Source organism: Nioella ostreopsis (assembly GCF_004000255.1).
Lineage (GTDB): Bacteria > Pseudomonadota > Alphaproteobacteria > Rhodobacterales > Rhodobacteraceae > Nioella > Nioella ostreopsis.
Genome location: NZ_RCIQ01000005.1, coordinates 110,686 through 167,144, shown reverse-complemented (window position 1 = coordinate 167,144; position 56,459 = coordinate 110,686). Strand labels below are relative to the sequence as shown.

Annotated in this window: 53 protein-coding genes (1 of these 53 running past the window's edge); 32 read left to right on the top strand and 21 right to left on the bottom strand. The window is 63.9% G+C overall.

What is annotated here, in order from left to right:
- The first annotated feature begins 54 nt into the window (after positions 1-54).
- Positions 55-843, top strand: a complete 789-nt coding sequence (locus EP237_RS07575; RefSeq protein WP_127559739.1) for an exodeoxyribonuclease III — start codon at positions 55-57, stop codon at positions 841-843.
- Positions 844-982: 139 nt separating this feature from the next.
- On the opposite strand, the gene EP237_RS07570 is transcribed toward EP237_RS07575, so the two are convergent.
- Positions 983-1,681 carry a hypothetical protein gene (locus tag EP237_RS07570; RefSeq protein WP_127559736.1) on the bottom strand — a complete coding sequence of 233 codons (699 nt, stop codon included), beginning with the start codon at positions 1,679-1,681 and terminating at the stop codon, positions 983-985.
- A gap of 85 nt (positions 1,682-1,766) precedes the next feature.
- The gene (locus EP237_RS07565) at positions 1,767-2,405 is read right to left on the bottom strand and encodes an SGNH/GDSL hydrolase family protein (protein ID WP_127559734.1); all 639 of its coding nucleotides are present in this window, start codon (positions 2,403-2,405) and stop codon (positions 1,767-1,769) included.
- A gap of 128 nt (positions 2,406-2,533) precedes the next feature.
- Here EP237_RS07565 and EP237_RS07560 point away from each other — a divergent pair, with 128 nt between their 5' ends.
- Genes EP237_RS07560 through EP237_RS07545 form a run of 4 tightly spaced genes read left to right on the top strand, consistent with a single transcriptional unit; the run spans position 2,534 to position 4,775 of the window.
- Complete coding sequence (locus EP237_RS07560; RefSeq protein ID WP_127559732.1) at positions 2,534-3,457, top strand: tetratricopeptide repeat protein; 924 nt, start codon at positions 2,534-2,536, stop codon at positions 3,455-3,457.
- 27 nt (positions 3,458-3,484) lie between these two features.
- Positions 3,485-4,129: an LON peptidase substrate-binding domain-containing protein gene (locus tag EP237_RS07555; RefSeq protein WP_127559730.1), complete on the top strand. Its 645-nt coding sequence runs from the start codon at positions 3,485-3,487 to the stop codon at positions 4,127-4,129.
- Positions 4,126-4,308, top strand: coding sequence for a Trm112 family protein (locus tag EP237_RS07550; RefSeq protein ID WP_127559728.1), 183 nt, complete (start codon positions 4,126-4,128; stop codon positions 4,306-4,308). Before EP237_RS07555 ends, EP237_RS07550 begins: the two co-directional genes overlap by 4 nt.
- Before the next feature lie 32 nt (positions 4,309-4,340).
- Entirely contained in the window at positions 4,341-4,775 is a 435-nt protein-coding gene (locus EP237_RS07545; RefSeq protein ID WP_240661567.1) for a hypothetical protein, read from the top strand.
- A 184-nt stretch (positions 4,776-4,959) separates the two neighbouring features.
- On the opposite strand, the gene EP237_RS07540 is transcribed toward EP237_RS07545, so the two are convergent.
- Complete coding sequence (locus tag EP237_RS07540; protein WP_240661566.1) at positions 4,960-6,219, bottom strand: UbiH/UbiF/VisC/COQ6 family ubiquinone biosynthesis hydroxylase; 1,260 nt, start codon at positions 6,217-6,219, stop codon at positions 4,960-4,962.
- A 51-nt stretch (positions 6,220-6,270) separates the two neighbouring features.
- Here EP237_RS07540 and EP237_RS07535 point away from each other — a divergent pair, with 51 nt between their 5' ends.
- From EP237_RS07535 to EP237_RS07520, 4 genes are all read left to right on the top strand, one after another.
- A complete protein-coding gene (locus EP237_RS07535) occupies positions 6,271-7,599 on the top strand; it encodes an amidase (protein ID WP_127559724.1) in 1,329 nt (442 codons plus the stop codon).
- Between the two features lie 118 nt (positions 7,600-7,717).
- A complete protein-coding gene (locus EP237_RS07530) occupies positions 7,718-8,902 on the top strand; it encodes an aminotransferase class I/II-fold pyridoxal phosphate-dependent enzyme (RefSeq protein ID WP_127559722.1) in 1,185 nt (394 codons plus the stop codon).
- Between the two features lie 11 nt (positions 8,903-8,913).
- Positions 8,914-11,787, top strand: coding sequence for a DNA translocase FtsK (locus tag EP237_RS07525; RefSeq protein ID WP_127559720.1), 2,874 nt, complete (start codon positions 8,914-8,916; stop codon positions 11,785-11,787).
- A gap of 50 nt (positions 11,788-11,837) precedes the next feature.
- Positions 11,838-12,446 (top strand): LolA family protein, encoded by a 609-nt coding sequence (locus tag EP237_RS07520; protein WP_420812510.1) that lies wholly within the window; start codon positions 11,838-11,840, stop codon positions 12,444-12,446.
- Positions 12,447-12,455: 9 nt separating this feature from the next.
- Here EP237_RS07520 and EP237_RS07515 read toward each other — a convergent pair whose 3' ends face one another.
- Together EP237_RS07515 and EP237_RS07510 are read right to left on the bottom strand one after the other, a co-directional pair.
- Positions 12,456-13,031, bottom strand: coding sequence for a transglycosylase SLT domain-containing protein (locus tag EP237_RS07515; RefSeq protein ID WP_127559716.1), 576 nt, complete (start codon positions 13,029-13,031; stop codon positions 12,456-12,458).
- A gap of 69 nt (positions 13,032-13,100) precedes the next feature.
- Positions 13,101-13,982: an AEC family transporter gene (locus tag EP237_RS07510; RefSeq protein ID WP_127559714.1), complete on the bottom strand. Its 882-nt coding sequence runs from the start codon at positions 13,980-13,982 to the stop codon at positions 13,101-13,103.
- A gap of 85 nt (positions 13,983-14,067) precedes the next feature.
- Here EP237_RS07510 and hspQ point away from each other — a divergent pair, with 85 nt between their 5' ends.
- The gene (gene hspQ, locus EP237_RS07505; RefSeq protein WP_127559712.1) at positions 14,068-14,394 is read left to right on the top strand and encodes a heat shock protein HspQ; all 327 of its coding nucleotides are present in this window, start codon (positions 14,068-14,070) and stop codon (positions 14,392-14,394) included.
- Between the two features lie 3 nt (positions 14,395-14,397).
- Here the strand turns inward: hspQ and EP237_RS07500 are convergent, their stop codons facing one another.
- The 4 genes from EP237_RS07500 to EP237_RS07485 form a co-directional block, all read right to left on the bottom strand.
- Positions 14,398-14,778 carry a rhodanese-like domain-containing protein gene (locus tag EP237_RS07500; RefSeq protein WP_127559710.1) on the bottom strand — a complete coding sequence of 127 codons (381 nt, stop codon included), beginning with the start codon at positions 14,776-14,778 and terminating at the stop codon, positions 14,398-14,400.
- A gap of 10 nt (positions 14,779-14,788) precedes the next feature.
- Entirely contained in the window at positions 14,789-16,369 is a 1,581-nt protein-coding gene (locus tag EP237_RS07495) for a gamma-glutamyltransferase family protein (RefSeq protein WP_127559708.1), read from the bottom strand.
- Between the two features lie 245 nt (positions 16,370-16,614).
- Positions 16,615-17,103, bottom strand: coding sequence for an ATP-binding protein (locus EP237_RS07490; RefSeq protein WP_127559706.1), 489 nt, complete (start codon positions 17,101-17,103; stop codon positions 16,615-16,617).
- Positions 17,100-17,450, bottom strand: coding sequence for an STAS domain-containing protein (locus EP237_RS07485; protein WP_127559704.1), 351 nt, complete (start codon positions 17,448-17,450; stop codon positions 17,100-17,102). Before EP237_RS07485 ends, EP237_RS07490 begins: the two co-directional genes overlap by 4 nt.
- 90 nt (positions 17,451-17,540) lie before the next feature.
- Here EP237_RS07485 and EP237_RS07480 point away from each other — a divergent pair, with 90 nt between their 5' ends.
- Positions 17,541-18,752, top strand: coding sequence for an acetyl-CoA C-acyltransferase (locus tag EP237_RS07480; RefSeq protein ID WP_127559702.1), 1,212 nt, complete (start codon positions 17,541-17,543; stop codon positions 18,750-18,752).
- A gap of 105 nt (positions 18,753-18,857) precedes the next feature.
- Positions 18,858-19,310 carry a GAF domain-containing protein gene (locus EP237_RS07475; protein WP_127559700.1) on the top strand — a complete coding sequence of 151 codons (453 nt, stop codon included), beginning with the start codon at positions 18,858-18,860 and terminating at the stop codon, positions 19,308-19,310.
- A gap of 71 nt (positions 19,311-19,381) precedes the next feature.
- Here EP237_RS07475 and EP237_RS07470 read toward each other — a convergent pair whose 3' ends face one another.
- On the bottom strand, positions 19,382-20,548 hold the full coding sequence (locus tag EP237_RS07470; protein ID WP_127559698.1) for a DNA recombination protein RmuC: 1,167 nt from the start codon (positions 20,546-20,548) through the stop codon (positions 19,382-19,384).
- A complete protein-coding gene (mutL, locus tag EP237_RS07465; RefSeq protein WP_127559696.1) occupies positions 20,545-22,392 on the bottom strand; it encodes a DNA mismatch repair endonuclease MutL in 1,848 nt (615 codons plus the stop codon). The genes EP237_RS07470 and mutL overlap by 4 nt, the downstream gene beginning before the upstream one ends.
- 189 nt (positions 22,393-22,581) lie before the next feature.
- Between mutL and EP237_RS07460 the strand changes: the two genes are divergently transcribed.
- The 4 genes from EP237_RS07460 to EP237_RS23475 all read left to right on the top strand — a co-directional run bounded on the left by EP237_RS07460 (position 22,582) and on the right by EP237_RS23475 (position 26,915).
- Positions 22,582-23,007, top strand: a complete 426-nt coding sequence (locus EP237_RS07460; RefSeq protein ID WP_127559694.1) for a BrnA antitoxin family protein — start codon at positions 22,582-22,584, stop codon at positions 23,005-23,007.
- 161 nt (positions 23,008-23,168) lie between these two features.
- Positions 23,169-24,416, top strand: coding sequence for a hypothetical protein (locus tag EP237_RS07455; RefSeq protein WP_127559692.1), 1,248 nt, complete (start codon positions 23,169-23,171; stop codon positions 24,414-24,416).
- A gap of 458 nt (positions 24,417-24,874) precedes the next feature.
- Complete coding sequence (locus EP237_RS07450; protein ID WP_164744651.1) at positions 24,875-25,669, top strand: class I SAM-dependent methyltransferase; 795 nt, start codon at positions 24,875-24,877, stop codon at positions 25,667-25,669.
- A 355-nt stretch (positions 25,670-26,024) separates the two neighbouring features.
- A complete protein-coding gene (locus tag EP237_RS23475; protein WP_127559688.1) occupies positions 26,025-26,915 on the top strand; it encodes a Hint domain-containing protein in 891 nt (296 codons plus the stop codon).
- A gap of 104 nt (positions 26,916-27,019) precedes the next feature.
- On the opposite strand, the gene ahcY is transcribed toward EP237_RS23475, so the two are convergent.
- A complete protein-coding gene (gene ahcY / locus EP237_RS07440) occupies positions 27,020-28,411 on the bottom strand; it encodes an adenosylhomocysteinase (protein ID WP_127559686.1) in 1,392 nt (463 codons plus the stop codon).
- Between the two features lie 147 nt (positions 28,412-28,558).
- The gene (locus EP237_RS23080) at positions 28,559-28,711 is read right to left on the bottom strand and encodes a hypothetical protein (protein ID WP_164744649.1); all 153 of its coding nucleotides are present in this window, start codon (positions 28,709-28,711) and stop codon (positions 28,559-28,561) included.
- 189 nt (positions 28,712-28,900) lie between these two features.
- On the opposite strand from EP237_RS23080, the gene EP237_RS07435 reads away from it, so the two are divergent.
- From EP237_RS07435 to EP237_RS07425, 3 genes are all read left to right on the top strand, one after another.
- Positions 28,901-29,497, top strand: a complete 597-nt coding sequence (locus EP237_RS07435; RefSeq protein WP_127559684.1) for an HD domain-containing protein — start codon at positions 28,901-28,903, stop codon at positions 29,495-29,497.
- A complete protein-coding gene (locus EP237_RS07430; RefSeq protein ID WP_127559682.1) occupies positions 29,494-29,985 on the top strand; it encodes a GNAT family N-acetyltransferase in 492 nt (163 codons plus the stop codon). The genes EP237_RS07435 and EP237_RS07430 overlap by 4 nt, the downstream gene beginning before the upstream one ends.
- Before the next feature lie 305 nt (positions 29,986-30,290).
- Entirely contained in the window at positions 30,291-31,196 is a 906-nt protein-coding gene (locus EP237_RS07425) for a LysR family transcriptional regulator (protein WP_127559680.1), read from the top strand.
- Here the strand turns inward: EP237_RS07425 and EP237_RS07420 are convergent.
- The 3 genes from EP237_RS07420 to EP237_RS07410 form a co-directional block, all read right to left on the bottom strand.
- Positions 31,193-31,681, bottom strand: coding sequence for a hypothetical protein (locus tag EP237_RS07420; RefSeq protein WP_127559678.1), 489 nt, complete (start codon positions 31,679-31,681; stop codon positions 31,193-31,195). The two genes, EP237_RS07425 and EP237_RS07420, sit on opposite strands and share 4 nt — an antisense overlap.
- 4 nt (positions 31,682-31,685) lie before the next feature.
- Complete coding sequence (locus EP237_RS07415; RefSeq protein WP_071689451.1) at positions 31,686-32,243, bottom strand: ActR/PrrA/RegA family redox response regulator transcription factor; 558 nt, start codon at positions 32,241-32,243, stop codon at positions 31,686-31,688.
- Positions 32,244-32,312: 69 nt separating this feature from the next.
- Positions 32,313-32,948 (bottom strand): SCO family protein, encoded by a 636-nt coding sequence (locus EP237_RS07410; protein WP_127559676.1) that lies wholly within the window; start codon positions 32,946-32,948, stop codon positions 32,313-32,315.
- Positions 32,949-33,057: 109 nt separating this feature from the next.
- Between EP237_RS07410 and regB the strand changes: the two genes are divergently transcribed.
- From regB to trxA, 8 genes are all read left to right on the top strand, one after another.
- Positions 33,058-34,464 carry a sensor histidine kinase RegB gene (regB, locus tag EP237_RS07405; RefSeq protein WP_127559674.1) on the top strand — a complete coding sequence of 469 codons (1,407 nt, stop codon included), beginning with the start codon at positions 33,058-33,060 and terminating at the stop codon, positions 34,462-34,464.
- 57 nt (positions 34,465-34,521) lie between these two features.
- A complete protein-coding gene (locus tag EP237_RS07400; RefSeq protein WP_127559672.1) occupies positions 34,522-36,093 on the top strand; it encodes a PAS-domain containing protein in 1,572 nt (523 codons plus the stop codon).
- Positions 36,094-36,142: 49 nt separating this feature from the next.
- Positions 36,143-36,646, top strand: coding sequence for a tRNA (adenosine(37)-N6)-threonylcarbamoyltransferase complex ATPase subunit type 1 TsaE (gene tsaE / locus EP237_RS07395; protein ID WP_127559670.1), 504 nt, complete (start codon positions 36,143-36,145; stop codon positions 36,644-36,646).
- Positions 36,643-37,563 (top strand): aminoglycoside phosphotransferase family protein, encoded by a 921-nt coding sequence (locus tag EP237_RS07390; RefSeq protein WP_127559668.1) that lies wholly within the window; start codon positions 36,643-36,645, stop codon positions 37,561-37,563. The genes tsaE and EP237_RS07390 overlap by 4 nt, the downstream gene beginning before the upstream one ends.
- Positions 37,560-38,246 (top strand): nucleotidyltransferase family protein, encoded by a 687-nt coding sequence (locus EP237_RS07385; protein WP_240661565.1) that lies wholly within the window; start codon positions 37,560-37,562, stop codon positions 38,244-38,246. Before EP237_RS07390 ends, EP237_RS07385 begins: the two co-directional genes overlap by 4 nt.
- Complete coding sequence (addB, locus tag EP237_RS07380; RefSeq protein ID WP_127559666.1) at positions 38,239-41,193, top strand: double-strand break repair protein AddB; 2,955 nt, start codon at positions 38,239-38,241, stop codon at positions 41,191-41,193. Before EP237_RS07385 ends, addB begins: the two co-directional genes overlap by 8 nt.
- On the top strand, positions 41,190-44,573 hold the full coding sequence (gene addA / locus EP237_RS07375; RefSeq protein ID WP_127559664.1) for a double-strand break repair helicase AddA: 3,384 nt from the start codon (positions 41,190-41,192) through the stop codon (positions 44,571-44,573). The genes addB and addA overlap by 4 nt, the downstream gene beginning before the upstream one ends.
- Before the next feature lie 414 nt (positions 44,574-44,987).
- Positions 44,988-45,308 (top strand): thioredoxin, encoded by a 321-nt coding sequence (gene trxA, locus EP237_RS07370; RefSeq protein ID WP_071689443.1) that lies wholly within the window; start codon positions 44,988-44,990, stop codon positions 45,306-45,308.
- A gap of 69 nt (positions 45,309-45,377) precedes the next feature.
- Here the strand turns inward: trxA and EP237_RS07365 are convergent, their stop codons facing one another.
- The 3 genes from EP237_RS07365 to EP237_RS07355 all read right to left on the bottom strand — a co-directional run bounded on the left by EP237_RS07365 (position 45,378) and on the right by EP237_RS07355 (position 48,168).
- The gene (locus EP237_RS07365; RefSeq protein WP_164744648.1) at positions 45,378-46,259 is read right to left on the bottom strand and encodes an MBL fold metallo-hydrolase; all 882 of its coding nucleotides are present in this window, start codon (positions 46,257-46,259) and stop codon (positions 45,378-45,380) included.
- Positions 46,260-46,469: 210 nt separating this feature from the next.
- Positions 46,470-47,801, bottom strand: coding sequence for an ammonium transporter (locus tag EP237_RS07360; protein ID WP_127559657.1), 1,332 nt, complete (start codon positions 47,799-47,801; stop codon positions 46,470-46,472).
- A gap of 28 nt (positions 47,802-47,829) precedes the next feature.
- Positions 47,830-48,168 (bottom strand): P-II family nitrogen regulator, encoded by a 339-nt coding sequence (locus EP237_RS07355; protein WP_071689442.1) that lies wholly within the window; start codon positions 48,166-48,168, stop codon positions 47,830-47,832.
- A 244-nt stretch (positions 48,169-48,412) separates the two neighbouring features.
- Here EP237_RS07355 and EP237_RS07350 point away from each other — a divergent pair, with 244 nt between their 5' ends.
- Positions 48,413-50,593, top strand: a complete 2,181-nt coding sequence (locus EP237_RS07350; RefSeq protein ID WP_127559655.1) for a transglycosylase domain-containing protein — start codon at positions 48,413-48,415, stop codon at positions 50,591-50,593.
- Between the two features lie 46 nt (positions 50,594-50,639).
- On the opposite strand, the gene EP237_RS07345 is transcribed toward EP237_RS07350, so the two are convergent.
- A complete protein-coding gene (locus EP237_RS07345; RefSeq protein ID WP_127559653.1) occupies positions 50,640-51,251 on the bottom strand; it encodes an MlaC/ttg2D family ABC transporter substrate-binding protein in 612 nt (203 codons plus the stop codon).
- Positions 51,241-51,951: an MlaA family lipoprotein gene (locus tag EP237_RS07340; RefSeq protein ID WP_240661564.1), complete on the bottom strand. Its 711-nt coding sequence runs from the start codon at positions 51,949-51,951 to the stop codon at positions 51,241-51,243. The genes EP237_RS07345 and EP237_RS07340 overlap by 11 nt, the downstream gene beginning before the upstream one ends.
- Before the next feature lie 261 nt (positions 51,952-52,212).
- On the opposite strand from EP237_RS07340, the gene EP237_RS07335 reads away from it, so the two are divergent.
- The 4 genes from EP237_RS07335 to EP237_RS07320 all read left to right on the top strand — a co-directional run.
- Positions 52,213-53,961, top strand: a complete 1,749-nt coding sequence (locus tag EP237_RS07335; protein WP_127559649.1) for a type I secretion system permease/ATPase — start codon at positions 52,213-52,215, stop codon at positions 53,959-53,961.
- Entirely contained in the window at positions 53,961-55,271 is a 1,311-nt protein-coding gene (locus EP237_RS07330; protein ID WP_127559647.1) for an HlyD family type I secretion periplasmic adaptor subunit, read from the top strand. Before EP237_RS07335 ends, EP237_RS07330 begins: the two co-directional genes overlap by 1 nt.
- A gap of 287 nt (positions 55,272-55,558) precedes the next feature.
- On the top strand, positions 55,559-56,020 hold the full coding sequence (locus EP237_RS07325) for a RidA family protein (protein ID WP_127559645.1): 462 nt from the start codon (positions 55,559-55,561) through the stop codon (positions 56,018-56,020).
- A protein-coding gene (locus EP237_RS07320; protein WP_127559643.1) for a glycerophosphodiester phosphodiesterase family protein crosses the window boundary here: on the top strand, positions 56,017-56,459 show its 5' portion. It continues 310 nt past the right edge of the window; 443 of the gene's 753 nt are visible here — the first part of the coding sequence; it begins with the start codon at positions 56,017-56,019; its stop codon lies beyond the right edge, outside the window. Before EP237_RS07325 ends, EP237_RS07320 begins: the two co-directional genes overlap by 4 nt.

Below are 56,459 nucleotides of genomic sequence, written 5' to 3'. Positions count from 1 at the left end.
CCGCGATATGACCGCGAGACAGTTCCAAACCATCTGCCCACAGGACCCGTGCCCATGCCCTTTACGCTTGCCACCTGGAACATCAACTCTGTCCGGCTGCGCGCCGATCTGGTGGCCAAGCTGCTGCGCGAGGAGGGGCCGGATATCCTCTGTCTGCAGGAATGCAAGAGCCCGGTCGACAAGATCCCGGTCGAGATCTTCCAGAACCTTGGCTATGGCCACATGGTGGCGCGGGGACAGAAGGGCTATAACGGCGTGGCGATCCTGTCAAAACTGCCGATGGAAGAGGCGGGCAGTCATGATTTCGCCGGATTGGGTCATGCGCGCCATATTGCGGGGCGGCTGGAAAACGGGGTGACCATCCACAATTTCTACGTGCCTGCGGGCGGTGATGTGCCCGACCGCGAGGTGAATGAGAAGTTTGGCCAGAAGCTGGATTACCTTGCCGATATGCGGGACTGGGGCAAGTTCGACGCGCCGGAGAAGTCCATTCTGGTGGGTGACCTGAACATCGCGCCGCGAGAGGATGATGTGTGGAGCCACAAGCAGTTGCTGAAAGTGGTCAGCCACACGCCGGTGGAGGTCGATACGCTCGGCACCGTGATGGAGGCGGGCAAATGGGTGGACGTGACGCGCGCCGATATCCCCGAAGGTCAACTCTACAGCTGGTGGTCCTACCGCGCGCGGGACTGGGACGCGGCGGACAAGGGGCGCAGGCTGGATCATATCTGGGCGACACCTGATATCTCGAACGCCGCGCATGGCAGCCGCATCCTGCGCGAGGCGAGAGGATGGGAGAAACCCTCGGACCACGCGCCGGTGTTTGCGACGTTTGATTTGTGAGCGGGGAAGGCGCTTGCAAGCGCCTTTTTGAAGGGCCTTCGAAGGCCCTTGGAAGCGGTTTGCAAACCGCTTGGTTGCGCTCCGATTCACGAGGGACGTCCTAAGGCAGCCGCCGATCAGCCGACCAATGTGGGCGGTCTCAGTAATATATGCCTACCTGAAGTGGAAACCTAAAGTACCCCAGCCATCTCACGCCAACAGACGGGTTGGCGTTCTGGTTGAGTTGCTGAACTGCGCGGCCCCAGGGCGTGATCACCCGCCACTCCTCCCGGATTGCAGCTCGATAGAGTTCTCCATCATCATTCAGGGTCAGGATCAGGAAGTATGTGGACCGCCTGCTTCTGTCGCGAGGGAAGTTCTCGATCTCTAATTCAATAGTAGGGGGATGCCCGATGGGCAGGGGCTCCACGATTGGAGCGCGCTGCACCATGCTCATGATGAGCTCGTTGCTACAGGGTTCTTCCAAAGCGTGCACTTCTGCCAAGTCGACGAAACTATCGCGAGGTTGCAGGGTGGGGATCATGTCAGGAACATACTCCCGATACCAGAAATGAAGCGCTAGGTCCGTTGGAAGCGTGCACATGTCATAGGTTATGTCGCTGGACATGTCCTCAGGGCGACGCCCCGCAAGCCCCTCGTACATCTCTGGCATCAGCCCGCCATGTGTCGCCAGCGGAATCCCAAGCTCCTCAATCTCCCGCAACAAATCCGCTCCAAAAAACTCCTCTGCCGTAAGGAACCGTCCCACCCGCGAAGGCCATTGGTACGCTACGAAGCGCCCAAAGAGCGCGGCGGCTCCGATCAGCAGAAGAATGACAAGAACTTGTCGAAACCACATGCGCTAAATCCGCTCTGAAATACCATGCACTCGCCGTAGAATACGCGCCCCATTGGTCGATGCAATGCTGGGGTGGCGAGTGTATTCACATGCCCCGGATCACCTCTGCCAAAGCCGCGCCGAGCGCCTGGTGTGCCTCGGGCTCATAGTGGATGCCGTCCTGTGGGCTGACGTCTATTACAGATCTGGCATCGAAGAACCCGACGCCACGTGCCTTGGCCAGCTTCCGATAGCTGGCGGCCAGATGCGGCCCCACCGCTTCGGCGCCCCAGAACTGGTCCCGGATCGGGCCGGTTTCCACAACCGGCGGCGGGCAGATCAGAAGGATCTTGAAGCCGCCATGCCGGGTCTGCATCGGCTCTGACAGGGCGATATCCAACAGCCCCGCCGCGCCGCCGGTGATCCGGTCGACCGAGGGCGCGAAGCGGGTTTTCAGGTCGTTCGTCCCCAGCATGATCGTCAGCACGTCAATCGGCCCATGGCTTTCCAGCGCGATGCGCAGCCCCGTCTGCCCGTTCATATGCGCCCCCATGATGGGGTCTTCCAGCCCCGTGGTGCGGCCCGGCAACCCCTCCTCGACCAGCGACCAGTCAGGGCCGAGCGTCATAGCCGCCACTGTGGGCCAGCGATCTTTAGGCCCGAAGCGCCCGTAAAGGCCCGGGGTCACGATCGGGGGCGAGCCATGGGTGTTGCTGTCACCGAAGGTCAGAAGGGTTTTGGTCATGGGGTTCTCCGCGCTGTCTGACTGCAACGCTATGTCCCGGTCTTGCCCCCGTCAAAGCCCATCTGACCCCCTTGGCCTTTCCGCCTACGCGGCCCATATAGGGCGGGACGCTTATGAAGGGGGCACAGATGCTCGAACTCGATGGACTCCAGCCCGGACCTGCCGCCGGGGATCTGATCGTTGATGGAACCGAAGAAAACTTCATGGCCGTGGTCGTCGAGGCCAGCCAGGAGGTGCCGGTTGTCGTGGACTTCTGGGCCACCTGGTGTGGACCCTGCAAGACGCTCGGCCCGCAGTTGGAGGCCGCCGTCATCGCCGCCAAGGGCAAGGTGAAGATGGTCAAGATCGACGTGGATCAGAACCAGCGGCTTGCACAGGCCCTGGCGCAGCAGGGGTTGCCGCTGCAATCCATCCCGACGGTCGTGGCCTTCTACCAAGGCCGCCCAGTGGACATGTTCCAGGGCGCGGTTCCGCAATCCGAGATCAAGGCCTTCATCGACAAGCTGACGGGTCTGGCCGGGGATGGCGGGCTTGGCGAGGCCGTGGAGGCCGCAGAGCAGATGCTGGCCGATGGCGAGGCCGCCGATGCTGCCCAGACCTTTGCCGCGATCCTTGGCGAAGAGCCGGACCATGCCGGGGCCTATGGCGGGCTGGTGCGCGCCCATCTGGCCATCGGAGAGCTGGATCAGGCCGAAGCGCTGCTAGCCAACGCGCCCGAGGCGATTGCCACCTCGCCCGAACTGGAAGCCGCCCGCGCGCAGCTGGAACTGGCCCGTCAGGCCGCCGATGCAGGGCCCCTCGCGGAACTTTCGGCTGCGGTCGAGGCGGACCCGACCGATCATCAGGCGCGGTTCGACTACGCGCAGGCGCTCTATGCCTCCGGCGATGTCGAGGCAGCGGTCGATCAACTGCTCGACCTGTTCACCCGTGACCGGGAATGGAACGACGGCGCGGCCAAGGCGCAGCTCTTTACCATTTTCGAGGCGCTGAAGCCCAATGATCCCGTGGCGCTGAAGGGGCGGCGCAAGTTGTCGTCGCTTCTGTTTGCCTGATCGGCTTTCCTGCCTACATAGTAAGGCATGATGTCCCCGGCTGATCTGCCCGAAACGATTCCCATGTTCCCGCTGCCCGGTGCGCTGCTGCTGCCCCGGGCACGGCTGCCTCTGCATATCTTCGAGCCGCGCTACCTGGCGATGCTGGAGGATTGCCTGAAAACCCCGCATCGGCTGATCGGCATGGTGCAGCCGCTGGAGGGTGGCAAGCCCGGCCAGTCGCGCCTGCACGAGATCGGCTGCGCGGGGCGGGTGACCCAGTTTTCCGAAACCGAGGACGGGCGCTACATGATCACCTTGTCGGGCATGTCGCGCTTTCGGATCAAGCGGGAGGTGACCGGGTTCTCTCCCTATGTGAAAGCCGATGTGCACTGGTCCGATTTCACCCGCGATCTGGGTCGGGAAGAGGAAGATCCGAAGTTCGATCGGGAAAAGTTCCTGAAGCTTCTGTCGCGCTATTTCGAGGCGGCGGCGCTGCAAACCGACTGGGGCAGCCTTGAGGAGGCGGATGACGAGTTGCTGATCAACTCGCTGTCGATGTTGTGCCCGTTCAGCATCGAGGAGAAACAGGCGCTGCTGGAGGCTCCGCACCTGACGGACCGGCGCGAAACGCTCGCCGCGCTGATGGAATTCACCTGCCGGGGTGGCGCGAGCGATGAGGTGATCCAATGAGCCGGCCGTCGGTTGTCGACCGCAAGATGCTGGAGGCACTTGTCTGCCCGGTGACACAAGGCACCCTGTCCTACGATGCCGATGCAGGGGAATTGATCTCGCGCGCGGCGGGGCTGGCCTTTCCGATCCGCAACGGCATTCCGATCATGCTGGAAGACGAGGCGCGCAAACTGGACTGATGGCTTGACGCCCGGGTTCCGAAGGGGACTAGATGAGGGGGATTGCTTTCATCATCAGGACCTTTGCCATGCTGTCCCGCTTTCCCCTGCTCGCCATTCCCCTGATCCTGTTCAATCTCGGTCTCTATGGGCTGTTGGGCGCGGATGATCCGTTCATCCGGTCGCTCTTTACGGTCGAGATGATGTCGGGCGGGACATGGACGATGACCATTGGCGACGTGATCGTGCTGGTGGCGCTATTGATTTTGTTCGTGGAGATCATGAAATCGACCGTGACCGGCATGGCGTCGATCATCGACCACCTGCTGTCCACGGTTGTCTTCGTGGCCTATCTGGTGGAGTTCCTGCTGGTGGCAGGGGCATCCACGTCCCTGTTCTTCACGCTGATGGTGATCGCGTTGATCGACGTGCTGGCCGGGTTCTCGGTGTCGATCCGGTCCGCGGGACGCGACATCAACATGAACTGACGGGGGTTTCGCCGACTGCGTCGTCGACCCGGTAGCGGCCCTCCTCAACCCCCGGCTTGCGCCGGAGGCCTCGGCGGGCCGCGTTGCCACGGATGCGTGGCTGATGATGGCGATTTGCGTTGTGGGCTGCGCCCCGTGGCCGGGTTGGGATGCCTCCGGCGGGAGTATTTTTACAAGGAGAAGCTCAGAGCGGCTTGCCCTGCAGAAGTCTCGGGACATCGCCGGTGAGGCCAGCTGCTTCGCGGATGAAACTGCGGCGGGCGGCGGGAAAGGCGTTGATGAGGCCCATGCCCAGATCGCGCCCGGCCCGCAAGATCGGGTTGTCGTTGGAAAAGAGCTTGTTGATCAGGTCGGTGGAGGCCGCGAGCGTGGCCGTGTCGAATCGCCGCCAGCGCTGATAGCGTTCGAGGACCAGAAGGCTCGCGATATCCTCGCCCCGGCGTTTGGCGTCGGTCAGCACCTCGGCCAAGGCCCCCACGTCGCGCAGGCCCAGGTTCAGGCCCTGACCGGCGATCGGGTGGACCCCATGGGCGGCGTCACCGATGAGCGCCAGCCTGTCAGCCACGAAGCGTTCCGAGATCGTGAGGTTCAGCGGGTAGGTGAAGCGGTCGCCGTCGAGTTGGATCTCGCCCAGGAAATCACCGAAACGGGGGCGTAACACGTCGAGATAATCGTCATCGCTGAGCGCGTTGATCTCGGCGGCGCGGGCGTGGCTTTCGCTCCAGACGATGGAGCAGCGATTGCCAGGCAGGGGCAGGATAGCGAGCGGTCCGGCGGGCATGAAGAACTGATGGGCGATGCCGTGATGGGGCAACTCGTGTTTCAGCGAACAGACCAGGGCGGTCTGGCCGTAGTCCCAACCCTGCCGCTTGATGCCAGCGCGTGCGCCGGTGCCGCTTTGCCGACCATCCGCGCCGACCAGAAGGCGGGCGGTCAGGGTGCGGTCATCCTCCAGCGTCACGGTTGCCGGGCCGGTCGTGTCCTGCGCCACCACGCGGGTGCCGGGCAGGTGGGAGATGTTCGGATCGGCCTCCATCCGGGCCAGCAGGGCATGGCGCAGGAAGCGGTCTTCCAGCATGTAGCCCATCGGGCCTTCCTCGATCTCGGCATGGTCGAAATGCAGGAAGAACGGGGCGGGGCCTTCGCCCGCGCGCCCGTCGCTGGCCTTGATCTCCAGCATCGGTTGCGCGTTTTCCTTCACATCCTCCCAGACGCGCAGGGCCATCAGCAGCCGGGCAGAGGCCAGGGCCAGGGCGTAGGATCTCCCGTCGAAGCGGGCATCGTCGCTGGTCTCCACCGGCAACGCGTCGATCACTGTGCTGGTGAGGCCCGCCTGGCTAAGGGCCAGTGCAAGGCAGGGGCCGTTCAAGCCGCCGCCGACGATCAGGATATCGGAGTCCATTGCCATGCCCTGCAATATGGGCACATGCGCGGGATTGTCCATGTGGCATGACCCCGCTAGCGTGGCCCGCGACAACATGGCGGAGGGCAGGCAATGCGGGACGACTGGCAGACACTCGGGGTGGCGGATCTGGGCCGCGCGATCGGGGCGGGGGAGATCGACCCTGTTGAGCTGACAGAGGCCTATCTGGAGGCCATCGCGGGGCACGAGTACACCGACCGGATCTATTGCGTTGTGACAGCAGATCGCGCGCGGGCGGAAGCGGCGGCGGCGTCCGAACGCGCCCGGCTCGGGGTCCGGCGCGGGCTGCTGGATGGGGTGCCTTTGTCTTGGAAGGACCTCTTTGACAGCGCCGGGGACGAGACGAAATCGGGCTCCAACCTGTTGGCGGGACGGGTGCCGGATGAGGATTGCGAGGTGCTGTCCAATGCAACGCGGGCAGGGATGGTCTGCCTTGGCAAGACGCATATGAGCGAGCTTGCCTTCTCGGGCCTTGGCATCAACCCGGTGACGGAAACACCGCCCAATATCCACAATCCGGAGCTTGTGCCGGGCGGCTCGTCCTCTGGCGCGGCGGCGTCAACGGCCTGGGGGCTGGCCCCGGCGGGGATCGGGTCAGACACCGGCGGTTCAGTGCGCATTCCCTCTGCGTTCAATGACCTGGTGGGGCTGAAGACGACCTCCGGGCGGTTGTCGCTGTTTGGCGTCGTGCCGCTTTGTGAACGGTTTGATACAGTCGGACCGCTGGCCAAGACGGTGGAGGATTGTGCGCTGCTGCTGGCGGTCATGGAAGGGGGCAAACCCGCCGATCTGGAGGGGGCGAACCTGAAAGGGCGGCGCTTCCTGGTGCTGGATACCTACACCGACGACGTGCGCGAGGAACCGGCGGCGGGCTTTGCCCATGCGATTGACCGGATGGCGCAGGCGGGGGCACAGATCAGCCATGGTACCGTGGACGGGATCGAAGCGGCGATGGACCTGTCACCGATCCTCTTCACCTCGGAGGCTTACGGGACGTGGAAACACGCGATCGAGGCGGCACCTGAAAAGATGTTCCCCCGCATTCTGGAACGGTTTCGATCGGGCGCGGGGTTTGCGGCGGCGGACTATGTGTCAGCGTGGCAGTTCCTCGACCACCTGCGCGGCGAATGGGCGACGCAGGTGGCGGGCTATGACGCGGTGCTGTTGCCGACCGCGCCGAACCTGCCGCCGCATGCGGATCGCTTGATGGAAGACGATGAGTATTACGTCACCGAAAACCTTCTGACATTGCGCAATACGCGGGTCGGTAACCTGATGGGGTTGTCTGCGCTGACCATCCCGACAGGCGTGCCGGGTACGGGGATCATGCTGCTCGGCCAGCCGTTCGGAGAGGAAGCGCTGCTCAGGATCGGCAAGGCGGTGGAGACGGCATTGGCCTGAAGGCCACAGCCCCGCCCTGCAATCGCCCTGAAAGCGTTCGTTTTTCTGGACCAAAGCCGCGCAAGCCGTTAACCTGCCGACAAACAGGGCGAAAAACGACCCTGAACCAGAGGCAGATATGGCATTTCCTGAGCGGTTTTCGAACCTGCCAGCATACGCGTTCCCGCGTCTTCGGGCGCTTCTCGACCCCCATGCGCCGGGGGCCGATCCGATCAACATGACGATCGGGGAGCCGACACATGCCTTCCCCGACTGGGTGCCTCAGATCATCGCGGAAAACGCCGCCGGGTTCGGGAAATACCCGACCAATGACGGCACGCCCGATCTACAGCGGGCCATCGCCGGATGGATCGACCGCCGCTACGGGGTCACGGTCGATGCCGCCACGCAGATCTTACCCCTGAACGGCACGCGCGAAGGGCTGTTCAACGCCTGCATCGCGCTTTGCCCGGAAGCCAAGGGTGGCAAGCAGCCCGTCGTTTTGACGCCCAATCCGTTTTATCAGGTCTACGCGGTGGCCGCGCTTTCGGTAGGGGCAGAGCCGGTCTATGTGCCCGCGACGGATGCCACCGGGAACCTGCCCGACTATGCCAGCCTGCCCGAGGACGTGCTGAACCGCACCGCCGTGGCCTATATCTGCTCGCCCGCAAACCCGCAGGGGGCCGTGGCTAACGAAGCCTATTGGCGCGAGTTGATCGGGCTCGCCGAACGCTACGATTTCCAGATCTTCGCGGATGAATGCTATTCCGAGATCTATCGCGACACGCCGCCCACGGGGGCCTTGCAGGTCGCCGCAAAAATGGGGGCGGACCCGGAACGGGTGGTGCTGTTCAACTCGCTCTCCAAGCGGTCGAACCTGGCTGGCCTACGGTCGGGCTTTGCCGCTGGTGGGCCGGAAAGCATCAGACGGCTCAAGCAACTGCGCGCCTATGCCGGTGCGCCCTTGCCGGGGCCCTTGCAGGCGGTGGCCGCAAAGGCGTGGTCGGATGAGGATCACGTCACGCAGAACCGCGCGCTCTATGCCGAGAAATACGCGATTGCGGACGAGGTTTTCGCCGGACTCGACGGCTACATGCCGCCAGAGGCCGGGTTCTTCCTATGGCTGCCGGTCGAGAATGACGAAGCGGCCACAATGAAACTATGGCGCGAGGCTGGGGTCCGGGTGTTGCCCGGGTCCTATCTGGCCCGCGAGGTGAACGGCCACACGCCTGGCGCGGATCGCATCCGCGTGGCGATGGTGGCGGAAAAAGACGACATGCGGCGCGGGCTGATCAGGCTTCGCGACTGCCTGTATGCAAGGTGAGGTGACGGGACATGGCTTATCAGACGCGACAGAGAGACCCCCTGCTGGACAGCTCGATGCAGGCGGCGCTGGAAAAGCGCGGGCGCGAGGCGCTCGGGATCGCGCTGATCCTGACCGGGATTGCCCTGACGCTGATGCTGGCTTCGTATTATCCGGATGATCCCAGCTGGTGGGCCGCCACGGATGCCGTGCCGCAAAACCTGCTTGGCCGCTTCGGGGCGTCCTGCGCGGCGCTTCTGATTCTGGTCGTGGGGTGGGGGGCTTATGGCCTCGCGCTCGGGGCATTGGTCTGGGGTGTGCGCCTGGCCGCCCATCTGGGTGGCGAACGCGCACTTGGCCGCATCATCTTCCTGCCGATTGCCGTGGCCATTGCTGCGATCTATGCCGCCACGCATCAGCCGCCCGCCACCTGGGACCAAAGCTATGGTCTTGGTGGCGTCTTCGGTGACACTGTCCTGGGCGCACTTCTGAACGTGCTGCCCTTCGCCATCGGCACCGGCCTCAAGATCCTTGCCGCCCTTACCTTCCTGGCGTTGATTGCGCTTGGCCTCTTCGTTCTGGGTGTGAACGGGCGAGAGTTGCGCATCGCCTTGCGGTTCATGCTGGTCGGGCTGATCAATTCCTTCGCCTGGATCGGGGCGATGTTCGGTCAGGCGGGTCGTGGGGCCGGTCAGGCCGCCATGCAGCTTCATGCGCGCCGCCGCACGCGGGCGGCAGCCCCGGCAGAGGCGTATGACGACGATGCCCTGGCCTATGATGAGCCGGACTATCTGGATGAGGAAGAGGCCCCGCGCCCGCGCCTTGGCCTGCTGGACCGGATGCCGCCGATCCTGCGCCGCGAACGGGTTGCCGATCCGGAACCGGAGCTGGTGGAACGTGCGCCCGTCGCCCCCACCGATCTGGAAGCCCCCGATGATGACCGCATCCGCAGCAAGATTGCCTCGGTGATCCAAAGCCGCGTGCGGCGTCCGGGCACCGTGGTTGAACCCGAGATGGAGCAACCGCAATCTGCCGTTCAGGCCGCCGTGGCCGCGCGCCGGGCAGAGCATATGTCGGCCCGCGTGGAACCTCCGATTACCGCCGCCCGCGTGGAACCGCCCCTGACGGCCTCGCGCGTGGAGCCGCCGCTGACCGCGTCACGTCAGCACCAGCCGGAGCCGCAGGCCTATGCTGAGCCGGACTTCGTCGAGGAGATGCCAGTCGAAACCATCCCGCTGCCGCATTCCGAACGGACCGTTGCCCATGCCGCACCCGCCCCGCTGGCAACACCGGAACCCAAGCGCGTGGTGCAGCCCTTGCAGCGCCGGACGCTTCCTCAGTCTCGCGCCGCGCGGGCAGAGGCGCAGCCGACCCTGCCGCTGGACGACAAGAGTCATGCCTATGAATTCCCGCCGCTCAACCTCTTGACCAGCCCGGTCAGCGTCGAACGCCATCACCTGTCCGACGAGGCCTTGGAAGAAAACGCGCGGATGCTGGAAAACGTGCTGGATGACTATGGCGTGAAGGGCGAGATCGTGTCCGTCCGTCCCGGCCCCGTCGTCACCATGTATGAACTGGAACCGGCGCCGGGCCTGAAGGCCAGCCGGGTGATCGGTCTGGCCGATGATATCGCGCGTTCCATGTCTGCCCTGTCGGCCCGTGTGTCCACCGTGCCGGGGCGCAGCGTGATCGGCATCGAACTGCCCAACCAACACCGCGAAAAGGTGGTGCTGCGCGAGATTCTCGCCAGCCGCGATTTCGGCGATGGCACCCAGAAACTGCCGCTTGCGCTCGGCAAGGATATCGGCGGCGATCCCGTGGTCGCGAACCTCGCCAAAATGCCCCACCTGCTGATCGCGGGGACCACCGGATCGGGCAAATCCGTGGCGATCAACACCATGATCCTCAGCCTGCTTTACAAGCTGACGCCCGAGGACTGCCGCCTGATCATGATCGACCCGAAGATGCTGGAACTTTCCGTCTATGACGGCATTCCCCATCTGCTGAGCCCGGTTGTAACCGACCCCAAAAAGGCCGTGGTCGCCCTGAAATGGGTCGTGGGCGAGATGGAGGAACGCTATCGCAAGATGTCCAAGATGGGCGTTCGCAACATCGACGGCTACAACGGTCGGGTGAAGGACGCGCTCGACCGGGGCGAGATGTTCAGTCGCACGGTGCAGACCGGGTTTGATGATGAAACCGGCGATCCGATCTTCGAGACCGAGGAATTCGCGCCCGAAAAGATGCCCTATATCGTCGTCATCGTCGACGAAATGGCCGACCTGATGATGGTCGCGGGCAAGGAAATCGAGGCCTGTATCCAGCGTCTTGCACAGATGGCGCGCGCTTCTGGCATCCACATCATCATGGCCACGCAGCGCCCGTCCGTGGACGTGATCACCGGCACCATCAAGGCGAACTTCCCGACGCGGATTTCCTTCCACGTCACGTCCAAGGTCGACAGTCGCACCATCCTGGGCGAACAGGGGGCCGAGCAGCTGCTTGGTATGGGCGATATGCTGTATATGGCCGGTGGCGCCAAGATCACCCGTGTCCATGGGCCCTTTGTCAGCGACGAAGAGGTCGAGGAGATTGTCAGCCATCTGAAGAGCTTCGGTCCGCCGGACTATGCCGCCAGCGTGCTGGACGGCCCCGACGACGACCGCGAAAGCGATATCGACGCGGTTCTGGGCCTTGGCGGCAACACGACCGGCGAAGATGCGCTTTATGATCAGGCGGTTGCAATCGTTGCGAAGGACCGCAAATGCTCCACCTCCTACATCCAGCGCAAGCTGGCCATCGGCTATAACAAGGCCGCCCGGCTGGTGGAGCAGATGGAGGATGAGGGCGTCGTCAGCTCTGCCAACCATGTCGGCAAGCGCGAGGTGCTGGTGCCTGAGCAGTAATCCGCCCTATCGCGCGGACGTGAGGTGCAAAGCGCCCCGGTGGTGATTAAATGGAACCCATGACACGATTTATTCTCGCCACGGCGCTTGCCGCCTGCACCGCTCTGCCAGCCTTCGCCGATCCGATCCCGCTGTCGGACCTGTCAGATTACCTGAACGATCTGCGCACGGCAGAGGCCAGCTTTACCCAGATCAGCGATGATGGGGCGATTGCCACTGGAACGCTCTATATCCAGCGGCCCGGCCGGATGCGGTTCGAGTATGACGACAGTGAGCTTTTGGTCATGGCCGGGGGCGGGCAGGTCGCCATTTTCGACGACCGGGCCAACACGGCGCCCGAGCAATACCCGCTGCGGCGCACCCCCCTGAACCTGATCCTGGCGCGGAACGTGGACCTCGACCGGTCGGATATGATCCTGTCGCATGAGGGCGATGAGACTACCACGCGGATCATTGCCCAAGACCCGGAAGAGCCCGATATCGGCTACATCACGCTCGTCTTCACGGACGAGCCGGTCGAGCTGCGCCAGTGGATCGTGACCGACTCAACCGGGTTCAACACCACCGTGATTCTGGGCGGTCTGGAAGAGGGCGGGAACATTCCCGCCCGCTATTTCAACATCCCGCTAGAACTGCGAGATCGTGGAATCACCGAATAGCCGGGCCGCCTAGCGGCGGCACCCGGCCAATTGGCGTTCATACATTTCGGCCCGTTCATCCACCCGGGAAGCGACGCGCAGCAGCCACGGTTTGGCGTTGTAGCTGCCCCGTGCATAGCCCGAATGGCCCTCGTGATAGGCAAGGTACTGATTGCGCGCGTCATCGGGGGCTATGCCAAGCCGCTCCACCGACCGGTTCATGTACCAGCCCATGAAATCGGTGGCGTCGCGGATATCGGTCCGGTTGGCGCGGCGGCTGCCGGTGGCGTCCCGATAGTCGTCCCAGGTTCCGTCAAGCGCTTGGCTATAGCCGAAGGCCGAGCTCTGCCGCCCCATCGGGATCACCCCAAGCGCATAGCGATGCGGGGTTCGGGCGTTGTGGACGAAGCTGCTTTCCTGATGGATCGTGGCCAGCTGCACATGGACCGGAATGCCCCATTCACGTTCCGCCTGACGGGTCGCACGGGCGATGTCGGGACGTTCACGCAGGATAAGGCACGCGTTATCCAGGTTGCGAGGTGGCCTTGGCCCGCCGCCGCATGCGGCAACAGCCAATAGCAGCACGAGAAGAATCGCGCGTTTCATGAAATCTGCCTGCTCGAGTTTTGTTTGTTTGCGACAGCTTACCCGAAAACGCGGCGTGGGGGAACGGGGTCAGAGCAGGAAATACAGGAGGACGGGCAGGGCAAGCACGCTGATCAACGTGGAAATCACCACATATCCGGCCACAGCATCGGCATCGGCCCGAAACCGCTCTGCCAGCAGGTAGGATGACACCCCGACGGGCGTCGCCATTTGCAGGACAATCACCGCGAAGGCCACAGGTTCCAGCCCAAGGGCCCATCCCGCCGCCACGCCCGCCGAGATGCCGATGACCAGCTTGGCCAGCGACAGAAGCACCGCGCGTCCTACCCCTCGCGGGGTCAGTCGCGCGACCGCGACGCCGAGCGTGAACAGCATCAGCGGAATGGCCAGTTGCCCGGCCAGCGACAGCGAGTTCGTCAGCCAGCCCGGCGTCTGCCAGCCCTGCCAGAGGAACAGCGCGCCAAGCAGGGTGGCCCAGACCATCGGTTCGCGCAGCACCCGCAGGATCGAGGCATGATCGGACACCAGGCGGATGCCGATCGTGAAGGACAGCACCGCCATGATCGCGAAGATCACGACGCCGTAGCCAAGCCCCACGTCGCCAAAGGCGAACAGCGCCAGAGGCAGACCAAGATTGCCGGTATTGCCAAAGATCGTCGGGGCCAGAAAAGTGCGCCGGTCGATCCCCGCCACAAGGATCAGACCCGCCGACAGGACGCCCATCAGCGCATAGGCCAGCAGCGAGGCCAGCGTCATCGCAGACAGCGCCGCCGGGTCAATTTCGGTCTGCATCAATGCAGTGAAGATCAGGCAGGGCACCGCGATGGTCATCGCCAACCGCGTGACGAACTCCACCGGGTAGTCGAGACCGAATTTCCGCCACCCGAAGCCTGTGGCGGCCAGAAGGAAGACCGGGGCCACGATCTCCAGCACTGTCAGGACGAGGTTCACAATCTGTTTCCCTTGATTCGGCCGCTCCCGGATGGACAAGCCCCCGATCCGGGGTTTAGGAGTGGGGGCAAGGGGGCGCAATCCGATGCTCAAGACACGCGCGAAATTTACGCTTGGTCAGGTGGTCAGGCACCGTAAACACCCGTTTCGCGGGGTAATTTTCGACGTGGACCCCGAATTCGCAAATACCGAGGAATGGTATGATGCGATTCCGCCTGAGTCGCGCCCATCCCGCGAACAGCCCTTCTATCATCTGCTGGCCGAGAACGATCAGACCTACTACGTCGCCTATGTCTCGGAACAGAACCTGGTGCCCGATGACACCGGGGAACCGGTCGATCACCCCGACCTGCCGGACCTGTTCGGCGAGTTCCGCGACGGGTATTACCCGCTCGAATTCCAGCTGAACTAGGCGTCAGTCAACCGGCAGACCGGCTTTTTTCCACGCGGTGAAGCCGCCGTCGATCTCGGCCACGTTCTCGACCCCCATCTCCTGCAGGGCCTTTGCCGACAGGGCAGACCGCCAGGCGCTGGCGCAAAACAGAACCAGCGTCTTGTCGGTGGCCAGCGGCGGCTTGTGGTAAGGGCTTTCAGGGTCGATCCAGAATTCCAGCATCCCACGCGGCGCATGGAAGGCACCGGGAATGCGGCCCTCACGGTCCAGCTCCCGCACATCGCGGATATCGACCAGCAAGGCCTCACCAGCCTCGGCCAGCGCCAAAGCGTTTGCGGGGCTGATCGTTTCGATGACGGCCTTGGCCTCGGCCACCAGGGTTTTCACAGGGGTTATGGGCATGTTCGGTCCTTCAATAGCCGAGCGCGCAGCCGTCCTTGCGGGGGTCGGACGCCCCCTGCAGAACGCCGGTTTTCGCGTCGATCCGGATCGCCTGCGCGCCACCAATGGGGCGCAGCGGGCGGTCCAGCTTGTGCCCCTTCGCGGCGAGGTCCGCCTGCACCTCGGGCGCATAGCCATTTTCGATCCGCACCACACCGCCCACGGGAAAGCAGCGCGGCGCATCAATGGCCTGTTGGGGGTGCATCCCGAAATCCACGATATTGCTGAGGTAGCGCACATGGCCAATTGGCTGATAGGCCCCGCCCATGACCCCGAAGGCCGTCAGGCTGCCATCGGCCTCGCGCATCATCGCGGGGATGATCGTGTGCATGGGGCGCTTGCCGCCCATGGCCTCATTCGGGTGGCCCTCTTCCAGCGTGAAGCCGCAGCCCCGGTTCTGGAACAGGATGCCGAAGCGGTCACTGGCAATGCACGACCCGAAATCCTTGAAGATCGAATAGATCAGCGACACCACCATCCGGTCGCGATCCACGACGGTGATATAGACGGTTTCCTTGTGGATGTTCTCGGTCTTGTCCTTGATCGAGGTCAGCGCCTTTCCGGGGTCGATCAGGGCGGACAGGGCCTTGGCAGTATCGGGCGACAGCATGTGGTCGAGATGCCGGACATAGCCCGCATCCGCGATGAAGCGATCCCGCGCGTCGAAGGCGAGCTTCGCGGCCTCGATCTCCAGATGCGCGCGCTCTGCCCCATCAGGGTCCATCGCGGCGATGTCATGGCCTTCCAGCATATTCGCCATCAGCAGCGCCATCGCACCGGCCCCGTTCGGCGGCAGTTCGATCAGCTCTGCCCCGCGATAGCCGGTGCAGATCGGGGTGACGTAATCGCAGGCGGTCGCGGCGAAATCCTCCAGCGTGTGGGTGCCGCCAAGCGCGCGCAGGCTGTCGACCATATCGTCGGCCACCTCGCCCTCGTAGAACCCGGCGCGGCCCTCCTTCGCAATCCGGCGCAGCACCTCTGCCTGTCCGGGAACGCGGAAATGATCGCCCACGCGATAGGGCCGCCCGTCTTTCAGAAAGATCTCTCGCGCGCGGCCTTTGAATTCATAGGCTTCCTCGCTCCAGTCCTGTGCCACACGCGGCGCGACGGGAATGCCTGCCTCGGCGTAGTGAATGGCGGGGGCCAGAACCTCGGCCATCGTCAGCGTGCCCATGTCGCCCTGCAACCGGCAGAACCCGTCAACTGCGCCGGGGATCGTGACGGCAGCCGCCTCCCGTGCCGGCATCGTCTTGTACCCGGCGGCGCGCAGATCGGCGGCGGACAACCCCGCCGGGGCGCGGCCAGAGGCGTTCAGCCCGACGATCTCATCGCTATCGGGTCGTTTGATCAGGGCAAAGCAATCGCCCCCGATCCCGGTCATCTGCGGTTCGCAGATCCCAAGCAGCACCGCTGCGCCAATGGCGGCATCCACGGCATTCCCACCCTGTTCCAACAGGTTGATGGCCACCTTGGCCGCCAGCGGGTGCGATGTCGCGCACATGCCGTTGTCGGCGAAGACCGCAGACCGTCCGGGAAGATGAAAATCGCGCATTCTGACCTCTCGTATCGCTTCGGCGCTACGGTAGGACAATTGTCGGCGGTGGCAAGGGGAGGCAGGGCAATGGACCTCGGCACCGCGCCACTGGGTGGGGGCTTTCAGACACGGCACCGAGGGAAGCCATTGCAGCTACCCTTCCCTTATCGAGGAGATTCTCGGCGCGGGTGCGGAACAATTGGGACATTTTCGAGAATGGTTAACCCATTGCGGAAACAATCGCCTGACAGGGTGCGTGTTGTTCAATCCTCAAGGGCAATCCGAAAGCTCAGCCGGTTGATCCCCTCGTCCCGGCAGTACTTCAGCCCGGTGGTCAGATCCCGGATAAGGGCCCATCCGAAACTGCCCTCCGGCAGATCCTGAAGGGCCAGCGCCTTGGGGGAGTGGCGGCGGGCAGGCGGTAGCACCCCGCCCGGCATGGGCGCGCCGAAATCTGTCACGCCGCAATGGATGAAACCGGCATGTACGGAAACGCTTAGCTCGATCCTGCCTTCGCCCCTGTCCTGATAGGCGTGTTCGACGACATTGTTCAGCACCTCTGCCAGCACCAGTTCCAGCGTGAAAAGCTGTTCGATCGGCAGCCCAAGCTGAATGAGCGTCTGGTTCAGCCCAAGCAGTTCGACGCTGACAAGCGCCGGTTGCGCCTCGAACCGACGGGTGCAGGCCCACCCCAGAGCGGTGCCGCCCGGGGGGTCCCCTTGCCGGGGCGATGGCAGATCCCGAACACTCATGCCGCGGGGGCAACACCATGGGCGGCGAGAGCGTCTTCCACCGATCCGTGGATCGGGAAAACCTGGTTCATCCGCGTCAGCCGCATGACCTTGTCCACCGCCGGGTTCAGACCCGACAGATCCAGCTGCCGCCCCTCCCCCAGCAATTTGCGCGCCGCCACGACGGCCCCGAGCCCGGAACTGTCCAGAAAGGTCACGTTCTGCAAGTCCAGAACCACCGGCCCGTCCCAGTCGCGCACAAGGTCACGAAACCGGTCCTTGAACTGGATGGCGACAGAGGCGTCAATGCGATCGGGCACGACATGCAACAGTGCGATCGGCCCCATGGGTTCCAATGTAATATCCATAAGCTGCGTCCTTTCGCTTGCCGCAAGCACCCTAGACAGCAATCCTTTCCAAACGGTATCCAACCCTCTGGGGAAGAAACGGAGAGTTTTATGGAAAAAGTGGTCATCTGCGGCGCGTCCCGCACACCCATGGGCGGGTTTCAGGGGTGTTTTTCCGGTGTGACGGCATCCGATCTCGGCGGCGCCGCGATCAAGGCCGCACTGGAGCAATCCGGCGCCGCGGCCAGCGATGTGCAGGAACTGCTGATGGGCTGTGTTCTGCCTGCCGGTCAGGGTCAGGCCCCGGCGCGTCAGGCCGGGTTCAAGGCGGGGCTCGGTCAGGACGTTCCGGCGACGACGCTGAACAAGATGTGCGGGTCCGGCATGAAGGCCGCGATGATCGCCCATGACCAGCTGGCGCTCGGCCACACGGATCTGATGGTCGCGGGCGGCATGGAAAGCATGTCAGAGGCCCCTTACCTGTTGCCCCAGATGCGCGGCGGTGCCCGGATCGGCCATGGCCGCACCATCGACCACATGTTCCTTGACGGGCTGGAAGACGCCTATGACAAGGGTCGCCTGATGGGCACCTTCGCCGAGGATTGCGCGGAAAGCTTCCAATTCACCCGCGAGGCCCAGGACGACTACGCACTCGCCTCCCTGTCCCGCGCGCTGGACGCGCAGGCGTCGGGGGCGTTTGCCGATGAGGTGACGCCTGTTTCCATCGGGGGCCGCTACGGGGAACGCTCCGTGACGGCGGGGGCGCACGAGGGCTGGACGGTCGTGGCCGAAGACGAACAGCCCGCCAAGGCCCGCCCCGAGAAGATTCCGCAGCTCAAACCCGCCTTTCGCAGGGATGGTACGGTGACGGCCGCCAATTCCTCCTCCATCTCCGACGGCGCAGCGGCGCTCGTCATGGCCCGCGAAAGCGCGGCCAAGGCCAAAGGCCTGACCGTCCGCGCGCGGATCATGGGTCACGCCAGCCACGCGCAAGAACCGGGCTGGTTCACCACCGCGCCCGTGCCCGCCGCAGAGAAACTGCTCGCCCGCCTTGGTTGGTCCAAGGAGGACGTGGACCTGTGGGAGGTGAACGAGGCCTTCGCGGTCGTGCCCATGGCGTTCATGCATGAAATGGGCCTGCCCCATGACAAGGTCAACGTGAATGGCGGGGCCTGTGCGCTTGGCCATCCCATCGGGGCCTCTGGCGCGAGGATCATGGTCACCCTCCTGAACGCACTGGAGAAACGCGGGCTGAAACGCGGCATCGCAGCGATCTGCATCGGTGGCGGCGAAGGCACTGCCATCGCCATCGAACGCCCCTGATCCTTTCATCTTGGCCCAAATACCTCGGGGGGTCCGGGGGGCAGCGCCCCCCGCGGGTCGACGCGCGATGCGCGGCGAAACCCCCAGCAAAGGAGCGATCTGCCCATGTCCCTCGACTATCCCAGCCTCGCAAAAACAATCGCCGCCCTCACCCATGGCGAAACCGACGAGGTCGCGCTCATGGCGACGCTCGCCTGCGAGATTCATCACGCCGATGATCGCTTCGACTGGACGGGCTTCTACCGCGTGACCGAACCGGGGCTTCTCAAGATCGGCCCGTATCAGGGCGGTCACGGCTGCCTGCAGATCCCCTTCGACAAGGGCGTTTGCGGCGCCGCGGCCCGGACCGGAGAAACCCAACTGGTGCCGGACGTCGATGCCTTCCCCGGCCACATCGCCTGCGCGTCCTCAACCCAGTCAGAGATCGTGCTGCCGGTCAGGAACAAGGCAGGTGATGTGATCGCGGTTCTCGACATCGACAGCAATCAGCCCGATGCGTTTACGGAAGAGGACGCGAAGGAACTGGCCGGTATCCTGACCTCGGTCTTCTCGCGCTAACCCCTCCACCGGGGGGCAAAGAATTTTGCAAAATTCTTCCAAAAAGATCCTTGCAAGGATCTTCCCCGCGCCTAGCGGTGAGGGAGGGGCACCACCTCGGCCTCGTCCTTGGCGCTCAGTTCCTCGAAATCGAAACTGTCCAGCCGGGTGGCCCGTTTGCCAGCGCGTTCAGCGGCCGTGTTGATGTCGTCGAGATCCTTGCGCGCCTGACCGAAATGGGTGGTCAGCTTGCCCACACGTTCCACCACCAGCTCCACGTCCCGGTGCAGCATCGCCAGCTGCTTGCGGATCGCGCCCGCCTGTTCGCGCATCCGCGCATCCTTCAGCACCGCGCGCATCGTGTTCAGCGTCGCCATGCAGGTGGTGGGCGACACGATCCAGACCCGCGCGGAAAAGCCCTCGCGCACCAGTTCGGGGAAATTCGCGTGCAGTTCCGCATAGACCGCCTCGGAGGGCAGGAACATCAGCGCCCCGTCCGCGGTTTCGCCCTCGATGATGTAGCGGTCCGAGATCGCTTTGATATGCCCGCGCACGGCGGTGCGCATGGCGCGCGCGGCCTCGTCGATATCGCGCTGTGTCTTGGCGCGCCGAAGGGCCTCGTAGGCTTCCAGCGGGAACTTGCTGTCGATCACAATGGGACCGGGAGGGTTCGGAAGATGGATCAGGCAATCCGCCCGCTTGCCGTTCGACAGTGTCGCCTGAAACGCGTAGGCATCCGGCGGCAGCGCCTTGTGCACGATATCGTTCAGCTGGATTTCTCCGAACGCCCCGCGCGTCTGTTTGTTCGACAGGATATCCTGCAAGCCCAGAACATCGCCCGACAGCTTCTCGATATTCGCCTGTGCCTTGTCGATCTGTTCCAGCCGCTGTTGCAGTTCTCCAAGGCTGCGCGCGGTGCGGGTCGATGTGCCGTGCAGGGTCTCGCCCATGCTGCGCTGCACTTCTTCCAGCCGCCGTTCCATCACCTCCAGCATCTGCGCCTGGCTGCGCGCCTGCAACTCGCTGACATGGCTGATGCCGCCTGACAGCTGATGTTGCCCGTCCGACAGCGACTGCACCCGCTGCCCGAGCGCGCCCATCTGGTGGGCCAGCGGTTCCATCGCGCGGGCCGTGCGGGTGGCGGCAGCGACAGATCGCAAAACCAGCACCAATACGACAACAAGCACCAGCAGCCCGCCAAGCGCCAGCAGGATCAGGGGATCGGTCAGGTCGATCTGGGTCTCACCAAGCTGGATCATGTGCGGCCAAAAAGCCTTTCGATGTCAGAGAGCTTCAGCTCCACATAGGTGGGCCGCCCGTGGTTGCACTGGCCGGAATGGGGCGTTGCCTCCATCTCCCGCAGCAGCGCGTTCATTTCCTCGGCCCGCATCTGACGGCCCGAGCGGATCGACCCGTGACAGGCGACGCGCGACAGGATCGCCTCGATCCGCGCTCTCACGGTCAGGCTTTCACCCAGATCGTCCAACTCATCGAGGATGTCGCGCAGCATCGCCTCGGCATTCACCGGGCCAAGGATCGCGGGTGTGGCCTGCACGGCGACTGTGCCCGGTCCGAAAGGCTCCAGCACCAGACCGAGCTTGGCAAGTTCGTCAGCCAGATCGAGCAGAGCGGCCGTGTCGTTCGGCCCGAGCGTCACGATCTCCGGGATCAGCAGCGCCTGCGACGCGACCCCGTTTTCCGCCAGCTGGCGTTTCAGCTTTTCATAGACCAGCCGTTCATGCGCGGCGTGTTGATCGACGATCACCATGCCGGTTTCGGTCTGGGCGATGATGTAGTTTTCATGCACCTGCGCGCGGGCTGCGCCGAGCGGATGTTGTGTGGCCTCGGGGGCGTCGACGACCGGTTCCACCCGCGCAGAGGTCGAGGTGAAATCCGCAGGTTCCTCGGCAAAACCCATGGCCGGGGCCTGCCAGTCCCGCGCGGCGCGGAGCGACCCCTGAGAGGGCCGGTCCATCTGGTAGACCCGCGCCGGCCCCTGTTCGGGGCGGAAGGCGCCAAGCGTCGCCTCGGCCACGGTCGAAGAGGCACGGTGCCCGGCTTCTGCCAACGCGTGGCGCAGGGCCGACACAATGAGCCCGCGCACGACACCCGGTTCGCGAAACCGGACCTCTGCCTTGGCGGGATGCACGTTCACATCAACCCGCTCTGGCGGGCAGTCGACGAAGAGCGCCACCGCCGGGTGCCGGTCCCGGCTGAGGAAATCCGCATAGGCCCCGCGCAAGGCCCCGACCAGCAGCTTGTCTTTTACAGGGCGGCCGTTAACAAAAAGATACTGCGCCGTGGCGGCCCCGCGTGAATAGGTGGGGAGGGCAGCATAACCCACCAACCGGATATCCTCGCGCTCGGCCTCTATCGGCAGCGCGTTCTCGATGAAATCGCGCCCCATCACCTGCCCGAGCCTTGCCCCTAACGCATTGAAAAGATCCCCTTGTTCGGGATCGGCGCGGAAGATCACCCGGTTTTGCCCATCGGTCATGTCACGCAGGGTGAAGCCCACGGCGGGCTCTGCCATGGCCAGCCGTTTGACCACGTCGCCGATGGCCTGCATCTCGGCCCGATCCGTGCGCAGGAACTTGAGCCGCGCGGGTGTGGCGAAGAACAGATCGCGCAGCGCCACCACGGTGCCACCAGACAGGGCCGCAGGGCGAATAACCGAATGTCTTCCACCGGTTACAGCGATGGTATGGGCATCTCCCCCGGTCTCTGACCGGCTCGTGATCACCAGCCGACCGACCGACCCGAGCGACGGCAAGGCCTCTCCGCGAAAGCCGAAACTGTTGATGTTCAGCAGGTCCGATCCATCTATCTTCGAGGTCGCGTGGCGGGCGAGGGCGAGGGGCAAATCTTCGGGGGTCATTCCGCAGCCATTGTCAGTGACGCGGATCAGGGATTTGCCGCCGTTGGCGACCTCGATGGTGATCCGGTCGGCGCCGGAATCCAATGCGTTTTCAACCAGTTCCTTGACGGCGGAGGCGGGGCGTTCCACCACCTCGCCCGCGGCGATGCGGTTCACCACCGTTTCATCCAGCTGACGGATCACAGGGCGCGCAGAGCCGCCTATCTTGGGGTCGGGAAAAGCCATGCCACAAGGGATAGCACGCCCCCGCTCGATTCGGAAACGCCCCAAGGCGGGCGCAGGCGGCCTGTCGCCACCCGTGCACCATGCGTACACCCCCCGTACACCCCCCGTGCAGACAAAACCGCGCCATTGACGGGATTTTAGGAAAATCCTGCCAGACTGCCCGGCACATTCCCAAATCGAGGACCGGCCATGAACCTGGATGGCAAACCGCTGACAGCGAAGCAGCGGGAACATCACCACTACCTGATCGACGCGATGGCGCGCATCGACTACGACCTGCACAACCGCATCTATATCAACCGCCGCGTGCCGCATGACTGGGTGCGGATCGCGACCTCACCCAGCCCCGCGAAGAAGCGGGTGACGATCCGGGTGGATGAGGACGTGCTGAAATTCTTCCGCTCCATGGGGCCGGACTACGGCCCCCGGATGAATGACGTGCTGAAAGCCTTCATGCGGGCACGGCTGATGGGGCTGCTGCACGGGGATGAGACGGTGGACCAGTTCAAGGAACAGGAGAAGAGCGGGCCGCAAAAGCGACCGAAATGGGGCTGGACGGACCGGATGATGGAGGAAGGCGATGCGTGGCTCAAGACCCGACAGGGGGAGGAGTGAGGGGCGGCGGATGGTCATGTCCCCCGCGCGGAATCAAGGCGAAGCCGCCGCGCGATCGCCGACCCTCCCCCACGGGGAGGCGAGCGCCTTCCAGAAGGGAGAGTGAACTATCCTTCTGCACTTGCTGGTGAGTTCGGCCTCAAGCACAATGACCAAAGTAAATGCCAGTTAGGGAAGTCAAACAGATGCTCACCCCATGCCAATTTAGCGAAAGCGACGATCTACCTTCTTTTTACATTCCCGTTGCGGAAGTTCGCGTGGATGAGAAAAAATTTGGACCAACTGAGATACCAATGATTTACGATGAGGGTGGAGAACCAGTTCTTTCAATAGGAAAATTTTTCCCTCGCGACTTTCACGCCCTAAATAGCACGGTTGAGATCAGATTCAGGGGAGACGACGAGCCTTGGCCCCTTATTTTGACAAAACGAAGCATCAAATTTGAGCAAGATGAACCCGAAGTTGAAGCCCAATTCACTCGATTGCCCTTTGTCTTGGAGAGTACTCGGACTTCTCAGAGGTTTGAAGCAGTTCTTTTTAACGCCCCAAAATTTATCTCAAAACCAATTATTCTCATAGATGAGACCGGAAGTGAATTCAATATTTCTCCTTTAAAATCAAAGGAGGGCAGCCCGTGTCTGGTCACTTCAAATCTGAAGCTCGACGCAGATGATCCCTTCCGCCCTCTTTCGACCATTATTGATTTCCTAACCTTCGTAAAGGGTAGTCATTGTGGAATAGGGAACTTGTTTGCGTTTGACGAAAGCGACTCCGTTGCATTTAAATTGTTAGGATTTTCCCGCATCGATCGAGGAGATCGTGAAACCAACTGGTTCGATATAGAAATTCAACACCTGCTTCCGGAGATATTTCTTCTGTTTTCGAAAGCAAGTGCCGATAAGATGACAAAACGGGCTCTGCGGCAAACAATCAGTTTCTACCGCGCATCCAATGTCTCTCGTAGCCACTCTTTGGAAATGTCGATCATCGGAGCACATGGTGCGCTGGAAGCCATGGTTAATTTCGTGCTCTCTTTCCGTGCTGGTTGGTCAAAAAGATTACTGGATGATCGATCAATTCCGTTCTCTGAAAAATCCCGTGCTGCCTGTAGTTACTTCGGAATGCGTTCAGAAGTCCTCGAACATAGCCCGGAGCTGTTCAAGCTTTCGAAGGCAAGAAACAGCATTGATGTCTTTGAAATTATTTCTTTTTTTCGGAACAAACTGGTTCATCAAGATGAAAAATTTGAACCTAGTGGATTGCAACTTCATGAGGCTTGGCTCATTTCTCAGTGGCTGGTTGAAGTTCTGGTTTTTGGTGTGATTGGCTATCGTGGAAAAGTCATAGATAGAAGGATCTATGGGGGCTGGCGCGGAACAACATGCGAGATTCCTCTAGAGCGCACCTGATGGCGCGCTGTTTGGACCGGACTGAGTCAAAGATACTTGGTTAGATGACGAAAAGGTCCTGAGATGCGAGTGTAGTTAGCTAACGGTACATATTGGCTTGCATCACAGCGGCTTCACCTTTCAAAAACACCGGCCAACTCGCGCTGGCCGGTGCTCCAAATTCCCAGCAATAACCGCCCTCAGTAGCGGCAGTGTTCCGGCTTGAACGGGTCGTCCTGAGAGGCGTGGATACGCCCGAGCAGTTCAGGGATCAGGCGGAAAGAGGGCCTCTGCATGCGTGGCTTTGGTGCGGGTGGTGCGCGGGTCGGTTTGATCTGCCGGGGCCTCCTTGTACGCGTCCCTCGCGTGATCGAAATTCCATGAATCCCGGGGCGTCCGGATATAGGCTCTCTGACAGATTTGGTTTAGAAACTCCGGCGAGAACATTACCGGAAAGCCTGATATTCAGGAGAGCCAATGTGCCGATTGTGAAAGCGAAGAACCCGGTTGACGCCTATCGTGCATGGGCGTCGGCCTCTGACGTCAGTGAGTTGAGCGGCCGCGCCCATCGGAGCTACCTGACGGAGTTCGTTTCGGAACGTATCCTCTCGGCGGTGAAGCTGCGTGACGATGCTTCGCTTCTGGATGTCGGGTGCGGTGACGGGACATTGCTGATCATGGCGCGCCGATCCGGTGCCCGTGGTCGTCTGGCCGGTGTGTTGCCTTCGTCTGAAGAGGTCGACCGGGTGCGGCACCGTCTGGACAGCGAACATCCGGGCAGTTCGATCGCGGTGTCGCAAGGTTTTGCCGACGCGCTTCCCGTTCCGGATGGCTCGGTCGACTGCGTTGTCTGCAACGGGGTCCTGCACATCGTGGGGTCGGAAGAGGAAAGCGTGGGCAGGGCCATCGCGGAGATTGCCCGTGTGACCGTCGCGGGTGGGACGATCTATATCGGCGAGGTGCCGGACCGCGACGAATTCGCTGGAGAGGATTATGGCTCCTCCCTCCTGGATTACCTGCGCGGCGTGTATCGTCACCAGGGCTTTGGACATCTTTTGAAAGCCCTGCGCAGACTGCTGGCATCCGTCCTTGGGTCGAGACCGTTCGTTTATGGAGTGTATTCGTGCTATTTCAGCCCCCCGGAGACATTCACAAGGCTCCTGGAACGGCACGGCATTCAGGTTGATAGCCACGCAAGGCATCAAGTCCTGAAACGAAAGGGCCGCGTCGTCGATAGCCCCAGCCGGTGGAACTACCTGTGCCGGAAGGTCTGAGCGTGGTTGGGCGGTTCGCTGGGCAGGGCTGCCCACCCTGCGCGTTTGTGAAAGGCAACGCCATTGACCCCGCGCGGGATCAAGGCGAAGCCGCCACGCGATCGCGTTCGGCAGGCTTACGCCGCGCCATTGGCGCGACGGTCCTGCCTCACCGCCCCCGGGGAGGCGATTGTGCTGCTTTCTGAGTTCTGACTGTTGTGGTGAATGGAACTGCCGCCCATTGTTTTATCGGGGGCATCTCAGGCCTGTTGACTCTAGCTAGTGTTCCACGACAGGATTCTAGCTTAGGGAGCTGAATATTGAACTGCTAGATTTTTCTGAACGAAATGGAAATCTAGTCACTGCGGGGGACGTGATGGCTGTAGACTATGATATTGTTTCGATTGTTGTTTACGACGCTAATATTGGCGGTGCACAAGGAAGTGCTAATGATGTTAGTGCTCAAATAGGATCGCCTGGCACGGACGATGGTTTTTGGAACTCAGGAGATGAATACTTCAGCGGGCTTGGACTCGCGTACCAAGGATACTACGAGTCGAATGGTCACACGTTTTTAGTGTTCACCGACACGATTGCAGGGCGGTTCACTCGAGTTGTTTCGCCGACTGCTTCCAGCACAGATCCTGGTTACCCTTCAAATAGTTCTAGCATTCCTTCTCTCACAACTGATCCCTTGCCTCTGTGCTTTATCGAAGGGACACAGATCGCTGTTTCCAACGGAGTCGTATCTGTTGAGAACCTCTCTATCGGGGATCGAGTCGTTACGCTTGATGGAAGAGAAGCAAATGTGAAATGGATTGGCCGCCAGACAATCTCCACCCGTTTCGGCCCTGCCGAACGGCTGATGCCGGTGCGCTTCGCTGCTGGATCTCTGGGCGAGGGCCTTCCGCACTCTGACCTGACCGTGACGGCGGATCACGGGATGCTGGTGGATGGGGTCATCTGCCATGCGGGGGCGTTGGTGAACGGGACGACGATCACCCGTGTTCCGCTTGCTGAGATGGGCGAGACCTACACGGTCTACCACATCGAAACCGAGGAACATGAGATCATCCTCGCCAATGGGGCACGTGCCGAGACGTTCATCGACAATGTCTCCCGCCGCGTGTTCGACAACTTCGCCGAGTTCGAGGCGCTCTACGGCGACGTGCCCGAGATGGAGGAGCTTCCCTACCCCCGCGCCATGAGCGCAAGGCAGGTACCGGAGCGGATCAGGGCGAAGCTGGCCGGGAAGGCAGTGGCCTGAGGGGTGCGGTGGGCAGGACTGCCCACCCTACGCCAAGGCCCAATCAAGAAAACACCGGCCAACTCGCGCTGGCCGGTGCTCCAAAATCCCTGCGATAGCCGCCCTCAGTAGCGGTAATGTTCCGGCTTGAACGGGCCGTCCTGCGACACGCCGATATAGTCGGCCTGCTCTTTCGCCAGCACGGTCAGCTTGGCGCCGACCTTGGCCAGGTGCAGGCGGGCGACTTTCTCGTCCAGCTGCTTGGGCAGCACGTAGACCTTGTTTTCGTACTGATCGCCGCGTGTCCAGAGCTCGATCTGCGCCAGCGTCTGGTTGGTGAAGCTGGCCGACATCACGAAGGAGGGGTGGCCGGTGGCATTGCCGAGGTTCAGCAGGCGGCCTTCGGACAGCAGGATCAGGCGGCTGCCCGAGGGCATCTCGATCATATCCACCTGGTCCTTGATGTTGGTCCATTTGTGGTTCTTGAGCGCCGCGACCTGAATTTCGTTGTCGAAATGGCCGATATTGCCGACGATGGCCATGTCCTTCATCTCGCGCATATGCTCGATGCGGATCACGTCCTTGTTGCCGGTGGTGGTGATGAAGATATCCGCCGTGGCGACCTCATCTTCCAGCGTGGTGACTTCGAACCCGTCCATGGCGGCCTGAAGCGCGCAGATCGGGTCCACTTCGGTGACCTTCACGCGGGCACCGGCGCCGCGCAGGGAGGCGGCGGAGCCTTTGCCCACGTCGCCATAGCCACAGACAAGCGCGACCTTGCCGGCCATCATGGTGTCGGTGGCGCGGCGGATGCCGTCGACCAGCGATTCCTTGCAGCCGTATTTGTTGTCGAACTTGGACTTGGTGACGCTGTCGTTCACGTTGATGGCGGGGAAGGGCAGGTGGCCTTTTTCCATCATCTGGTAGAGGCGGTGGACGCCGGTGGTGGTTTCCTCGGTCACGCCCTGGATCATGTGGCGCTGACGCACGAACCAGCCGGGGGTCTCGGCGATGCGCTTCTTGATCTGGGCGAAGAGGGCAACCTCTTCCTCACTGGTCGGGACTTCGATGAGGTCGGTTTCGCCTTCCTCGACGCGGGCGCCCATCAGGATGTAGAGCGTGGCGTCGCCGCCATCGTCGAGGATCATGTTGCAGCCGCCCTCTTCGAACATGAAGATGCGGTCGGCGTAGTCCCAGTATTCCTCCAGCGTTTCGCCCTTGATGGCGAAGACCGGGATGCCCGCGGCGGCGATGGCGGCGGCGGCGTGGTCTTGGGTGGAGAAGATGTTGCAGGAGGCCCAGCGGACCTCTGCGCCCAGATGCACGAGGGTTTCGATCAGCACAGCGGTCTGGATCGTCATGTGGAGGCTGCCCGCGATGCGCGCGCCTTTCAGCGGTTTGCTTTCGCCATATTCCTCGCGCAGGGCCATCAGGCCGGGCATCTCGGTTTCGGCGATGTCGAGTTCCTTGCGGCCAAATTCGGCCAGTGCGATATCCTTGACAATGTAGTCGGTCATTTCGGGGCTCCTGAAAGGGCGTCAAACGGGTTTGGCGCGACATAGCAGGAGGGGTCGAGCGGGGCAATGGGCGTGGATTGCCGCGAATGGAAAACGGGGCCGCAAGCGGTGCGGCCCCGTTCTGAACGTGATGAAAAGAGCAAGCGGTTACTTGCTGCCACCCTTGGGGGCCACGCCGCTTTGAGTCGAGCCGGAGGCGCTGCCGCCCTTGTCGGACATGCTGCCCTGCTGGGCCGCGGGGCCCTTGGCGCTTTGATCCTTGCGGGCGGGGGCGTTCTCGGGGGTGTCTTCTTTGCTCATAATCGATCCTCCAAATGGGTTAATACGAAAGACTAGGCGCGGGAGGTGCCGATTCCCAAGGAAAAACTTTCGACGCTCTGCGGGTGCCGGAAGAAAAAGCCGTTGCCGAGCAGCTCGGGGCGTTGAAAAACCCCGGTCGAGTTGGTCTGTAGGGGAGGCAGCCACGGGCAAGCAGGGATTGCGGGGACCATGACCAGACAGACGACAAGAGCATGGCAGCGGATGCTGTCGGGGCGCAGGCTGGACCTGCTGGACCCGACGCCGGTGGATATCGAGATCGAGGATATCGCCCATGGGCTGGCCTTTGTCGCGCGCTGGAACGGGCAGACGCGCGGGGATTACGCCTATTCGGTTGCGGAACATTCGCTGCTGGTGGAGCAGATCTTTGCCCGGATCGACCCCAAGGCCCCGGTGAAGTGGCGGTTGGCGGCGCTGCTGCATGACGCGCCGGAATATGTGATCGGGGACATGATCAGCCCGGTCAAGGCGGCGGTGGGGCCGGGATACGGGGCGCTGGACGACCGTCTGGCGGCGGCGATCCATCTGCGGTTCGGGCTGCCTGCGGCGATCCCCAAGACGGTGAAGGCGCGGATCAAGCGGGCCGACAAGGTGTCCGCCTGGCTGGAGGCGACGCAGCTGGCCGGGTTTTCGGAGGCCGAGGCGGATCGGTTCTTTGGCCGTCCGACGCCAGCGCTGATCGAGGGGCTGCACCTGCATCTGCGCCCCCCGGCAGAGGTGCGGGCGGATTTCACTAATCGGCATCATGCGTTGTTGGAGCAGCTATGATTGTCAGACAGGCGACCCCGCAGGATGCGCAAGGCATTGTGTCCATCTTGCAGGCCATCGTGGACAAGGGCGGGACAACGGCCTTTCAGGGCGAGGTTCCGGCGGATTTTCTGGCCTCCGTTCTGGACGGATCCACGCCGCGTGGCATCTGCCATGTGGCGGAGCAGGATGGGGCTCTTCTGGGGTTTCAGTATATCTTTCCGCTGAAGGATGGGCCTGAGGACCGCGCCACGATTGCGACCTTCGCCAGGCTGGGCAGCACGCAGCGGGGCATTGGTGGGGCCTTGTTCGGGGCGACGAGAGAGGCGGCGATCCGCTTCGGGTATCGCGGTATCGACGCGACGATCCGGGCGGATAACACCGGCGGCCTGCGGTACTATGGGCGAATGGGGTTCGTCGATCATCACGTGACGCCGGGCGTTCCGCTGAGCGATGGCACGCCGGTGGATCGGGTGACAAAACTGCTGGATCTGCGCGGCGCGGCGTGATCCGGGCGATGGGATGCCACCGCCCGAGATTTGGCTTTAGAACTGTAACTCACGCTTACTCAAGTCCGGTTTGGCGAAGGGCACGACGCATCCGCGCCCGTTCGGCATCCGCGCGGTGGCGGCGGGTGCGGTAGTCTTCATGTTGGGCGCGCCAGTGGTCTGGTGCATCCCATGTATCAAGGCGTGTTGCGGTTTTGAAAGTGCGGGAGAGGAGAGAGATCATCGGGAAAGCTCCTGTTTTCTGATGGTCCAGACATAGCGGGCTTGCGACGCGGGATCGAATCAGCAATATCTTTCATATGTAAGTGGAGCTTACAGATATGGATTGGCGCGATATCCCCTCCCTCGCGGCGCTGAGGGCCTTTGAAGCTGCCGCTCGGCTGAACAGCTTCTCCGCCGCCGCGCGAGAGCTGAACGTGACCCATGCCGCGATTGCGCAGCATGTGCGGGCGCTCGAGGATCAGTTCGGGCAGGCGCTGATGGAGCGGGTAGGCCGCAAGATGGCGACCACGGCGGCGGGCCGCAGGCTGGCGCAGGATCTGGGCGAGGGGTTCGGGATCATCGCGGCGGGGGTCAGGACGCTGTCACAGGCGCGGGCGGACCGGCCGATAGCGATCTCGGCCACGCAGAACTTTGCCGAAAACTGGCTGGCCCCGCGTCTGGCCGGGTTCTGGAAGGCGCATCCCGATTTGCCGGTGACCATCGCGCCCGACAATGCGGTGGTGGACCTGCGCCGTGACGGGTTCGATCTGGCGATCCGCTATGGGCAGGGCAGATGGCCGGGGCTGGAGGCGCGGCTCTTGACCCGCGCGCACCGGATCGTGGTGGCGCACCCGGATGTGGCGGCGCGGCTGCCGGTGGACTATTCCGCCACCTCGCCGAAGGCGATCCACGCGCTGACGGACTTCGCCTGGTTGCCGGAGCCCACGGATATGGAGATGTTCACCTGGCTGCGGGCGCTGGGCGCGGAGCCTGAGACGATGCAGATCACCCGGCTGGAGGCCAACGGGCTGGTTCTGGCCGCTGTTCGGTCAGGGGCGGGGATCACCCGTCAGCCGCTGGCGGTGGTGCAGCGCGATCTGGATGACGGGCGGCTGGTGGCGCTGCTGGAGGAACCGGAATCGGAGATCGCCTATTACAGCGTTCACAACCCGGCCACGATCAGCCCGCAGGCGCGGGTGTTCCTGACATGGCTGCATAGGGCATCTTAGCGGAAGAAGCAGGTTCTGCCGGACCAGATGGTTGTGATCTCTGGCCCCGTTTCCTCGACCAGTGCCCAGACCCCGTCGATCTCGAATTCGCGCCCGAGGGTGGTGGTGGCCATTGTGACCGGCGGTGGGGTGTTGCCCACGCTCAACCCGCCTGCCGCCGTCAGGCCCGGTTCAGTCAGCACCCAACCCCGGAAATCGCCCTCGACGAAGTTCAGCGTCAGCCCGGCGCGCCAATAGGCAGCGGTCACGTCGCCACAATCGGGGCTGGTGGTGATATCGGTCGGATCCGAGCCCAGAAGGCGCGAGACGGTCTCGATCACGCCCTCCTGTGCGCGGCCAAAGTCGATGCGTAGATCGCTGCCGACGGGCTGCAGACCCTCGGAATCGGCGGTGACACGATCGAAACTGGTCGGCACGGTCGGCATCTCGACCATGGGCGTGCAGGCCGTCAGACCAAGCGCGATAAGAAGAGCAGCGGCGCGCATAGGACTAACGCGGGCTGCGCTTGGCGAGGATGCGTTGCAGCGTGCGCCGGTGCATGTTCAGCCGCCGGGCGGTTTCGCTGACATTGCGGTCACACAGCTCATAGACGCGCTGGATGTGTTCCCACCGGACGCGATCGGCGCTCATCGGGTTTTCCGGCGGCGGCGGCATGTCGTCTTCTTCGGCCAAGAGGGCGGCGGTGATGTCATTGGCGTCGGCGGGTTTCGACAGGTAGTCGGTGGCCCCGATCTTGACGGCAGCGACGGCGGTGGCAATCGCACCATAGCCGGTCAGCACGACGATCCGGGCGTCGGGGCGCTTTTCGCGCAGGAGTTCCACGACGTCGAGCCCGTTGCCATCCTCCAGCCGCAGATCGACCACGGCATAGGCGGGGGGGCGGGCGGTTGCGATGGCCTTGCCGCCCGCGACCGAATCGGCGGCCTCGACCTCGAAGCCGCGCTTTTCCATGGCCCGTTGCAGGCGCCGCAGGAACGGTTCGTCATCATCGACGAGCAGCAGGGATTTATCCGGTCCGATATCGCGCAACGAGCGTTCCGTGGCCATTCAAGCAGTCCTCTTCGCAAGTTTCTTTCATATATGAGGAAAGCTGCGCAATGGTCAAACAGATCAGGGTCAGGACGCCGCGTCCATGAAACAGGAAATGCGGGTGGCCATCTCCTCGGGCGTGTCGTCGCGGCGGAAGAACTCCACGAATCCATGCTCGGGGAAGACCAGATAGGTGAAGGTCGAGTGATCGACGAGGTAGAACCCGTCCTCGCCCGCTTCCTGGATGTTGAAATAGGTCCGGTAGGCCTCGGATGCGGCGGTGGTCTGGGCGACGCTGCCAGTCAGGCCAATCATGCGCGGATGCATGTTGTCGGTGAAATCGGCGAGGATCTCGGGCGTGTCGCGTTCCGGGTCGATCGAGATGAAGACCGGCGTCACCATGCGGCCCTCTTCCTCCAGGATTTCCACCGCGATGGCGTTGCGCGCGTTGTCCAGCGGGCAGACATCGGGGCAGAAGGTGTAGCCGAAATAGATCAGGGTCGGGCCGGTGATGATATCGGCATCGGTCACGGTGTCGCCGGTTTCCGACACCAGTTCGAACGGGCCGCCGATATCGCCAGGGCCGCCCGCCACGCGCGTGGCGCGGCATTGGGCGAAGATATCCTCGTCCTGATTGGCGCGGCCCCAGAGGATCGACAGGCCAATGCCGCCCAGAAGGGCGGCGGTCAGGGCAAGAGCGCTGGCGGCATAGATGCGGTTCATGGCAAGGTCCTCGAATGCTGTGCAGCGTTGATCGTTGAAAACGACCTGTCTATCAATTCACGTCTGCGCAACTGTGACAGAACGCCCCCGCCGGAACAGGACGCCCCGAATGGCCCAGACGACCGACCCGACCCGCAGCTTGTTGACGCGCGATCTGCGCAGTGGCTGGGTGCGGCTGCGGACGTTGCTGGTGCTGCGCTGGCTGGCGGTGCTGGGCCAGACCGCGACGGTTGTGGTGGCCAGCCTGTTTCTGGGCCTCAGGGTGGAACTTGGCCTGTGCTTTCTGGCCATCGGCACCTCCGTCCTGTCCAACATGATTGCGATGACGGTGTTTCCGCCGAACCAGCGGCTGGCGGATTGGGACGCGATGCTGACGCTGCTGTTTGACCTGACGCAGCTGTCTTTCCTGCTGTTTCTGACTGGGGGGCTGAACAATCCCTTTGCCTTGCTGATCCTTGCGCCGGTGACGATCTCGGCCACGGCCTTGACCATGCGGTCGACGGTGATTCTGGGGCTGGCGGCCATCGTGCTGATCACGCTGGTGGCGTTCTATCATGTGCCACTGACGACGCGTGCGGGCGAGGTGATCGAACTGCCCGCCTTGTTTTTGGCCGGGTTCTGGGCGGCCATCGTCATCGGTATTGTCTTCCTGTCGGGCTATGCCCGCCGCGTCACATTGGAGATCCACTCCATGAGCCAGGCGCTGCTGGCCACACAGGAAGCGCTGGCGCGCGAACAGAAACTGACCGATCTGGGGGGCGTGGTCGCTGCCGCTGCGCATGAGCTGGGCACGCCGCTGGCCACGATCAAGCTGGTGTCCACCGAACTGGCGGAGGAGCTGGAGGGCAACCCCGACCTGGCCGAGGATGCCCGGCTGATCCGCGAACAGGCAGATCGCTGCCGCGATATCCTGCGCGACATGGGACGCGCCGGGAAGGATGACCTGCACATGCATTCTGCCCCGTTCGGGGCCGTGGTGCGCGAAGCGGCAGAGCCGCATGTGGACCGGGGCGTCAGGGTGCATTTCGAGTTCGCGCCGATGCCCGGCGCAGGTGAGGCGCAACCGGTGATCTATCGCCGTCCCGAGATCATCCATGGCATCCGCAATCTTGTGCAGAACGCGGTGGATTTCGCCAATGACGATGTCTGGGTCGATGGGCTGTGGGACGGGCAGAACATCCACCTGCGGCTGACCGATGATGGTGCCGGTTTCCCCCCGGATCTGATCGGGCGGCTGGGTGATCCGTTTCTGAGGCGGCGCAAATCGCCGCGCGATGAGGAAAAGCGGCCGGGATATGAGGGCATGGGTCTGGGGCTGTTCATCGCCAAGACGCTGCTGGAACGGTCCGGCGCACGCGTCGGGTTCCGCAACGCGACCGATCCGTTCCTGCTGGCCGAGGAAAGCGGCGAGAGGCGTGGCGCGATGGTCGAAGTGACCTGGCCTGCGGGTGCGATCCAACTGGCGGAGGGCGTGGCCCACGCGCCGCTGGGCGAGAACCGTCTCATTCAAACTTAACCCCGTCTTAACCATTCATCAGTTGTTATCCACAGGCCATGCGGTGTTGGGGACGAAATGACACTGACTGATCCGACGACGATTCTGTTTCTGGTGGGGATAAGCCTGGCCGCGGGTGGATTTTCCGCCGTACTGGGCATGTCGCTGACTCGCGGCGGGGGCGGGTTTCGCCATGTCATGCTGCGCGGGCTGGACCTGCCCCGAAGCTATGCCTTCCGCGATGGCTATCTGCTGTCGGATCTCGATGACACCGACGCAATGCTGACCGACCCGAGCGACCGGGTGGGCGCCTGGGCGGAGCTGCGCGAAAGCCTGTCGGCGCTGAACCCCGATGTGGCTGCGAAAATGGAGGCGCTGCGCGACCGGGGCGACGGGTTCGTTCTGATTGGCCGGATCGGCGGGGACGAGCTGTCGATCAGTGGCCGCATTTCGGAGGGGCGCTGCCTGATCACCGTCGCCTCGCTGGAGCCGGGGCAGGACCGCAAGATGATCGACCAGGCCGGGCTGGACGCGCTGGAATCGGAGCTGGACCTGCTGCGCCACGGTCTGGACGCCGGACAGATGCTGCTGTGGCAGGAGGATTCGGCGGGTCAGATCATCTGGGCCAACAAAGCGTATTTCGACATGCTGCAACGGGTCGAAGGCAGCGATGGGGGTCTGGTCTGGCCGATTCGCAACCTGTTCGACGCGGACGATCCGCTGACCGAAGGCCAGACCCGGCGGATGTCGCTGGACGCGGATGCTCTGCGCTGGTTCGACCTCACATGCCGTGGCTATCGCAGTGGTCAGCTCTTTTCGGCGCAACCCATCGACCGGGTCGTGGCCGCCGAAATCGCGCTGCGCGATTTCGTGCAGACCCTGTCGCGCACCTTTGCCCATCTGCCCATCGGGCTGGCGATTTTCGACAAGCAGCGGCAGCTGGTGCTGTTCAACCCGGCGCTCGTGTCGCTGTCGACGCTGCCCGCGGACTGGTTGTCGGCGCGGCCCGATCTGTTCGCCTTCCTCGACAAGCTGCGCGAAAAGCAGAGGATGCCGGAGCCTAAGAACTATCAGGCCTGGCGCGCTGGACTGGGCGAGCTGGAACAGGCCGCGCGCGATGGCACCTACCAGGAGCTGTGGAGCCTGCCCAACGGCCAGACCTTCCGCGTCATCGGCAGGCCCCATGCCGATGGCGCGGTGGCGTTCCTCTTTGAGGATATCAGCCAGGAGGTGACTCTGACCCGCAAGTTTCGCGGCGATCTAGACCTCTATCAATCGGTGCTGGATGACAATGCCGAAGCGATGGCGGTGTTTTCCCGCGATGGACGCTTCGTCATGGGCAACCGCGCCTATCGGACGCTTTGGCCGGGCGACCCCGCAACAGTGTCGGAGGCGACAGCCCATTGGCAGGCGGCCTGCGCGCCCACGCCCCTATGGGGAGAGATTCGCGACTTCGTCGGCGGCTATGCCAACCGCAGCGCCTGGGCGGATCGGGTGGTCCTGACGGATGGCGGCTGCCTCGTGTGCCGGATGGCGCCCTTGAAAGGCGGCGCGAGCCTCGTGGCCTTCCAGACCGGCACCGCGCCGTTGCCATTGCCCGGCCCGGACCCGGAGGCCGAGCCGGAGGCGGCGCTGATTTCCTCGGGCTGAGGGCGCGGGCGCGGTTGCGGCCCGGCGGGGCCTTGATAAACTCGCGCCCATGCCAAGCCCCGCGCGCCCCGTTCTTGCCGAAACCACGCTGCCCTCGCCAGAGGCCACTTCGCGGCTGGCTGCGGATCTGGCAGACCGGCTGAAGCCGGGCGATATCCTGTGTCTCGACGGTGATCTCGGGGCCGGAAAGACCCATTTCGCGCGGTCGCTGATCCAGCACCTGCAAGCGGCAGAGGGACGGGTGGAAGACGTGCCGTCCCCCACCTTCACGCTGGTCCAGACCTACGAGGCTGGTGGCCACGAGATCTGGCATGCCGACCTTTATCGCCTGAGCGATCCGCAAGAGGTCGATGAACTGGGCCTGACCGACGCCTTTGACAGCGCGATCTGCCTTGTGGAATGGCCCGACCGGTTGGGCGATGAAATGCCTGCCCGCGCCCTGTGGCTGTCACTGCGGATGGTGCCGGGGCAGGACGATGCGCGGGCGTTGACGATCTCCTCCGACCGCGCCGATCTCTGGGTCGAACGGCTAAGCGCGCTGGTGCCCGCATGAACGCCGCGCAGGAGTTTCTGAACGCGATCGGCTGGGGCGCGGCCAGGCGCCAGACGTTGGCGGGCGATGCCTCTGCCCGGCGCTATGAGCGTCTGACCATGGGGGCGGCCAGGGCCGTTCTGATGCTCGCCCCGCCCGAGGATCGCGCGACCTTCGACGCCTTTCTCAGCATCGCCAGCAAGCTGCGCGGGCTGGGGCTGTCGGCACCTCAGGTCATCGGGTCCGATAAGGACAAGGGGCTGATGCTGCTGGAAGATCTTGGCGACCGCGATTTCACCGCGCTGGGCCCCGACCAGCCCGAGGCCAGCCTTGCCGCCACCGATGTGCTGATCCATCTGGCGCGAAATCGCGAGGGGTGGACCCTTCCGGCTCTGACCCCGCATGTGATGGCGGAGATGACCCTGATCGCGCTGCCCGAGGGTTCGGATTCCGACGCCGCCCTGGCGGAAATGCAGGCGCAATTCGTCCGCGTCTTCACCGCGCCGCTGGTGCCCGCCCTGCGCGATGTGCATGCGGAAAACCTGTTGTGGTTGCCCGACAGGCTCGGCCTGACCCGCGTCGGCCTGCTGGATTTTCAGGACGCGGTGCTGGCCCCGCCGGGCTATGACCTCGTGTCCTTCATCAAGGATGCGCGTCGTGATATTCCCGACAATATCGCGACCGCCATGACAACCCGCTATGTGCAGGCGCTGAATCTGGACGGGGACGCGTTCGCCACCCAATGCGCGCTGTTGAGCTTTCAGCGCAACCTGCGGATCATCGGCGTCTTTCGCCGTCTGGCGCGAGAGCGAAACAGGCCCGCCTACCTGACCCATCTGCCGCGCGTTTATGCCCATGTGACCGAGGCGCTGAACCACCCGGCACTGGAAGACCTCGCAGCCGTTATGCAACCCCTTCTCCCGGCGCTGCGACCATGACCCCGCCCGCCTGCATGATCCTCGCCGCCGGGTTCGGCACAAGGATGGGCGCACTGACCCAGACCCGGCCAAAACCGCTGATCCCGGTCGCGGGGCGGCCCCTGATCGACCACGCCTTGGAACAGGCACGCGGCGCGGGAGTGGAGCGGATCGTTGTGAACGGCCACTACCATGCGGACCAGATGCGCAGCTATCTGAACGGAATGACGGATGCAGCGTTCTCCGAAGAACAGCCGGAGATTCTCGACAGTGCCGGCGGCATCCGTCACGCCCTGCCTCTGCTGGAGGCCCAGACCATTTTCACGCTAAACGCCGATGCGGTCTGGTCCGGCCCCAATGCGCTGGCCGCGCTGGCTGCCGCATGGACCCCCGAAACAATGGACGTACTGGCCCTTATGGTCCCGCAATCGCGCGCCGTGGGGCGGCAGGCGGGGGGCGATTTCGCCCGTGACGCGCAGGGCAGGCTCAGTTGGGACAAGGCGGGAGAGGTCTATACCGGCGCGCAGATCCTGAAAGCGCAGCTCTTGCAGGGCTATCCCGAGGGGCCATTTTCCCTGCATGAGGTCTGGCGCGCGGCGATGGCCGGGGGCAGGATGTTCGGTACGCCCTATCCGGGGCATTGGGCCGATGTGGGCCACCCCGAGGGGATCGGACTGGCCGAGGAAATGGTGACCCATGTTTGATAGAACGCCCACCCCCCGCGTCTTTGCCACGCCCTTGGGTGTCGATTTCACCGCCGCGCTGGTCAAAGGCGTGGCCGAGCGTCTGAAGGGCCAGCCACCGCACGCGCTGGCGCGGGTGGAGATCTACGTGAACACCGCCCGCACACAACGCCGCCTGCGCGCGATCTATGCCGAAAAGGGCGCAGGCTTCCTGCCGCAGATCAAGCTGGTGACGGACCTCGCCCGCCGACCCGACATGTCGGGCCTGCCGCCCGCGATCTCGCCCTTGCGGTTGCGGCTGCAATTGTCGCAGACCGTCTCGGCGCTGCTGGACCGCGAACCGGACCTCGCACCGCGATCCTCGCTCTATGGCCTGTCCGACAGCCTCGCCGATCTCATGGGTGAGATGCAGGAGGAGATGGTTACGCCGGACACGGTCGCGGGGCTCGACGTCGGCAACCATTCCGCCCATTGGCAGCGCTCGCAAAAGTTTCTCGGCATCGTCGCGCCCTATTTCGCGGGCAGCGAAGACCATATGTCGGTCGAGGCGCGGCAGGCCGCCGTGGTCGCCCGGCTGGTGTCGCTGTGGTCCGTGGCCCCGCCCGATCACCCGATCATCGTCGCAGGCTCCACCGGGTCGCGCGGCCCCACGGCCCGGTTCATGGAGGCTGTAGCGCGCCTGCCGCAAGGTGCGGTGGTCCTGCCGGGGTTCGACTTCGACCAGCCGCGCGCGGTCTGGGACCGGCTGACCGATCAGATGGGCGACAGCCTCAGCGGCGGCGAGGATCACCCGCAGTTTCGGTTTGCAAGCTTTGCCGCGCGGGTGGGGATGCATCCCTGCGATGTGCAGCTCTGGGGCAGCGACGCGCCCGCGAATCCCGCCCGCAACCGGCTGATTTCACTCGCCTTGCGCCCCGCACCGGTGACGGATCAATGGCTGGAGGAAGGCCCCAAACTGACCGATGTGGCTGAGGCCGCGCAATCCCTCACCCTGATCGAGGCCGCCAGTCCGCAACTGGAGGCCGCCGTCATCGCCCTGCGCCTGCGCCGTGCCATCGACGAGGGCAAACGCGCCGCGCTGATCAGCCCAGACCGGGCGCTGACCCGGCAGGTCACGGCGGCGTTGGACCGCTGGCGGATCGAGCCCGACGATTCCGCCGGTGAACCCCTGTCGCAGACCGCTCCGGGGCGGCTGCTGCTGCACGTCGCGGGCGGGCTTGCCGCGCGAATGACGGCAGAGGATCTGCTGGTTCTGCTGAAACACCCGCTGACTCATTCAGGCCGCGACGACCGGGGCGAGCATCTGCGCCGCACCCGTGATCTGGAACTGCAAAAGCTGCGCGGCAAGCTGCCCTTCCCGACCCGTGCCGATCTGGTGGATTGGGCCGCGAAACGCGAGACCGATCCGGGCGCGATGGCGTGGGCCACCTGGGTCGCCGATGCGGCGCTGAGCCTGCACGCGCCAGGGCCGCAGCCGCTGGCCGATCATCTCGCGCGGCATCTGGCAGCGGCTCAGCTTCTGGCCGCAGGACCGGGGGCGGAGGGCGCAGGGGCGCTCTGGCAGAAGGATGAGGGTGAAAAGGCCCTTGCCCAGATGCAGGCGCTGGAGCGGGAGGCCGACGCGGGCGGCACCATGACCGCCGCTGAATATCGCGATTTCGTGGGGGCCGTGCTGCGCGAGGAAGAGGCGCGCGACCCGCTGGCCCCGCATCCCGACATCATGATCTGGGGCACGTTGGAGGCGCGGGTGATGGGCGCCGATCTGGTCATTCTGGCGGGGCTCAATGAAGGCTCCTGGCCCTCTGCGCCGGGGGCTGATCCTTGGCTCAATCGCTGGATGCGCGCCAAGGCGGGGCTGCGCTTGCCCGACCGGGTGATTGGCCTCTCGGCCCATGATTTTCAGCAATCGGTGACGGGGGCGGAGGTCTGGCTGTGCCGCGCCAAACGCGATGCGGAAACGGAAACCGTGCCGTCGCGCTGGCTCAACCGGATCGTGAACCTGATGAAGGGCGCAAGCGCGGAAAGCTTGGCTGCGCTGGAAGACATGCAGGCCCGTGGCCGCGACTGGCTGGCGCTGGCCGACCGGCTGGACGACCACGCCGCCCGCATCGCCCCTGCCAAGCGCCCCGCGCCCGCGCCGCCCGCCGAACAACGCCCCAACAGCCTTTCGGTCACGCAGGTCGAAAAGCTGATCCGCGATCCCTATTGGGTCTATGCTCGCAAGGTGCTGGACCTCAAACCGCTCGACCCGCTGCGGCAGTCACCGGACGCCCCCCTGCGCGGCACCATTCTGCATGACGTTCTGCGCCGGTTCATCAAGGCCACCTGGGACAGCCTGCCCGATCAGCCCGAGGCGCTGCTGTTGCAGATTGCCGACGAGGTGCTGGAGGACACCGCCCCCTGGCCCGCCGCCCGCCGCCTCTGGCGCGCCCGGATCGAGAAGATCGCGCCGTGGTTCATCGCGACCGAGCGGGAGCGCCGCGCCCTGGGCACCCCGTGGAAGCTGGAAGAGGAAGGACAAGCTGAGCTTGGCGCGCCCGGTTTCACCCTGACCGGCACCGCCGACCGGATCGACAAGGCCCCAGATGGGCGAATTCTTATATATGATTACAAGACCGGCAGCGCACCCTCCAAGGATCAGGAAAAGGCGTTCAACAAACAGCTCTGGCTGGAGGCCGCGATGGCCGCGAAAGGCGCGTTTGGTGAGCCGATGGAAACCGCCCTCATCGCCTATGTGGCGCTCGGGTCCGGGGGCGATGTGCGCGACCATCCCGTGACGCCCGGAGAGGTTGCCGAGATCACCGAAGGCTTTGGCAAACTGCTCGACCATTATCTGAATGAAAGCAACGGCTTCACCTCTCGCCGTGCGATGGAGAAGGTGTTGTTCGAAGGCGACTATGATCACCTTGCCCGGTTCGGGGAATGGGATGAAACCATGGCTGCCGAAACCGTGAAGGTGGGCCGATGAGCATCCAGTTCGACGAGGCCACCACCGCCCAGATCACCGCCGCCAACCCTTCGGCGTCCACCTGGCTGTCGGCCAATGCGGGCAGCGGCAAGACCCGGGTGCTGACCGACCGCGTTGCGCGACTTCTTCTACAAGATGTTCCGCCCGAGCGCATCCTCTGCCTGACCTATACCAAGGCCGCCGCGTCCGAGATGCAGAACCGCCTGTTCAAGCGGCTCGGCGAATGGGCGATGAAGCCCGATGCGGATCTGGGCCACGACCTGCTGCATCTGGGCATGGACGCGGGCACACTGACCCCCGCGCTTCTATCCCATGCCCGCACGCTCTTCGCCCGCGCGATCGAGACACCCGGCGGCCTCAAGATCCAGACCATCCACTCCTTCTGCTCCGCCGTCCTGCGCCGCTTCCCGCTGGAGGCCGGGGTCGCCCCCAACTTCACCGAAATGGACGAACGCGCGCAGGCGATGCTCTGTGCCGACGTGCTGGACGGTCTGGCCGAGGGCGACGGTCAAGGTGCCGTCGATGCGCTGGCCGCCCATGTCTCGGGCGACGATCCCATGCCGCTCATCCGTGCGCTTCTGGGCAAGCGGCTGGCGTTCGAGAACGACTGGCCCGATGCCGATATCATGGCCTGGTTCGACCTGCCCAAAGACTACACCACCGCCGACCTGATCGCCCATGTCTTCCACGGCGACGAACGCGATATCTGCCATGTCGTCCGCCAGAATCTCGACCCCGACAACCGCAATCAGGGCGCCAATCACCGGCGGCTGTCAGCGATCAACTGGGACGATCCGGGGCTGACCGATATCGCAACGCTGGAAGAGGTCTTCCTCACCGGCTCCAAAACCAAGACCCCCGACAGCCCCAAGATCGGCAGTTTCCCCACGAAACCCATCTGGGCCAAGATGTCGGCCATCCACGACCCGCTGGAGGCGCTGATGCTGCGCCTGGCAGAGGCCCGCCCGATCCGCCGCGCCCTCCTCGCCGCCGAAAAAACCCGCGCGCTGCACCGTTTCGCACAGGGCTTCCTGCCCGCCTATGACGCCGCCAAGGCTACGCTCGGCTGGCTTGATTTCGACGACCTGATCCTCGCCACCCGCCGTCTGCTGGCCAATAGCGGTGTCGCGCAATGGGTGCTCTTCCGCCTTGATGGCGGCATCGACCACATCCTCGTGGATGAGGCGCAGGATACCTCGCCCGCCCAATGGGATATCGTCGCGCAACTGGCCGAGGAATTCGCCGCCGGATCGGGCGCGCGGGCCGATGTGGACCGGACAATCTTCGTCGTCGGTGACAAGAAGCAGTCGATCTATTCCTTCCAGGGTGCCGACCCCGACGGGTTCGACCGGATGCGCAACCATTTCGCCGCCCGCCTGCAAGACGCAGAGGCCGCGTTCCAGTCCTGCGCGCTGGCCCATTCCTTCCGGTCTGCCCCGCCGATCCTGCGCCTCGTGGACGAGGTCTTCAAAGGGGCGGCCAGTGCCGGGGTGGGGCAGGATGTCACCCATATCGCCTTCAAGCAGAACCTGCCCGGACGCGTCGATATCTGGCCCGTGGTCGAAAAGGCGGACAGCGAGGAAAAGCCCGACTGGGACGATCCCGTCGATCAACGCGCCGATCACCATCATTCGGTGGTGCTGGCCCGCGCCATAGCGGGCGAGATCAAGCGCATGATCCAGACCGGCACGCCTGTCACCGTCGAGGGCCAGCGCCGCCCCGTCACGGCGGGCGATATCCTGATCCTCGTACAGCGCCGGTCGGACCTGTTTCACGAACTCATCGCCGCGATCAAGGAACAGGGCCTGCCGATCGCCGGGGCCGACCGGATGCGGCTGGCCGCCGAACTCGCGGTCAAGGATCTGACGGCACTTCTGTCCTTTCTGGCGACGCCCGAGGATAACCTGTCGCTCGCCGCCGTGCTTCGCTCGCCGCTCTGCGGCTGGTCGGAACCGGCGCTGCACGACCTCGCCCATGGCCGCGACCGCGCCTATCTGTGGCGCGTCCTGCAACAGCGCCGAGCGATGGACCCCGACACCGTCGCGATGCTGGAGGATCTCCGCAATCACGCCGATTTCCTGCACCCCTACGACCTGCTCGAACGTATCCTGATCCGCCATAATGGCCGCCGCAACCTACTGGCCCGGATGGGGAACGAGGCCGAAGACGGCATCGACGCGATGCTGGCGCAGGCGCTGGCCTATGAACGGATGGAAGTGCCCAGCCTCACCGGTTTCACTGGCTGGCTGCAGGCCGATGACGTGCAGATCAAGCGCGATCCCGGCAGCGCCGGTGACCAGATCCGCGTGATGTCGGTCCACGGCGCCAAGGGGCTGGAGGCCCCCGTCGTCATCCTGCCCGACACCGCCTACCGGCAAAGCAACCACAGCGCGCCCAAGCTCTTCACACCCGAAAGCGGACCGGTCTGTTGGGCCGGTCGCAAGGATGACAGCCCCGAGGCGATGCGCGACCTGTTTGAAGAGGCCGCCGCGCGCGAGGTCGAAGAGCGCAACCGCCTGCTCTACGTCGCCATGACCCGCGCCGAAAGCTGGCTGATCGTGGCGGCGGCGGGCGAGATCGCCAAGGGCGAAAACGAGGGCTGGTATCCGCATATCCTCGCCGCCGCGCAGGCCTGCAACGCCACGCCTTTCGCAACGCCCACCGGACAGGGCTGGCGTCTGGAAACCGGTGACTGGACGGCGATGGACCACAGCCTGCAGCCCACGCGCGTGCCCGCCACGCTGCCCGACTGGCTCGCCACCCGCCCGAAAACCCGCCCGCGCGATGCAACCACGCTGTCGCCCTCCGATCTCGGTGGCGCCAAGGCGCTGCCCGGCGATGGCACGGGTCTGGACGAAGACGCCGCCAAGCTGCGCGGCCGCCGCCTGCACCTGCTGCTGGAACATCTGCCCGACCTGCCGCAATCGGGCTGGTACGCCGCCGCGCCCGGCATTCTGGCGGTGGAGGGGGAGCTCTCGGACGCTGAACTCACAGAGCTTTTCGAAGAGGCCACAACCTGCCTCACCACCCCGGCGCTCGCGGCCCTCTTCACCCCCGACGCGCTTGCCGAGGTCACATTGACCGCCCCCAGCCCGACCCTGAACCGCACCCTTCTGGGCCAGATTGACCGGCTGATCCTCGCCGAGGACCATGTGCTCGCCGTCGATTTCAAATCCAACGCCACCGCCCCTGACCGGCCTGAGGACACCCCCGACGGCATCCTCCGCCAGATGGGCGCCTATGCTGAGATACTCGCCGCCATCTACCCCGACAAACGCATCGACACCGCCATCCTCTGGACCCGCCCCGCGCAGCTCATGCCCTTGCCCGCCGATCTCACCACCCCGGCGCTGATCCGCGCCCGCGATGATCTGAAATGACCCGGCCCGCGCCGGCTCTCAACCCTCCCCAAGACAACGCCCCTTTCATCTTGGCGATAAATACCTCCGCCGGAGGCATCCCGCACTCTCGACCAGAGATCCGCTCGGTTTGGCTCGCAGTCCTCTCCGATATTCCGTGGCAACGCGGACCGCCGAGGCCTCCGGCGTCAGCCGGGGGTTGAGGAGGGCCGCTCCCCGGTCGACGACGCAGTCGGCGAAACCGCCATTTCGTCTGCACGCCCGGTGTACGGGGGGTGTACAGGGGGTGTACGGGGGGCACCCCCCTCTTTCCGGGCGGAATGTGCCGCGCCGATCACATGATTGCGCTTGGGTGTTTCAGTCGCTTGACCTTATCCATCACCGCCCATAGGTTTCGCCCCTGACTCGTGAAAATTCTCTCCAGGAGGGCTAGATATGGCCACCACCGCTGTCACCGACGCAACATTTGACGCTGAAGTCAAACAATCCGATATCCCCGTCGTGGTGGATTTCTGGGCCGAATGGTGCGGCCCCTGCCGCCAGATCGGCCCCGCGCTGGAAGAGATCTCGGAAGAGATGGCCGGCAAGGTGAAAATCGTCAAAATCAACGTCGACGAAAACCCCAATTCCCCCATGCAACTGGGCGTTCGCGGCATCCCTGCGCTGTTCCTGTTCAAGGGCGGTGAGGTCGTGTCGAACAAGATCGGCGCGGCGCCCAAGGCGGCCCTGCAAAGCTGGATCGAAGGCGAGATCTAAGCCCCGCCTGACCGCTTCAAGATCCCCGTCCTGCACTTTGCGGGGCGGGGATTTTCTTTTGAAATCAGATTATTCCCATTCCATCTGTTCGAACACGGCCTGCGCGTTTCTTCGCGCCAGCGCGTCGAACTGGTCGAGATAGGCAAAGCCCGACTGATCGACCTCGACCGCGCCGATGATATCGCCGCCGCCGTCGATATGGTCCCGCATCCGGTTGCGCAGATTGACCAGATAATCACGGGTATCCGCTTGTGCCTGCGCGAGGGTTGTCGCAGGCCCATGGCCGGGCACCAGATGCTCAGGGTCAAGCGTTTCGATAGCCGCGAAGGCCTCCAGCCACGAGGCGCTGTTGGAGAACTCCATCACCCCGAGAATGCGCCCGACATAGACGATGTCGCCGGTAAAGATGACCCTCTCCTCGGGCAGCCAGACATAGCTGTCACCGGGCGTATGGGCGGCGGCGGGATGGGCGATTTCGATGCGGCGGTCCCCGACGGTCAGGCTGTAGCTGTCCTCAAAGACCGTGTCGGCATGGACGGGATCTGTTCCGGCAGCAGCCTCTCCCACCAGCATCGTCAGGGCGGTCAGCTGCATCGAGGCGCGCGCGGTCTGGTCTGCGACGGCGTCCGCCGATGCAATGATGGTTGCGCCCTGCGCGGCCCAATAGCCATTGCCGAGCCAGCGATGATCCTGCCCGCCGGTGTTGATGACATGGGTGACCGGCTGATCCGTCAGGCTGCGCACCGTATCGTGCAGGGCCTCCGCCCCGGCCCAGGTGCCGCCCGGATCCACCAGAACCGCGCCGTCGGAGGACTCGATCAGTCCGAATGTGGCGTTGTTGCCGAGGTTTTCCGGGCTTCGTTGTTCCGCCGGGCCTTCGATGGCCCAGATGCCCGGCTGCACCTGTTGGATATCGAAAGCGCGCGCGCTGTGGGGGGCGATCAAGATCATCGCTGTCAAAAAGAGGTGTTTCATGAATGCCCCGGAGTTTGAGTGACCTGACAGGCAGCCTACGCTGTGCGCGACAGGAAACCGATCTGATTAATTGTCACGGGCAATTATCAGCGGTTCTCCATACGAAAAGCGGCGCCCCTGGGGACGCCGCTTTCCGCTCTGCCGGTCCGGTAAGGTGGGAGAGCCCGGACCAGCTATTTTTATGGATCAGCCCTTGGAGAATTCCGGGTAGGCTTCCATCCCCAGTTCCGACATGTCGAGGCCCTTCATCTCGTCCTCTTCGCTGACACGGATGCCAACGGTCATTTTCAGAACGTACCAGATGACCGCGCTGCCGACGAAGGTGAACACGCCATAGGCGGCAATGCCCGTCAGCTGCGTCATCAGGCTTGCACCTTCATTGTAGAAGACCACGGCGATGGTGCCCCAGATGCCGGCGAAGAGGTGCACCGGGATGGCGCCGACCACGTCGTCGATCTTGAGCTTGTCGAGGAAGGGCACCGCGAAGACCACGATGACACCGCCCACGGCACCGATCCAGAGCGCGCCGAACAGGGTGGGGGCGAGAGGCTCTGCGGTGATCGACACGAGGCCAGCCAGGGCGCCGTTCAGCACCATGGTCAGGTCGACCTTGCCGAACATCACCTGCGTCAGGATCATCGCGGCCAAGGACCCGGCTGCAGCGGCCATGTTGGTGTTGGCGAAGATGCGGCTGACGTCAGAGATGTCGCCCACGGTGCCCATGGCCAGCTGCGAGCCGCCATTGAAGCCGAACCAGCCGAGCCACAGGATGAACGTGCCAAGCGTGGCAAGGGCGAGGTTGGAGCCCGGGATCGGGTTCACGCGGCCATCCTTGCCGTACTTGCCAAGGCGAGGCCCGAGGATCAGGGCACCGGCCAGCGCGGCCCAGCCACCCACGGAGTGCACGATGGTCGACCCGGCGAAGTCGGAGAAGCCAGCCTGGGACAACCAGCCGCCGCCCCACTGCCAGGAGCCGGAGATCGGGTACATGACGCCGGTCAGCAGCACGACGAAGGCCAGGAACGGCCACAGCTTGATCCGCTCGGCCAGGGCACCCGAAACGATCGAGGCGGTGGCGGCGACGAAGACCAGCTGGAAGAAGAAATCCGACCCGATTGAGGCATAGCCGAGATTGGCATCCGCTGCGGCAATGCCGACCGGGTCAAGAACGGTCTGGCTGAAGAACGGGCCGACCCAGTTGGCGATGGTCCAGTCCGCCGGGTACATCAGGTTGAAGCCCATCAGCCAGTACATGATGGCGGCGATGGAAAACAGCGCGATGTTCTTGGTCATCTGCATGGTGACGTTCTTGGACCGCACCAGACCGCCTTCCAGCATGGCAAAGCCAGCCGCCATGAAGAAGACAAGGAAACCAGCCATGCAGAACAGCAGGGTGGTCATGATATAGGGGCCGATTTCATCGAAGCCCGGCACGGCTTCGGCCTCCTGTGCGAGGCCCATGGTGGGCAGCAGGACTGCCGCTAGGGCAACTGCCGGAAGAAACTTTCTGACTTGCATGGTATTTATCCCTGGTTCTGACAGTTGCTTAGAGGGCGTCGTCATTGGTCTCGCCGGTGCGGACGCGCACGGCAGCAGAGACGTCGAGGACGAAGATCTTGCCGTCACCGATCTTGTCGGTCTTGGCTGTGGTCTGGATGGTTTCGACAACCTGATCGGCCATGGCATCGGCCACCACGATCTCCAGCTTGACTTTGGGAACGAAGTTCACGGCATATTCCGCGCCGCGATAGATTTCGGTGTGCCCGGACTGAGAGCCGAAGCCCTTGATCTCGGTCACCATCATGCCCCGCACGCCGATAGAGGTCAGAGCTTCGCGGACCTCCTCCAGCTTGAACGGCTTGATTGCTGCAATGATGAGTTTCACGGTTTTACCCTTCCGTCGTTTTGGGTTCTGCGACCCGGACGTTGCCAATGCAGACCTCACAGGCGGGAAGAGCAACGAGGGGAGGGGGGTTGGAGGGGCGCATTTCGGGGGGTTTGCAAAATTTTTGCATGAAATCGGGCAAACGGCTAATAATTGAGCGCAATGGAATTTCGGCAGTGCGGCGAGAACCCTCCACAAACGACTCGAAATCCCCTATGTTGCGATCAAAAGAGCAGGATCAGGCATGAGCGCATCAGGAAACAGAGGCGGGCGAAACGCCCGTTCGGGCCGCAGGCTTGTCGCGGAACGCAGGAATGCTGCACCTGCGAAACCGTCTCGGTCTTCCGGGTCCGGTGGGTCTGGTCGAAAATCGGGCAGATCGCGGCGCCGCACCCCACAACGCCGGCGAGGCGGCATCCGGGGCGCTATCGGGGCCTTCTTCCGGCTGATCTGGCGGATCGTTTTCGGCATCGTCTGGCGCGCTACGCTGGCCCTGGTGCTGATCCTTGCGGGCGCGACCGCTTATATCTACTCCACCCTGCCGCCGATGACCGAGCTTGTGGATGGGCGCGCGCGCGGATCTGTGACCATGCTGGACCGGGACGGGAACGTTTTTGCATGGCGGGGCGAGCAATATGGCGGGCTGATCGACACGGAAACGGTGTCGGAACATGTGGTCAACGCCATCGTGGCGACAGAGGACCGGCGCTTTTTCAGCCACTGGGGCATTTCCCCGCGCGGCATCGCCTCGGCCATTCGCATCAACCTGCGCGAAGGACGTGGCCCGCTGGAAGGCCATGGCGGCTCCACCATCACGCAGCAGGTGGCCAAACTGCTATGCCTTGGCGTGGCATTCGACCCGGATGAATGGGAAACCGAAGCGGAGTACGAGGCCGACTGCCGACGCGGCAGCCTGTGGCGCAAGATCCAGGAACTGCCGTTCTCGCTGGCGATGGAGCTGCGCTACACGAAGCAAGAAATCCTGACGATCTATTTGAACCGCGCCTATATGGGCGCTGGCGCCTTCGGGGTCGAAGCGGCCTCTCAGCGCTATTTCGGGCATTCCGCGGCTGAGATTTCTCCGCAAGAAGGCGCAATGATCGCCGGTCTTCTGACCGCGCCCTCGCGCTTTGCGCCGACATCCAGTCTGGAACGTTCGCAGGATCGGGCGGCCGTGGTGCTGGGACTGATGGAGGAACAGGGCTATCTGACCGCCGCCGAAGCCGCCGAAGCCCGCGCCAATCCCGCCACCCTGTCAGATGCTGCCGAGGCGCGCGCGGGCGGCTATTTCGCCGATTGGGTGATGACGCAGGGCCCAGACTTCCTGCTGCGGGAAACGACGGAAGACGTGATCATCCGCACCACTTTTGACCCGCGCATGCAGGAGGCCGCCGAGGCCGCCTTGGTGGATGTGTTCGAAAACCAGGTGCGCGAAGGGTCTGAGGCCGAGGCCGCGATCATCGTGATGTCGGCGGATGGGGCCGTGCGAGCCATGGTGGGCGGCAGGCAGGAAGGCACCGGCCTGTTCAACCGTGCCACGATGGCGATGCGCCAGACCGGGTCCGCCTTCAAGCCCTTTGTCTATGCCACCGCGCTCGATCTGGGATGGCGCTTTGACGATCTGGTCGAGGACGCGCCACTGACGATCAACGTGCCGGGGTCGGGGCCTTATTCCCCGCGTAACTATACCGGAGAGTTCTACGGGACCGTGACGCTGACCGAGGCGCTCCGGGCGTCACTGAACACGCCCGCTGTGCGATTGTCAGAGGAGGTGGGCCGCGATCTGGTGCGCACCGTGGCTGCCGAGTTCGGCATCGAAAGCGATCTGGCGCTTGGCCCGGCCTTGGCGCTTGGCGCCTCCGAAAGCACCCTCATAGAGATGACAGGCGCCTATGCGGGTATCCTGAACGGTGGCTCTGCCGTGACGCCCTATGGCCTTGTCGACCTGCGGCTGGTGGGCGACACGGAACCGATGATGGGTCAGGGCGGCGGTATCCGTGAACGGGTGATCTCTGAGTTCGCGGCGCGGCAGTTGACCTATATGATGGCCGAGGTTGTGGCCAACGGCACCGGCCAGCGGGCGCAACTGCCCGACCGGCCCGTCGCGGGCAAGACCGGCACCACCACATCGGCACGCGACGCGTGGTTCATCGGCTTCACGGCGGATTACGTGGCCGGGGTCTGGATGGGTTATGACGACAACTCACCTATGTCGGGGGTGACGGGTGGTGGTTTGCCGGCCGAGATCTGGCGGCAGACGATGGAAACGATCCATGATGGATTGCCGCCCCGCCCCTTGCCGATGATCGACCCGGCGGAAGAGGCGCGTCCCGAACTGATCGAGGAAGCGCCGGGCCGCAGACCGGATATTGCCGAACAGATCCTGATGGAGGTTCTGGGGCTGCTAGGCGCGAACCGGAATTGACCGACCTGAACGGGGTTGCCGCCCAAACGGCAGCCCCGGCTTTAGCTCAGCTCGCGTTGCGCAGATCTGCGATCATCGCGTCAAGGTCGCCGCGGTTGCGGTCCAGCATCGCGCCGACCTCTTCCGCTTCGGTGGTGCGCAGGTTGATGCCCTGAATGATCAGGTTGAACACCCGCGCCTGACCGGAGCCATCCGAGACCAGCCAGATCACGTCGAAAGGCGCTTCGCCGCGCAGCCGCGCGACCGAGGTCACCTCGAAGAAATTGCGGATCGCACGCGCGCCCGTCACTTCGATCTGTCCGCCGATCAACTCTCGGAAGCGGCTGCCATATTTGCGCGAGATATATCCGCTGAAGGCATCCACGAATGCGCTGCGTTGCGCGGTTGATGCGCGCCGCCAATCGACGCCCAGAACCGATTGCGCGATGATCGGCATATCTGCATAGCGGTCCAGCAAGCCCGCGAAATCGCTGAACATGCGCGCTTCGCTGCCGCCGGAATTGATGGCGTCGTAGAGGTCGCTTACCAAGCGCTCGACCAGCGTCTGAGCGGCCCCGACGGTCAGCGCCCAAGCACGTCCGGGCAGGGCAAGTGCGGCGGCGCTGGCGCCGGTCAGTCCTAGGAAGGCCCGCCGGGTGAGGCTGAACTTACTGGGCATATGGGTCCTCGTAGGGGTCAAAATAGGAATCGTCATAGGGATCGGAATATGCGTCTGCGGAATCCGTCGGCTGATTGCCTCGCAACTCGTAACGGCGGTTCTGCAGATAGATCAGCCGCGCCTGCGCGTAGCCATCGGCACTTTCGTAATAGAGCCGGTCGATCTCGTCCCCCAGTTCGTACCGGGTGTTCAGCGCGTCTGCCACATTGGCCCCGGTGATATAGTCGCTTTCGGGCCGGGCGAAGGCCAGCCGGGTGGGGTTCATGACGCTGTCGACAATCAGTCCGGCGGTATCGCGGCTGGTCGAGGGGCCAAGCAGCGGCAGCACCACATAAGCCCCTTCCGACACGCCCCAGACATGCAGGGTTTCACCGAAATCGGTTTCTTCCGCGTAAAGCCCGCCTTCCGACGCCGGGTCCAGCAGGCCGCCGAGGCCGAAGGTGCTGTTCATCAGGAAGCGGAACGTGTTGCGAAGGGCATCGTCCAGACGCAGCTGCAGGATGTCGTTCACAACATAGAGCGGCTGATTGAGATTGGACGAGAAATTACCAAGACCGGTGCGCACCGGTTCCGGAACGGCGGTGCCATAGCCAAGCGCCACGGGGCGCAGCACGGCCCGGTCGACCGCAACGTTCAGGTCATGCATCGCCCGATTCGACGCCTCGGTCGGGTCGTTGATTTCGGATGCGCCGGGCAGCACTGCTGGCCCGCAGGCCATCAAGACAAGCAGAGGTGCTGCGCAGAGGGCGGCGCGAATTCGGGATGTGGATGCGGCAGCAGTCAATGGGATTCTCGTCAAGGCTTTCATAGGCTATACATGATAATAAGGTCTCTCACCTCAAATCAAAGGTGGGGGCCAGAGGGCAATGGCAGATTTCCCGTTTTTGATGGATTATGTGGCAAGGCAGTCAACAATTAGTGGAACCGGAAAAGCGGATTCACCAGCGAGGCAGACACCAAGATGACGAGACAGGCACATTCCAGCCGAAACGCATCCGCAGATGAGCTGCGGCTCGCCGGTGGTGGCAATGGGCGTCTGTTAGGGGCGGTCTTCCTGTTCAGCATGTTCACCAATGCGCTGATGCTGACTGGCCCGCTTTACATGCTGCAGGTCTATGACCGTGTCCTTGGCAGCCGGTCGGAGGAAACCCTGCTGGCGCTGTCCATTCTGGTGACGTTCCTGTTCCTGATCATGGGTATTCTCGACTACGCCCGTGGCCGGGTCGCGGCGCGCGTTGGCGCGCGGTTGCAGGATCGGCTGGATGAACGCGTGTTCAGGGCCACGCTGGCGCGGGCCGGGCGCACGGGGCAGCAGCATACCGGCCTGTCCGACCTGGAGGCGATCCAGCGGCTCTTGTCCTCGCCGGTGTTCCTCGCGGTGTTCGACATGCCGTGGACGCCACTTTTCGCGCTGGCGATTTTCGTGTTTCACCCGTGGCTTGGCTGGCTGGCCCTGGCAGGCGGGGCGACGCTTGTGCTGATCACGCTTCTCAACAAGGCGCGGTCATCGGGGCCCCTGAGTCAGGCCGGAGGGGCGTCGTTGATGGCGGACCGGATGGCCGGGCAGTTGCAGACCGAATCAGAGCTTGTGCGCAGCCTTGGCATGCAGGGGCGGGCTTTGGCGCGCTGGAAGATTGTGCGTGAACAGGCGCTTGGGCAAGGGATGTCTGCCTCTGACAAGGTGGGCGGCTTTGCCACCCTGACCAAGACCCTGCGCCTGTTCCTGCAATCGGCCATGCTGGGGCTTGGGGCCTATCTGGTATTGCAGGAGGAACTGACCGCAGGGGCGATGATTGCAGGCTCGATCCTGATGGGCCGGGCCTTGGCCCCGATCGAACTGGTCATTGGCCAATGGCAGGTCATCGCCCGTGCCCGCGAAGGGCGCCAGCGCCTGCAGGAATTGCTGACCGAGGAACGGCCAGACCCCGTGCGCCTCCAGCTGCCACGGCCAAAGGCGCTGCTTGAGGTCAACCAGCTTTCGGTCGTGCCGCCGGGGCATTCACAAGCGACGCTGCGCGGCGTGACCTTCAAGGTGGAGCCGGGGCAGGCCGTCGGGATCATCGGGCCTTCGGGGGCAGGAAAATCAACACTCGCCAAGGCCTTGACCGGTGTCTGGAAACCGGCAGGCGGCCAGATCCGTCTGGATGGCGCGACGCTGGACCAGTACGACCCTGACACGCTCGGCCAGTTGATCGGCTACCTGCCGCAAACGGTGACGCTGTTTGACGGCACACTGGCAGAAAACATCGCAAGGCTGGAGGCGGAGCCGGACCCCGCCAAAGTGGTGGAGGCGGCACAGCGCGCGGATGCCGATGCGCTGATCCGACGCCAGAGTGAAGGCTACGACACGCGGATGATCAGCGGTGCCAACCGGTTGTCTGGTGGGCAGATCCAGCGGATCGGTCTGGCGCGGGCGCTTTATGGCGATCCGGTGCTGATGGTGCTGGATGAACCCAATTCCAACCTCGACAATGACGGGGCAGAGGCGCTGAACCGGGCGATCAAGGCGATGAAGGCGGCTGGAAACGGCGTGCTGATCATGGCGCACCGACCGGCGGCCATCCGCGAATGCGACATGTTGCTGGTTCTGGACAATGGCGGTGCGCGCGCCTTCGGTCCGCGCGACGAGATCCTTCAGAAGGTGGTGCGCAACGCCGATCAGGTGCTTGGGGCTGCAAAAATGCCGGTTGTGCAAGGGGGGATCAGCTGATGTCCGACGATACGGCCCGCAAAGCATGGTCCGTCCGGGCGCCGATCGCCTTGGGTATGCTGGCGCTTGTCGCCCTGGTCGGTGGCTTCGGGGCCTGGGCCGCCCTGTCGAACATCGCAGGGGCTGTCGTTGCCTCGGGCCAGATCGAGGTCGATCGAAACCGGCAGGCGGTGCAGCATCCCGATGGCGGCGTGGTTCTGACGCTCGACGTGATCGAGGGGCAGCGCGTGGCGGAAGGCGATGTGTTGTTACGCCTTGATCCGTCCGATCTGCAATCGGGCCTGTCCGTGGCCAATGCGCAACTGAATGAATGGCGCGCCCGGCAGGCCCGGCTGGAGGCGGAGCGCGATCTTGCGACCGAGATCACCTTTCCACCCGACCTGCTGGAGGCCGCCGCCGAAAACGCGGATCTGGCGGAGCTTCTGGAAGGCCAGCGCAACCTCTTTGCCGCGCGCGTTGCAACCCTGACCCAGTCCACCGACCAGCTGAATCGGCGCGCCGAGCAGATCGGTGCGCAGCTGGACGGCATCGCGGCCCAGAGGGCCGCCCTGACCGATCAGCGCGAGCTGGTGGAGCTGGAACTGGTCAGCGTGCAGGACCTGATCGACCGGGGGCTGGCCGAGGCCTCCCGCGGGCTGGCCCTGCGCCGGGAAAGCGCGCGCCTGCTTGGCACGATCGGGGAACTGGAGGCCAGCGCCGCCGAGGCAGCGGGCCGGATCACCGAGATCGACCTGCAGATCCTGCAACTCGAAACCGAACGCCGCGAGGAAGCCATCGCGCAGCTGCGCGAAGTGCGGGTGGAACAGGCGGAACTGGCCGAGCGGGCCCGTGCCCTGAGCCGGCAACTGGCAGAGACGGAGATTCGCGCACCGGTTGACGGGGTGGTCTACGGGCTTGCCGTATTCGGTGCCCGGTCAGTGGTGCAGGCGGCACAGCCGGTTCTCTTCCTCGTTCCACAGGACCGGCCCCTGATCATTTCGACCCGGATCGCGCCGACGAATGTCGACGAGGTATTCGTCGGTCAGGAGGTTGTGCTGCGTTTCCCCGCCTTCAATTCGCGCACCACGCCCGAACTGTTCGGTCAGGTGCGGCAGGTGTCTGCGGATGCCTTCGTGGATGAAAACACCGGCGTCAGCTATTACGCGGCCGAGATCGTGCTGAACGAGGGAGAGGCCACGCGGCTGGAGGGCGAGACCCTGCTGCCGGGGATGCCGGTCGAGGCCTTCATCCGCACCGAGGACCGCACGCCCATGGCCTATCTCCTGCGACCGCTCTCGGATTACTTCAACCGGGCCTTCCGCGAGGGATAAGGGGTTTCGCCGCGCATCGCGCGTCGACCCGCGAACGCGCCTCGTCACCCCCCGCTTGCGCGGGGACCTCCTCGGCGCGTGCTGCCGCGGAGACGTGGCCCGGGCGGTTCTCTGTTTCCGGGGCTGCTCTGCTTGGCCGAGGCTGGACGCCTCCGGCGGAGGTATTTGGGCCAAGATGAAGGAGAAGGTCGCATTCAGGCCCTTTGCGGCGTGTTCGGATGCTTGCCGGGGCAACGGGAGACCCCTAGGGTGCGGCGCGACGGAAACTCAGCGCGAAGAGGTGCGAGATGAGCAATTTTGAGGCCAAACTGGCCGAGATGGGGGTCACCCTGCCCGATGCCCCGGCCCCGGCGGCCAATTACGTGCCCTTCGTGGTGGTGGGCGATATCGTCTATGTTTCGGGGCAGATCTCCACCGACGAAAACGGGTTGATCACCGGCAAGGTCGGCGATGACATGGCAACCGAAGAAGGGGCTGCCGCTGCGCGGCGTTGCGCGATCAGCCTGCTGGCGCAGGTGAAGGCCGCCTGTGGGGGCGATCTGGACCGGTTGGTGCGGGTGATCAAGCTGACCGGCTTTGTCAATTCGACCGCCGATTACACCGACCAGCCCAAGGTGGTGAACGGAGCGTCGGATTTCCTGGTGGAAGCGCTTGGGGAAGCCGGTCGTCACAGCCGCTCGGCCGTTTCCGCCGCCTCCCTGCCGCTTGGCGTGGCGGTGGAGATCGAGGGGATCTTCCAGATCGCATGAGCCTGCATCCTGCCTTCCTGGCTGCGCCGATCGCGCATCGGGGGCTGCATGACCTGACCCGAGAGCGCCCGGAAAACGGGCTCTCTGCGGTCCGGGCGGCGCTCGATGCGGGCTATGGGCTTGAGCTTGACCTGCAGATTTCGTCGGACGGCTTGGCCATGGTCTTTCACGACTATGAGCTGGACCGGGTGACGGGTGAGACCGGGCAAGTGAAGCGACGCAGTGCGGAGGAGCTGGGGCAGATTGTGCTGACCGGCAGCGAGGACTACATCCCCCGCCTGTCCGAGGTGCTGACACTGGTTGCGGGGCGCGTGCCGATCCTGCTGGAGATCAAGGAGCAGTCGCGATTCATGGGGCCGGTGGATGGCGTGCTGGAACGGGCCGTGGCCGCCGATCTGGCAGGCTATGATGGCCCGGTTGCGGTCATGAGCTTCAACCC

Coding starts and splice junctions, on each gene's coding strand:
- EP237_RS07475 (WP_127559700.1), top strand. CDS start 18,858: ATGTCCCTCGACTATCCCAGCCTCGCAAAAACAATCGCCGCCCTCACC.
- EP237_RS07570 (WP_127559736.1), bottom strand. CDS start 1,681: ATGTGGTTTCGACAAGTTCTTGTCATTCTTCTGCTGATCGGAGCCGCC.
- EP237_RS07415 (WP_071689451.1), bottom strand. CDS start 32,243: ATGGCCACGGAACGCTCGTTGCGCGATATCGGACCGGATAAATCCCTG.
- EP237_RS07520 (WP_420812510.1), top strand. CDS start 11,838: ATGGAACCCATGACACGATTTATTCTCGCCACGGCGCTTGCCGCCTGC.
- mutL (WP_127559696.1), bottom strand. CDS start 22,392: ATGGCTTTTCCCGACCCCAAGATAGGCGGCTCTGCGCGCCCTGTGATC.
- EP237_RS07535 (WP_127559724.1), top strand. CDS start 6,271: ATGCGGGACGACTGGCAGACACTCGGGGTGGCGGATCTGGGCCGCGCG.
- EP237_RS23475 (WP_127559688.1), top strand. CDS start 26,025: ATGGCTGTAGACTATGATATTGTTTCGATTGTTGTTTACGACGCTAAT.
- EP237_RS07565 (WP_127559734.1), bottom strand. CDS start 2,405: ATGACCAAAACCCTTCTGACCTTCGGTGACAGCAACACCCATGGCTCG.
- EP237_RS07525 (WP_127559720.1), top strand. CDS start 8,914: ATGGCTTATCAGACGCGACAGAGAGACCCCCTGCTGGACAGCTCGATG.
- EP237_RS07540 (WP_240661566.1), bottom strand. CDS start 6,219: ATGGACAATCCCGCGCATGTGCCCATATTGCAGGGCATGGCAATGGAC.
- EP237_RS07485 (WP_127559704.1), bottom strand. CDS start 17,450: ATGGATATTACATTGGAACCCATGGGGCCGATCGCACTGTTGCATGTC.
- EP237_RS07365 (WP_164744648.1), bottom strand. CDS start 46,259: ATGATCTTGATCGCCCCCCACAGCGCGCGCGCTTTCGATATCCAACAG.
- hspQ (WP_127559712.1), top strand. CDS start 14,068: ATGCTCAAGACACGCGCGAAATTTACGCTTGGTCAGGTGGTCAGGCAC.
- EP237_RS07330 (WP_127559647.1), top strand. CDS start 53,961: ATGTCCGACGATACGGCCCGCAAAGCATGGTCCGTCCGGGCGCCGATC.
- EP237_RS07560 (WP_127559732.1), top strand. CDS start 2,534: ATGCTCGAACTCGATGGACTCCAGCCCGGACCTGCCGCCGGGGATCTG.
- EP237_RS07400 (WP_127559672.1), top strand. CDS start 34,522: ATGACACTGACTGATCCGACGACGATTCTGTTTCTGGTGGGGATAAGC.
- EP237_RS07500 (WP_127559710.1), bottom strand. CDS start 14,778: ATGCCCATAACCCCTGTGAAAACCCTGGTGGCCGAGGCCAAGGCCGTC.
- EP237_RS07410 (WP_127559676.1), bottom strand. CDS start 32,948: ATGAACCGCATCTATGCCGCCAGCGCTCTTGCCCTGACCGCCGCCCTT.
- regB (WP_127559674.1), top strand. CDS start 33,058: ATGGCCCAGACGACCGACCCGACCCGCAGCTTGTTGACGCGCGATCTG.
- trxA (WP_071689443.1), top strand. CDS start 44,988: ATGGCCACCACCGCTGTCACCGACGCAACATTTGACGCTGAAGTCAAA.
- EP237_RS07575 (WP_127559739.1), top strand. CDS start 55: ATGCCCTTTACGCTTGCCACCTGGAACATCAACTCTGTCCGGCTGCGC.
- EP237_RS07470 (WP_127559698.1), bottom strand. CDS start 20,548: ATGATCCAGCTTGGTGAGACCCAGATCGACCTGACCGATCCCCTGATC.
- EP237_RS07495 (WP_127559708.1), bottom strand. CDS start 16,369: ATGCGCGATTTTCATCTTCCCGGACGGTCTGCGGTCTTCGCCGACAAC.
- addB (WP_127559666.1), top strand. CDS start 38,239: ATGTTTGATAGAACGCCCACCCCCCGCGTCTTTGCCACGCCCTTGGGT.
- EP237_RS07530 (WP_127559722.1), top strand. CDS start 7,718: ATGGCATTTCCTGAGCGGTTTTCGAACCTGCCAGCATACGCGTTCCCG.
- EP237_RS07350 (WP_127559655.1), top strand. CDS start 48,413: ATGAGCGCATCAGGAAACAGAGGCGGGCGAAACGCCCGTTCGGGCCGC.
- EP237_RS07435 (WP_127559684.1), top strand. CDS start 28,901: ATGACCAGACAGACGACAAGAGCATGGCAGCGGATGCTGTCGGGGCGC.
- EP237_RS07455 (WP_127559692.1), top strand. CDS start 23,169: ATGCCAGTTAGGGAAGTCAAACAGATGCTCACCCCATGCCAATTTAGC.
- EP237_RS07420 (WP_127559678.1), bottom strand. CDS start 31,681: ATGCGCGCCGCTGCTCTTCTTATCGCGCTTGGTCTGACGGCCTGCACG.
- EP237_RS07385 (WP_240661565.1), top strand. CDS start 37,560: ATGACCCCGCCCGCCTGCATGATCCTCGCCGCCGGGTTCGGCACAAGG.
- tsaE (WP_127559670.1), top strand. CDS start 36,143: ATGCCAAGCCCCGCGCGCCCCGTTCTTGCCGAAACCACGCTGCCCTCG.
- EP237_RS07460 (WP_127559694.1), top strand. CDS start 22,582: ATGAACCTGGATGGCAAACCGCTGACAGCGAAGCAGCGGGAACATCAC.
- EP237_RS07490 (WP_127559706.1), bottom strand. CDS start 17,103: ATGAGTGTTCGGGATCTGCCATCGCCCCGGCAAGGGGACCCCCCGGGC.
- EP237_RS07555 (WP_127559730.1), top strand. CDS start 3,485: ATGATGTCCCCGGCTGATCTGCCCGAAACGATTCCCATGTTCCCGCTG.
- EP237_RS07335 (WP_127559649.1), top strand. CDS start 52,213: ATGACGAGACAGGCACATTCCAGCCGAAACGCATCCGCAGATGAGCTG.
- EP237_RS07480 (WP_127559702.1), top strand. CDS start 17,541: ATGGAAAAAGTGGTCATCTGCGGCGCGTCCCGCACACCCATGGGCGGG.
- EP237_RS07515 (WP_127559716.1), bottom strand. CDS start 13,031: ATGAAACGCGCGATTCTTCTCGTGCTGCTATTGGCTGTTGCCGCATGC.
- EP237_RS07325 (WP_127559645.1), top strand. CDS start 55,559: ATGAGCAATTTTGAGGCCAAACTGGCCGAGATGGGGGTCACCCTGCCC.
- EP237_RS07390 (WP_127559668.1), top strand. CDS start 36,643: ATGAACGCCGCGCAGGAGTTTCTGAACGCGATCGGCTGGGGCGCGGCC.
- EP237_RS07545 (WP_240661567.1), top strand. CDS start 4,341: ATGAGGGGGATTGCTTTCATCATCAGGACCTTTGCCATGCTGTCCCGC.
- EP237_RS23080 (WP_164744649.1), bottom strand. CDS start 28,711: ATGAGCAAAGAAGACACCCCCGAGAACGCCCCCGCCCGCAAGGATCAA.
- EP237_RS07550 (WP_127559728.1), top strand. CDS start 4,126: ATGAGCCGGCCGTCGGTTGTCGACCGCAAGATGCTGGAGGCACTTGTC.
- addA (WP_127559664.1), top strand. CDS start 41,190: ATGAGCATCCAGTTCGACGAGGCCACCACCGCCCAGATCACCGCCGCC.
- EP237_RS07360 (WP_127559657.1), bottom strand. CDS start 47,801: ATGCAAGTCAGAAAGTTTCTTCCGGCAGTTGCCCTAGCGGCAGTCCTG.
- ahcY (WP_127559686.1), bottom strand. CDS start 28,411: ATGACCGACTACATTGTCAAGGATATCGCACTGGCCGAATTTGGCCGC.
- EP237_RS07345 (WP_127559653.1), bottom strand. CDS start 51,251: ATGCCCAGTAAGTTCAGCCTCACCCGGCGGGCCTTCCTAGGACTGACC.
- EP237_RS07430 (WP_127559682.1), top strand. CDS start 29,494: ATGATTGTCAGACAGGCGACCCCGCAGGATGCGCAAGGCATTGTGTCC.